This window comes from Acinetobacter gandensis (genome assembly GCF_001678755.1).
GTDB lineage: Bacteria > Pseudomonadota > Gammaproteobacteria > Pseudomonadales > Moraxellaceae > Acinetobacter > Acinetobacter gandensis.
Window position 1 is genome coordinate 1 of sequence record NZ_LZDS01000009.1, and the last position, 42167, is coordinate 42167.

38 protein-coding genes, 1 tRNA gene and 1 pseudogene are annotated in these 42167 nt (G+C 39.2%); 16 read left to right on the forward strand and 24 right to left on the reverse strand.

Annotated elements, in window-relative coordinates; translation table 11 throughout:
• The 8 genes and pseudogenes from A9J31_RS15550 to efp form a co-directional block, all read right to left on the reverse strand.
• Positions 1-124 (reverse strand): annotated as a pseudogene (locus tag A9J31_RS15550) (IS5/IS1182 family transposase); the annotation flags it as partial.
• A 207-nt stretch (positions 125-331) separates the two neighbouring features.
• A tRNA-Val gene (locus tag A9J31_RS04410) sits at positions 332-408 on the reverse strand.
• Positions 409-439: 31 nt separating this feature from the next.
• Positions 440-2452, reverse strand: coding sequence for a transglutaminase TgpA family protein (locus tag A9J31_RS04415; protein ID WP_067762754.1), 2013 nt, complete (start codon positions 2450-2452; stop codon positions 440-442).
• Positions 2453-2455: 3 nt separating this feature from the next.
• Complete coding sequence (locus A9J31_RS04420; protein WP_067762755.1) at positions 2456-3361, reverse strand: DUF58 domain-containing protein; 906 nt, start codon at positions 3359-3361, stop codon at positions 2456-2458.
• Positions 3362-3372: 11 nt separating this feature from the next.
• The gene (locus A9J31_RS04425; RefSeq protein WP_067762756.1) at positions 3373-4332 is read right to left on the reverse strand and encodes an AAA family ATPase; all 960 of its coding nucleotides are present in this window, start codon (positions 4330-4332) and stop codon (positions 3373-3375) included.
• Positions 4333-4598: 266 nt separating this feature from the next.
• Positions 4599-4901: a YbdD/YjiX family protein gene (locus tag A9J31_RS04430; protein ID WP_067762757.1), complete on the reverse strand. Its 303-nt coding sequence runs from the start codon at positions 4899-4901 to the stop codon at positions 4599-4601.
• A 13-nt stretch (positions 4902-4914) separates the two neighbouring features.
• Entirely contained in the window at positions 4915-7017 is a 2103-nt protein-coding gene (locus A9J31_RS04435) for a carbon starvation CstA family protein (RefSeq protein ID WP_067762758.1), read from the reverse strand.
• A 196-nt stretch (positions 7018-7213) separates the two neighbouring features.
• Positions 7214-7783, reverse strand: a complete 570-nt coding sequence (gene efp / locus A9J31_RS04440) for an elongation factor P (protein ID WP_067762759.1) — start codon at positions 7781-7783, stop codon at positions 7214-7216.
• A 390-nt stretch (positions 7784-8173) separates the two neighbouring features.
• Between efp and epmB the strand changes: the two genes are divergently transcribed.
• The 3 genes from epmB to A9J31_RS04455 are packed head-to-tail and all read left to right on the forward strand — an operon-like array spanning position 8174 to position 13058.
• Entirely contained in the window at positions 8174-9190 is a 1017-nt protein-coding gene (gene epmB / locus A9J31_RS04445) for an EF-P beta-lysylation protein EpmB (protein WP_067762760.1), read from the forward strand.
• Positions 9191-9204: 14 nt separating this feature from the next.
• Complete coding sequence (locus tag A9J31_RS04450; protein ID WP_067762786.1) at positions 9205-10950, forward strand: GTPase; 1746 nt, start codon at positions 9205-9207, stop codon at positions 10948-10950.
• Positions 10932-13058 carry an EAL domain-containing protein gene (locus tag A9J31_RS04455; RefSeq protein WP_067762761.1) on the forward strand — a complete coding sequence of 709 codons (2127 nt, stop codon included), beginning with the start codon at positions 10932-10934 and terminating at the stop codon, positions 13056-13058. Before A9J31_RS04450 ends, A9J31_RS04455 begins: the two co-directional genes overlap by 19 nt.
• A gap of 95 nt (positions 13059-13153) precedes the next feature.
• Here A9J31_RS04455 and rpmE read toward each other — a convergent pair whose 3' ends face one another.
• The 4 genes from rpmE to A9J31_RS04475 all read right to left on the reverse strand — a co-directional run bounded on the left by rpmE (position 13154) and on the right by A9J31_RS04475 (position 17603).
• Positions 13154-13378 carry a 50S ribosomal protein L31 gene (rpmE, locus tag A9J31_RS04460; RefSeq protein ID WP_067762762.1) on the reverse strand — a complete coding sequence of 75 codons (225 nt, stop codon included), beginning with the start codon at positions 13376-13378 and terminating at the stop codon, positions 13154-13156.
• Between the two features lie 316 nt (positions 13379-13694).
• Complete coding sequence (locus A9J31_RS04465; RefSeq protein ID WP_067762763.1) at positions 13695-14669, reverse strand: bile acid:sodium symporter family protein; 975 nt, start codon at positions 14667-14669, stop codon at positions 13695-13697.
• A gap of 183 nt (positions 14670-14852) precedes the next feature.
• Positions 14853-15254, reverse strand: a complete 402-nt coding sequence (gene gloA, locus A9J31_RS04470) for a lactoylglutathione lyase (RefSeq protein WP_067762764.1) — start codon at positions 15252-15254, stop codon at positions 14853-14855.
• Positions 15255-15464: 210 nt separating this feature from the next.
• The gene (locus A9J31_RS04475; RefSeq protein ID WP_067762765.1) at positions 15465-17603 is read right to left on the reverse strand and encodes an AmpG family muropeptide MFS transporter; all 2139 of its coding nucleotides are present in this window, start codon (positions 17601-17603) and stop codon (positions 15465-15467) included.
• Between the two features lie 261 nt (positions 17604-17864).
• Here A9J31_RS04475 and A9J31_RS04480 point away from each other — a divergent pair, with 261 nt between their 5' ends.
• Positions 17865-20429 carry a Lon protease family protein gene (locus A9J31_RS04480; protein WP_425394343.1) on the forward strand — a complete coding sequence of 855 codons (2565 nt, stop codon included), beginning with the start codon at positions 17865-17867 and terminating at the stop codon, positions 20427-20429.
• A gap of 177 nt (positions 20430-20606) precedes the next feature.
• Here A9J31_RS04480 and grxD read toward each other — a convergent pair whose 3' ends face one another.
• Positions 20607-20948 (reverse strand): Grx4 family monothiol glutaredoxin, encoded by a 342-nt coding sequence (grxD, locus tag A9J31_RS04485; protein WP_067762767.1) that lies wholly within the window; start codon positions 20946-20948, stop codon positions 20607-20609.
• A 198-nt stretch (positions 20949-21146) separates the two neighbouring features.
• Here grxD and A9J31_RS04490 point away from each other — a divergent pair, with 198 nt between their 5' ends.
• A complete protein-coding gene (locus A9J31_RS04490) occupies positions 21147-22358 on the forward strand; it encodes an aspartate aminotransferase family protein (RefSeq protein ID WP_067762768.1) in 1212 nt (403 codons plus the stop codon).
• Between the two features lie 69 nt (positions 22359-22427).
• Here A9J31_RS04490 and A9J31_RS04495 read toward each other — a convergent pair whose 3' ends face one another.
• The 3 genes from A9J31_RS04495 to surE form a co-directional block, all read right to left on the reverse strand.
• Positions 22428-23357: a LysR family transcriptional regulator gene (locus tag A9J31_RS04495; protein WP_067762769.1), complete on the reverse strand. Its 930-nt coding sequence runs from the start codon at positions 23355-23357 to the stop codon at positions 22428-22430.
• Positions 23358-23449: 92 nt separating this feature from the next.
• Complete coding sequence (locus tag A9J31_RS04500) at positions 23450-24280, reverse strand: peptidoglycan DD-metalloendopeptidase family protein (protein ID WP_067762770.1); 831 nt, start codon at positions 24278-24280, stop codon at positions 23450-23452.
• Positions 24281-24398: 118 nt separating this feature from the next.
• Positions 24399-25172 (reverse strand): 5'/3'-nucleotidase SurE, encoded by a 774-nt coding sequence (surE, locus tag A9J31_RS04505; RefSeq protein ID WP_067762771.1) that lies wholly within the window; start codon positions 25170-25172, stop codon positions 24399-24401.
• Positions 25173-25282: 110 nt separating this feature from the next.
• On the opposite strand from surE, the gene A9J31_RS04510 reads away from it, so the two are divergent.
• From A9J31_RS04510 to purB, 9 genes are all read left to right on the forward strand, one after another.
• Complete coding sequence (locus A9J31_RS04510; RefSeq protein WP_067762772.1) at positions 25283-25657, forward strand: MCR_0457 family protein; 375 nt, start codon at positions 25283-25285, stop codon at positions 25655-25657.
• A gap of 214 nt (positions 25658-25871) precedes the next feature.
• Positions 25872-26258 (forward strand): MCR_0457 family protein, encoded by a 387-nt coding sequence (locus tag A9J31_RS04515; RefSeq protein ID WP_067762773.1) that lies wholly within the window; start codon positions 25872-25874, stop codon positions 26256-26258.
• Between the two features lie 118 nt (positions 26259-26376).
• Positions 26377-27525: a D-alanyl-D-alanine carboxypeptidase PBP5/6 gene (gene dacC, locus A9J31_RS04520; RefSeq protein WP_067762774.1), complete on the forward strand. Its 1149-nt coding sequence runs from the start codon at positions 26377-26379 to the stop codon at positions 27523-27525.
• 109 nt (positions 27526-27634) lie between these two features.
• Complete coding sequence (locus tag A9J31_RS04525) at positions 27635-28177, forward strand: gamma carbonic anhydrase family protein (RefSeq protein WP_067762775.1); 543 nt, start codon at positions 27635-27637, stop codon at positions 28175-28177.
• 77 nt (positions 28178-28254) lie between these two features.
• Positions 28255-28797: a hypothetical protein gene (locus A9J31_RS04530; RefSeq protein WP_067762776.1), complete on the forward strand. Its 543-nt coding sequence runs from the start codon at positions 28255-28257 to the stop codon at positions 28795-28797.
• A gap of 159 nt (positions 28798-28956) precedes the next feature.
• Complete coding sequence (locus A9J31_RS04535; protein WP_067762777.1) at positions 28957-29442, forward strand: NUDIX hydrolase; 486 nt, start codon at positions 28957-28959, stop codon at positions 29440-29442.
• 4 nt (positions 29443-29446) lie between these two features.
• Complete coding sequence (gene mnmA, locus A9J31_RS04540) at positions 29447-30583, forward strand: tRNA 2-thiouridine(34) synthase MnmA (RefSeq protein WP_067762778.1); 1137 nt, start codon at positions 29447-29449, stop codon at positions 30581-30583.
• A gap of 12 nt (positions 30584-30595) precedes the next feature.
• Positions 30596-31327 carry a high frequency lysogenization protein HflD gene (gene hflD / locus A9J31_RS04545; RefSeq protein WP_067762779.1) on the forward strand — a complete coding sequence of 244 codons (732 nt, stop codon included), beginning with the start codon at positions 30596-30598 and terminating at the stop codon, positions 31325-31327.
• A 56-nt stretch (positions 31328-31383) separates the two neighbouring features.
• The gene (purB, locus tag A9J31_RS04550) at positions 31384-32772 is read left to right on the forward strand and encodes an adenylosuccinate lyase (RefSeq protein ID WP_067762780.1); all 1389 of its coding nucleotides are present in this window, start codon (positions 31384-31386) and stop codon (positions 32770-32772) included.
• A 66-nt stretch (positions 32773-32838) separates the two neighbouring features.
• Here the strand turns inward: purB and A9J31_RS04555 are convergent, their stop codons facing one another.
• Positions 32839-33081 carry a hypothetical protein gene (locus A9J31_RS04555; RefSeq protein ID WP_067762781.1) on the reverse strand — a complete coding sequence of 81 codons (243 nt, stop codon included), beginning with the start codon at positions 33079-33081 and terminating at the stop codon, positions 32839-32841.
• 178 nt (positions 33082-33259) lie between these two features.
• Here A9J31_RS04555 and A9J31_RS04565 point away from each other — a divergent pair.
• Positions 33260-34334 (forward strand): IS3 family transposase gene (locus A9J31_RS04565; RefSeq protein WP_150923101.1). Its coding sequence is split into 2 segments (ribosomal slippage): positions 33260-33522 and positions 33521-34334, totalling 1077 coding nucleotides; the frame shifts between segments, so codons are not numbered across the junction.
• 56 nt (positions 34335-34390) lie between these two features.
• Here A9J31_RS04565 and A9J31_RS15895 read toward each other — a convergent pair.
• The 7 genes from A9J31_RS15895 to A9J31_RS04595 all read right to left on the reverse strand — a co-directional run bounded on the left by A9J31_RS15895 (position 34391) and on the right by A9J31_RS04595 (position 41599).
• Complete coding sequence (locus tag A9J31_RS15895; RefSeq protein ID WP_257222925.1) at positions 34391-34513, reverse strand: hypothetical protein; 123 nt, start codon at positions 34511-34513, stop codon at positions 34391-34393.
• 198 nt (positions 34514-34711) lie between these two features.
• A complete protein-coding gene (sohB, locus tag A9J31_RS04570) occupies positions 34712-35674 on the reverse strand; it encodes a protease SohB (RefSeq protein ID WP_067762782.1) in 963 nt (320 codons plus the stop codon).
• Between the two features lie 165 nt (positions 35675-35839).
• Positions 35840-36481 carry a hypothetical protein gene (locus tag A9J31_RS04575; protein ID WP_067762783.1) on the reverse strand — a complete coding sequence of 214 codons (642 nt, stop codon included), beginning with the start codon at positions 36479-36481 and terminating at the stop codon, positions 35840-35842.
• A 287-nt stretch (positions 36482-36768) separates the two neighbouring features.
• Positions 36769-37692: a phosphate ABC transporter ATP-binding protein PstB gene (gene pstB / locus A9J31_RS04580; protein WP_067762784.1), complete on the reverse strand. Its 924-nt coding sequence runs from the start codon at positions 37690-37692 to the stop codon at positions 36769-36771.
• Positions 37693-37705: 13 nt separating this feature from the next.
• On the reverse strand, positions 37706-39097 hold the full coding sequence (pstA, locus tag A9J31_RS04585) for a phosphate ABC transporter permease PstA (protein WP_067762785.1): 1392 nt from the start codon (positions 39095-39097) through the stop codon (positions 37706-37708).
• A complete protein-coding gene (pstC, locus tag A9J31_RS04590; protein ID WP_034703645.1) occupies positions 39094-40473 on the reverse strand; it encodes a phosphate ABC transporter permease subunit PstC in 1380 nt (459 codons plus the stop codon). The genes pstA and pstC overlap by 4 nt, the downstream gene beginning before the upstream one ends.
• A gap of 100 nt (positions 40474-40573) precedes the next feature.
• Complete coding sequence (locus A9J31_RS04595; RefSeq protein WP_034703646.1) at positions 40574-41599, reverse strand: substrate-binding domain-containing protein; 1026 nt, start codon at positions 41597-41599, stop codon at positions 40574-40576.
• Between the two features lie 421 nt (positions 41600-42020).
• Between A9J31_RS04595 and A9J31_RS15305 the strand changes: the two genes are divergently transcribed.
• Positions 42021-42167: IS1/IS1595 family N-terminal zinc-binding domain-containing protein (locus A9J31_RS15305; protein WP_162270471.1), on the forward strand; the 147-nt coding region annotated here is incomplete at its 3' end.

The window sequence follows — 42167 nt, forward strand, 5'->3', positions numbered from 1 at the left end:
TTGATGGCGCATACCATTGCGTAGCAGGATCAAACCAAATGGCAATATTTCCGCGACTCATAAGTGCTCGGTTATATGCGGGCCAATTGGTTGTGCGGTAGATTTTGTGTGCAGGCTTCTTCATTTGAAAATTATATCGCTGAAAAAGCCTTTACAGATAGGTTTGTGCAACAAAGCCTTATTAGACAGTGATACACGTAGTGATACAAGCTAGCGTCAGTTTTGGAGAAACGTACCAAACTACCAAAAACAAAAAAACCTTCTAAATTTTTGAATTTAGAAGGTTTTCTGCTTTATACAACCCCACAGAAAGCTGTATAAAAAGTAATCTTGGTAGGTATATCCAGACTCGAACTGGAGACCTCTACGATGTCAACGTAGCGCTCTAACCAACTGAGCTATACACCTGAAGTCCAAGCATCATATTCATTTTTATTTTTTATGACAAGCCCTTTTCTGAGTTTTTTAAACTTTGCGTACAAGTTTTAAGCAAAGCCTTAAAACATTGAATATCTTGAGAACTTAGCGCTCTACCTACATAAATTTCCTGTTCAAATAACGTAATAGCTTGTTCGAATGAATCCTTTTCTTGTTCAGGTACATTTTCAGCCAAACGTTGTAACCAATGCCTAAAACTTTCAGAAGTTCCTTTTTGTAGGTTCAAGGGTAATTTCTTTGCAAAATTGGTAATTTCTCTTTCGAGAGGGCTTAAACTTTTTCTTTTTTTCCACATAATCCATATAAAATAAAATACAACAACTCCACCAATACTCAATACAAGTATTAAACCTCCTGCATATGCAGAATTTACACCGAGCTTTTTGAACCATTGTTGTTGAGATTCAGTATTATAACCTACGACCTTGCTTTGCCATTGGTAACTCGCATAATCACTCCATACACGTACTTTTTTCAATATGGCAAATTGCTGATAGGCCCAAGTCGACTGCTTTGTTCCAAAAATTGTACGATCTTGTGCCATATAATCCTGCATTCCACCATCGATACGCTGCGGTGCGATGATGGCCGTCGGATCAATACGACGCCAATTTTGATTGACATAAACCTCTGTCCACGCATGAGCATCGAGCTGACGAACTTCCCAACTTTTACCATCTGGTGCTAATTGACCACCCTGATAACCCACAACGATTCGTGCTGGCACTCCAGCATAACGCATCAACATTGCAAAACTTGAAGCAAAGTGTTCGCAAAAGCCTTGTCGTGAACCAAATAAAAAATCATCGATACGATTTTGTCCAAGCACACCGGGGCTTAAAGTATAAACAAAGTTATTGTTTTGATACCAATGAAATACTTGATCTATATAACGCTCTGGATCCGCCCCACTTTTACCCCATAATTCTTGAGCCAATCGTTGAGACTTGTAATCTAACTGATGTACATAACGCGTATTTAGTTTAGCTAACCACTGTGACTGAACCACTTGCGGAAGCGATGCTATGCCTAACCATTTTAATTGAATTGGTTCGGTCCGAGCCGTTAAACGATAAGGCGTAATTCGACCATCTTGACCAAATAGAAATCGTGGCTCTGTAGGCACAGATTGCTCAAGGGCCATCACCCACATTACACTAGGGTCAGCAGCAAGATATTGGTACTTTAAAGTCTTGCTCGGTAGTATTTGTGATACATCAAATTGAGTTGCTTGTTGATTTACAAAATGACTGGTCCATTTAGTGCCATCATATTCATCTAATGCCATCCCCCGCCAATACAGCTCTGTACGTGGTGGCAAGGCTTGAATATCACCGATTATACGAAAAGCTAAACTACTCGACTGTGATAACTCAGCAATATCGCCTGGAGACATGCTGTCACTAATACCTGTTGTGGCTTTATTTTCAGGAATTGGAATGTGCCATAGTGGCGGCAGGCGTGGAAAAAAGAGAAATAGTAAGATAAAGAATGGAACAGCTAAGGAGATAAACTTTCCAACATGACCAATATCTTGTTTAATCGCTTGTATTTCACCGATTAAGTTTTGACTAAAACCAATGGTCTGTAAACGGTATAATCCAATAAAACAGCTCATTAACGCCGTTAAAACAAGCGCAGCCATGCCAAAAGATTGACTGAATAAAAAGCTACTCGCAATCACAAATAAGGCAAAGTTAAATATGATGATTACATCGCGTTTATTTTTCGTTTCTAGTGATTTGGCAAATAAAAATGTCGTAAGTACTGCTACACCTGCATCAACACCAATAAAAGTTTTATGGCTCAGGTAAATACTGATTAATGCACTCAAAGTCAGTAAATAAGTCCAAACTTTAGACAAGGGCTTTTTATTGACTCGCATATTGAGTAGCAAGCAAATCCAAATGATAAAAAAAACCAAAGTTGTCGCCATTGGAATATAAAGAACTTGAGTGGCAAGCACCAAAGCCAAAGTCAGTAAAATCGCACGTTGAATAGAAGGCTGAATCATATGTTAAGCCTGCGCCAATAAAAGTTTAGCTGTAGCCAATTGCTGTTGCCCTTGGCCAAATGGCAATTCAGCCTGTGGTAAATACATCGCATAAGTACAATTTAATTGTTCCGCTTGTTCAACTAAACCCATCATCAAACTGAGCTTTTCTTCATGTGAGTTCGCTGGCATTTGCTGATAATCTATTTCAAGTTTATGTTGATCAGCATATTGCTCAAATACTTTGACATATAAACCTTGCCCACGTGCTGCTTGCTTCCATGAAACAGCGTGCAATGAATCTCCTGTTTGAAAACTTCTCAGCTCACGAAACTCATCCATATCTGGTTCAAAATTTTGTTGATGTTGTTTATTTTCAGCAATTGTTACACTTGATTGAGGCGCTACCCAGGCCTCCTGTTGGACATATAAATATGTCCATGCTCTTACCAAGCCAAATGGATAAGTACTAAAAATCTGAATTTCAGGAATTGTAAATTTACCGCGGTGTGTCGTCTCAAAATTAATCTGAACATGATGCTGTTTGTCTTGAATGAGGATTTTTTGCAGATGTGTCGCTGTTTTAAACCAAAGATAACGAGCTTGTAATTGGTTTTGATTCAAGTACAAATTCACAATTTGAGGCTCACCAATTTGTGGCGTTTCCCCGACCACCACGTCAAGCGTTAAACCATGTAGTTGCTTAAACGTAAGATAAAAACTGATACACAACACTGCACTGATTAAAAAGCAAAAACCTAATATTAAGTTATTGGCATAATTCACACCTGCAATGAACGTGATGAAAATTAACGCCAGATACAAATAACCTTGCTGGTAGATGAAAATCAGTACATCTTTTTGAGTTAACTGCTTTTTCTGATCAATTTTAAAGCGTCTTGCAATCCACTGCTGCCATTTCGAAGCCAAAAGTCAGCTCCTTATTGAATTGCAATCTGTTGTAATAGTTGCTTTGATTCGGCATTGGACAAGCCGATACGATGTGCTACCACTGCAGCGAATACTGCTTGTATATCATCAGGATTGACATAATTTCTCTGTTCAATCAGCGCGTATGCTTGAGCTGCTTTTTTTAGTGCCAATACACCACGTGTGGACAAACCATGACGACCTTTTCGTGTTTCTGCGGCCAAATCCAAAATGTAATTAAGTATTTTTTCACTCAAGTGAATCTGCCCGACCAAGCTTTGCAGCTCTAATACTTCGGCTTCAGTAAAAACATGTTTTAAAGTCGCAATTAATTCATGGCGTGAGTCTTGTTGTAATAACAGTCTTTCCGCTTGTCGCGACGGATAACCTAAAGATAACCGCATTAAAAAACGGTCTAGTTGGGACTCAGGTAAAGCATAAGTACCGCTTTGAAATAAGGGGTTTTGTGTTGCAACCACCCAAAATGGTTGAGGCAGAGCATAACGTACACCATCGACCGTCACATAACCCTCTTCCATGGCTTCTAATAAAGCACTTTGAGTCTTTGGGCTACAACGGTTAATTTCATCTGCCAGTAAAATTTGGGTAAAAATTGGCCCCGACTTAAACTCAAAATGGTGCTCTTTTTGATTAAACATATTCACACCAATCACATCGCTGGCCAGCATGTCATTGGTAAATTGAATGCGTTGAAATTTCAGGCCTGCTAAGTGCGATAAAGCACTGGATAATGTTGTTTTTCCTAAACCAGGTAAGTCTTCAAATAGCACATGCCCGCCTGCCAATAGACAGGCTAAAGCCAATTTGGTTTGCTGATTTTTATCGAGAATAATTTGATTGATTTGATCAAGAAAAGTGTTAATTTTAGGATAATAGGACGCGAGTTTTTGCTCATCTACCAGACGATTTATTTGCTGTTGTTCTTGACGCTTCTCTGTTCCCCAAAACACCTTTTATTCCCCAATAAAAAAGTTGATTGATCACTAACATACAGGTTTTTAAATGGAAATACATTCTTTATAGCAAAACAATCTATGTAAAATCATACCTAATTTAGATTCCAATTAAATTTAAAAAGTATGCATCTTTCTTAACTTCGCGCCTTCGATTGCTACCTTGGCATAATAGCGCTCTGAATTTTTCATATCCTTTCGTTTAATCTCAAATTGATTGTGTAAAAAAAGCGCCTCGAAAGGCGCTTTTTTTCATTATGTGTTTAACACGGACATTTTTTCATACCGCCACCTGCTGATGGATAACGTGCATCCACACAGTAGCGGTAAAAGGTTTTTGCATCCATCGCTTCCAAATCAGGATGATGTTTTGCCATATGTTCCAAATAGTTTTGATAATCAGGAACACCTACCATCAAGCGAAAACTTTGCTGCAAACGCTGCCACAAGGTCGCAATACGTGACCAATTTTTCGGGTTCAGAATTAAATCCTTCTGCGACATAATGGTCATTTTAATGATCTTATAAATCACTGTTTTTCCACTTTTTGCAAACTTCAGGTTCATTCACTTTCCCCTATTAATGTGCTGACTTTGATGGCTCAATTTCAGCTGGATCACGATAAATTGCTTCTGCTTCATTAACCGATGGGTTTGGATTTGCTAATGCACGACGTACCACACCAATTGCAGCAAACAACATGACAAAAGCCACGATCATAAAGAATGCACATAGACCCGCATTAATTTGATTCGACAATGCCACAGTTTGCATCTCAGCAACTGTTTTTGCAGGCGCTAAAATTTCGTTCTTCGCAATTGCAGCATTAAAACGATCTGCTTGAGCCAAGAAACCAATTTTAGGATTTCCGTGGAAAATCTTCTGCCATCCAGCAGTCATCGCAGTGATAAACAAGAATACAGTTGGAATAATCGTCACCCAAACATATTGTTGTTTCTTCATTTTAAACAGGATCACTGTACCCAAAATCAGTGCCATCGCAGCAAGAATTTGGTTACCGATACCGAATAGCGGCCATAAGCTGTTAATACCACCAAGTGGATCGACTACGCCTTGATATACAAAGAAACCCCAACCTGCAACAGCTACAGCTGTACCCAACATATTACCAAAGAAATTATGTGAGTTTTTTACCGCAGGAATCACGATACCCACAGTATCTTGCACCATGAAACGACATGCACGTGTACCCGCATCAACAGCGGTTAAAATGAAAAGTGCTTCGAATAAAATCGCAAAGTGATACCAGAACGCCATCATTGAACGGTTATTGAAGATTTCCGTAATGATGTGAGCCATACCAATGGCAAATGTTGGTGCACCACCAGTACGTGACAGAATTGAGTTTTCACCCACTTCTTGCGCAAGTAATGTTAATGCTTCAGGCGTGACCACAAAGCCTAAAGTACGTACCGCTTCTGCAGCAGACTCAACCGTTGTACCAATTACAGCCGCTGGCGCATTAATTGCAAAATATACACCCGGTTCAAGAATTGTTGCGCAGACCAATGCCATAATCGCAACAAATGATTCCATTAACATGCCGCCGTAACCGATCATGCGAATATCTTTCTCATTATTCACAAGTTTCGGTGTCGTTCCTGAAGAAACGAGCGCATGGAAACCTGAAATCGCACCACAAGCAATGGTAATAAACAAGAACGGGAACATTGAGCCGGCAAATACAGGGCCTGTACCATCAATGAAATGTGTTACCGCTGGCATTTTCATTTCAGGTAATGCAAACATGATACCAATTGCTAAACCTGCAATAACACCAATTTTCAAGAAGGTAGATAGGTAATCACGTGGAGCAAGCAGCAACCAAACGGGTAATACAGATGCCACGAAACCATAACCAATCAGCCACCAAGTCAGTTCAGTACCTGAAAGAGTAAAGAATGGCCCCCAGTATGGATGTTGTGCAATATCACCACCGTAGATAATACCCGCCATCATTAATACAAAGCCAATTATAGAGACTTCAGCAATTTTACCTGGACGGATATAACGCATGTATATCCCCATGAAAATTGCAATTGGTACAGTAGCAGCGATACTAAATACGCCCCATGGACTGTTGGTTAATGCTTTTACAACAACCAATGCCAGTACCGCGAGAATAATGATCATTACACCCAAGGCACCAAGCATAACGATGATACCGGCAAAAGAACCCAGTTCTTGTTTTGCCATTTCACCCAGTGAACGACCATCACGGCGTGTTGAAATAAATAAGACAAGGAAGTCTTGTACCGCACCGGCAAGTACCACACCCACTAAAAGCCAAATTGTCCCTGGTAAGTAACCCATTTGAGCGGCAAGAATAGGTCCCACTAAAGGACCCGCACCCGCAATCGCAGCAAAGTGGTGACCAAATAAAACACTTTTATTTGTTGGCACATAATCTAGACCGTCAGCCAAACGATGTGCAGGTGTTAAACGTCGTTCATTTAGCTCAAATACTTTATTTGCAATGAATAAGCTATAAAAACGATATGCAATGCTATATACACAGATTGCTGCAAGAATAAGCCAGACTGCATTGACATGCTCGCCACGACTTAGTGCCAAGATACCGAACGATACGGCACCTAGAATGGCCACAAACAGCCAGATAATTTTTGAAGCCATTCCTGACTTCGGTTGAATGGTTTCCATCTCAATCCCTCATAAATATTGAAATAAATCAGCTTGATTTTTCTTGTTCGAGGTACTGCTGTTTCTTCCCTTGAAACTTTACTCCTGTTATGGCCGTTTTCATCTAATACTTTGGCATACAAAACTAAACCATTAGGTATAAAAAAAGGGATGATTCATCATCATCCCTTTCGATAATAGTCTATTTTTTAAACCATTATGCACGTTCTAAATAATCACCAGTACGAGTGTCTACACGAACGCTTTCTTCTTGCTGTACAAATAATGGAACACGTACAACTGCACCTGTTTCAAGCTTAGCAGGTTTACCGCCACCGCCTGAAGTATCACCACGTACGCCTGGATCAGTTTCAACGATTTTTAACACAACGAAGTTAGGCGCGCTCACAGTTAAAGGAACACCGTTCCAAAGCATGATTGTGCAAAGTTCGTTTGAGTCATCTTTCAACCATTTAGCCGCGTCGCCCATAGCAACTTTATCAGCAGCGATTTGTTCGAAAGATTCTGGATCCATGAAGTTCCACATTTCACCGTCGTTATACAAGTAGTTCATTTCAACTTCTTGGATGTCAGCAGCTTCTAGTGAATCACCAGATTTAAATGTTTTTTCTAAAACTTTACCAGTTTTAAGGTTACGTAATTTTACACGGTTAAAAGCTTGGCCTTTACCTGGTTTTACGTATTCGTTTTCCATGATTGAACATGGGTTACCGTCAAGCATGACCTTAAGGCCCGACTTGAAATCATTCGTAGAATAATAGGCCATGACTGGCTCACTCCAAACTTACTAACTTTAATCTATAGTGCTACGGGCTATGACAAGTCATTTAGCAAGAACTAACTTGAGCATAAAAAGCTGCCACATGCACATTAATGTGATGTTGCGTATTCTAAATGACCAATACACTATGTCGCAATGAAAAAATCCCGCTTAAAGCGCCTAAGATGATTAAGTTACACTCATACATGAAAGATCTTTGTTTATACAACAGTCATGAACAGGTAAAATTAGAGTGGTCTCAAAGCCAAATTAATTTTTTTAAATTGTGATTCATCATATATCCAATTAACTGAGATCAGCTAGAAATTATATTCTGAGCTCTGCATTTATCCGGCTTATGGTCATCCCCTAACCTAGCATTTTCAAACATTCGGCATGATAAACTATTTATTTCAAGAGCAAAACTGGCAAACTCAACTCAGTGATTTGATTACTGACCCACGTGAATTGCTTGATACCCTAGCACTTTCACATGATCAACTTTTGTCAGGTGCACTACTTGCCACGGATCAATTTCGCTTACGTGTACCACGTGCTTTTGTAGAAAAAATGCAAAAAGGCAATCCGCTTGATCCACTTTTGCTCCAAGTTTTACCGCATCATCTCGAACTTGAAGAGCATGAAGGTTTTGTCACCGACCCTTTAGGCGAAGAACAAGCCAACCAACAACCTGGCGTCTTACATAAATATAAATCCCGCTTTTTACTGACATTGACAGGTGCATGTGCCGTTCATTGTCGTTACTGTTTCCGCCGTCATTTTCCATACCAAGAAAACCTACCTAAAAATGATGACTGGCCAAATATCAAACAATATATTGAACAGCAACCCGATATTAATGAAGTGATTTTAAGTGGTGGTGACCCACTGACGCTGTCAAATCGTAAACTTCAACTCTGGATTGATCGTTTATCTGAAATTCCTCAGATTAAATTTTTGAGAATTCATTCACGAGTTCCTATCGTAATCCCCAACCGTGTCGATGAAGAGCTGGTTTCTATTTTAAAAAACAGTAGGCTACGCATTATTCTAGTGGTACACTCAAATCATGCATCTGAGCTTGATGATTTTACGTGCAGCCAGCTTCAACAGCTTGTCAAACAAGGAATCACCGTGCTTAACCAAGCCGTTTTATTGAAAGGGGTCAATGATTCAGCTGATGTATTGGTCGAACTAAGTTACCGCTTATTCGATGCAGGCGTGATGCCTTATTACTTACATGTTCTAGATAAAGTCAAAGGTGCTTCACATTTTGATACACCAGCGCAGAACATAGATTTAATATATAAAGAAGTTTTAGAGAATCTACCGGGTTACTTGGTTCCTAAACTTGTACGGGAAATCGCGGGCGAGAAAAACAAGACACCGCTTTTTGGGGCTTCAACTTTTTGAGTTAAATAATAAAGATGACCACGCATACTTCAGATACGTTTCAACATCCGACTGAATTAAAGCTGGATAAACTGAGCTTTTGTCCTACCAATGCCAAAGGACTACAAGAGTGGTTAAATGGCATTTCAATTTTACAATTAGGTACTTCATCTAAAGCACTGTTCAATGCGTTGCTAGAAATTTCTGAGCTCAAGTGCCAAGAAATGCTACGTTTTGATTTGGTTCAGATTCTTCATCCAACTTTGGAAAGTGTGCTTACCAGTTTAGAAAAGCACTTTACCAATCAGAGCCTAATTACGACGGATCGTAATGACCAAATCATTGAATTGGCCATGTTATTACGTAGCCATTTTGCCAAGATTTATATTGATATTGCCAAACGCTGTAACCAACAGCTTAATCAGCAAAAATTTTCAATTTTTTCATTTGGTCATAAAAAAAGTTTGCAAACCGCGCGTATTGCTTCGATTTACTATGCGCTACAACAAATGACTATGCTGTTGTATCAACAGCACATGCTGTACACCATGCCGGTTCCAGGGCAATGGCTCGCTGCACATCAGTTAATTGAATGTGCCATTGAACATAATTTTTATCAAAGTAATATTAATCAGGTTTTAGGTACACAGCACCAAATTGCTAATATTGCGCAAGCCTACGCACAACTGATTTTGCTGGATATATTTAATAATAATCAAATTCGTCCTGCTGAAATACACGGGTTATATTTGTGTAGTTATGATTGGGCGAAGCTCATTCAAATTTTACCAAAAGAAACCACTCTATCGCGTTATATTGTTGACTGTAAAAAAGACCACCCACCAGTATTAAACGCGAAACAAAATAATCAGTATCAACCCAATGTGTATATTTCTACACAGAGTTTACTTGAGCATTTGACTGAAACTCAGACTAAGAATGCCAACTATCTGTCGAAGAATGAGAAATTATTCTTAACCCCTGCACTGTATTTCCATATTCATAACATTCTGACCAACAATACAGAACGCCGTCATGAGCGTTATGAGTACTCGGCACAAATCAATATTTGTTTCAGTTTATCTGTTGCACACTTTTATCTTTCTAAAGGTAAAAACTTTAACGAAACACTTGAACTTGAAGGCAATTATCAATTCCATAATGAAGCTTCATTTGTTAATGCCAGTGATTCAAATATACCTACAGGCATGACCAATGCCAAAGCGCTCGACCGTGAAGCAAAGCAAATTCATAGCGCAGAAGTACTGGACATTAGTGTCAATGGCTACCGTATTAAATGGACAGGTACAACACCGGCCAACTTAAAAACTGGCGAATTTATTTTAATTCAAGAAAATGCTCAAAGCCCTTGGCGTGGTGGAGTCATTCGCTGGATTAAACAGTCTTCTGAAAAAAGTCTCGAACTTGGCTTAGAAGTCTTAGCACAAGACATCTACCCTTGTTCCGCGCATATTCGGACTGACCGCAACACAACGAATCACCAGCCAGCACTTTTGGTTCAAACTACACAACTTGACCAAGTATCAACCACGCTTATTTTGCCGGGTGCCAACCTGTTCCGCGAAAAGCAAACGATACACTTACGTCTAGGTAAAGAAGATCTAAAAGTTTACTTAAACAAAGCGCAGTTAGTAACGCAAAGCTTTATTCGCTTTGAATATGAATTATTGAATGAAGAGCAAGAAAATGTCGTTAAAGACTTTATTGCGAAACAGAGCAATGAAATCAAAAATAATGACTTATGGGAAGCATTGAAGTGAGAAATCCATTACTGTCTAAAAAGCTAAAACGTACGGAAACACGCTTACTGATTATTGATGATAATCAAATACGTTTTAACCAAATTCAAGATTTATTGACAGAAAGTGAGCATCAAGTTCAAGCCAGCTTACTCGACGATTTACAAAATTTTGAAAAACAACTGAATCTAAATTGGGACTTAATTATTTTTGGTCGAGCTTATGACCTGAAATATGAGCAAGCATTAAGTTTGGTTCAGCTTTCTAATCAACCGAACTTGCCAATCATTCTATTAAAGCCAGAAGATTATCAAGCGGAACAATACGCGAATTATATCCGTAAAGGCATTTATGACATTTTAGATTTAAACGAAATAGATAATTTCTATCTTGGTTTAATTCGTGCCCTTTCATTTAGTCGTTTACAACAAACGCAACAACATTTAATGGATGAACTGGAAACTGCGCAAACTCAAACACAAGCGTTGGTTGAAGATAGTCGTAAAGCAGTTGCAGTCATTCAGGAAGGTATTCATATTCAAGCCAATGCTGAATACTTAACTCTTTTTGGTTTGAATAATGAGGATGATGTCATTGGTTTACCATTACTCGACTTATTACAACCGACCGATTTGAATGATTTTAAACAGCGCTTTAAGAAAATCAGCCAAGGCCAATTTGATTTAGGTCGTTTCGATCTTTCTTCACAAAATGCTGCGGTGGTAAAACAAAACCCATTGAAGTTAGAGTTTATTGCAGCGACAGAAGAAGATGCGCTACAACTCGCTGTAGATATAACAACAGAATCTACAAGACAAACTACAGTTAATACCGAAAACGTTGCTCAGAAGCCGAAAAGCTACCAACAAATTAACCGAACGATGACCAAGCAGCCATCTACTGTTAATGCATTGGTATTATTTACCCTTTCATCGTGTTCTGATGCTATTTTACAATCCAATTGGAATACCTATAAGAGCTATTTCAGTAATGTAAAAGAGTTCCTCAAAGAACAAACCCATGTACCATTATTTAGTCTAGACAATGGCGCATTTGTGGCTTTATTCCAAGCGGATAATCAAGCTAAATTAGATTCAAAATTAATTGGCTTAAATACTTTAAGTAAGCCGCAATTATTGACTGTAAATAATGAAAGCTACCCACTGAATCTGCGTATCGGTTATGCAGTTTTAAATGGCGACCTTCGTGATGAATCACATTTGGAACAAGTCATTAGCCAGGCCTTTACGACTGCACTACCAACCAATCAGAAAGCACCTGAAATTGATTTAAATATTCCACTTGAATTAGAAATCCCTGCGCTAGATTTTGGTACGCCTGAGGCTCAAATTGCGCCAATTAGCGTAAGTAATGAAGCACCTGTCTTAAAAGCACTTCGTACAAGCTTAGAACGTGGTGAAATTCATCTTAAATATCAACAGCTTTATGATAAAGAAGATAGCCATTTATATACGTATGAAGTGACCAGTGGCTTCATTTTTGAAAACAAATGGAAAGATATTGCTCAACTACGTGAACTCGCTGAAGACTCTGAACTATCGATTAAATTAGATCGCTGGATTTTAGTTGAATCATGTAAGCAATTACATAATTTTATTACACAGTTCCCTGATGCAAAATTAATTGTAAACTTAAACAAAGAAGTCTTGTACAACGATCGTACCTTCCCTGAATTTATTTCGAAGTTAATTACAATTATTCGTAGTAAGGTGAAAAACCCATTAATTTTGCAATTTTCAGAAGAAGACATTCAGACCAATCTTGCTGATGCACAAAAAGCATTTATAGAATTACGCAAAAATGGTGCTGATTTAGCATTACGTAATTTCGGCCATTCAATGTATAGCGAGTCATTACTTCGCCAAGTAGATGTAAATTGCTTAACATTGGATAATAGCCTCACGAAGATGTTAGCCAATGATAAATCATGTCTAGAATTGCAGGAAAAAATTGCTGCCTTTAATGAAATCAGAAACGTAGAAATTCTACTACGTGAACTGAATGACATGACGTTGTTTGCCAATGCTTGGAACGTTGAAGCTCGATTTATTCAGGGCGATTACTTCCAGAAAAAACTAGATCATTTAATCGATATTCAAGACCAATAAGGTCTTGGATATTTATGCTGTCTAAAATTGACATTTCATTCAGTTTAAATAGGCACAAAAAAACGGGCATAAAGCCCGTTTTTTCGTTTTGGATATTAACGTTTGATAGAACGTGACATACCAGCAAAACGTTGTTTGAATTTGTCGATACGACCGCCAGTATCAACGTTTTTCTGTTTACCAGTGTAGAATGGGTGGCAAGCAGAACATACGTCTAGGTAAACAGTTTCTTTACCAAGAGCTGAACGAGTTTCGATTACGTTACCACATGAACAAGTAGCAACTAAAGTATCATATTTTGGGTGAATATCGGCGCGCATCGTCGATTACTCCTAAGATTCAAGAAGGTTTAGCTGTCATCGCAATTGATCACTCTTGTAGACATACAAGGAAGGCTTATAAAGCAGATCAACACCATAACAGACCATTCTTTTGGCCCACCGAGACGGATACCGTCAGAGCTAAGCACAACAAGTTGGGCAGTATTATATCTGATATAAATTGATTAATAAATAGAGCTACACCCCTCAATTGATCAGATTCGATAATGCCCTATTCTTTACTCAGTCTTTTCAATCCCACATTCAAATCTAGCAGCTTAGTTCAATAAGCTCGTTTGCCCATTCATACTGAAATTTAAAGTTTACCTGCTTGTTGCTTTGACCAAATATTTGCGATCACTCCACACACCATCAATTGAATCTGGTGGAAAATCATAATCGGTAAAACAATCATACCGAGTGGTTGACCAATAAATAAGATTTGAGCCATTGGTACACCACTTGCCAAGGTCTTTTTTGATCCACAAAAGAATATAGTTTTTTGATCAGCACGATTAAAGCCCAACCATCTAGGGACATAGAGTGCAAGTAACATCACGATAGTCAGTAATACTGAACACGCTACAATCAGTATAAATAAAGTCATTCCACTGACTTGATGCCAAAGACCTGCTACGACAGCACTACTAAAAGCGCCATACACCACCATTAAGATTGATCCTTGATCAAATACTTTAACGATCTTGGGTAGTTTTTTCATATACGGAAAGACCCATGGCCGTAAGACCTGACCTAAGATGAAAGGAACCAAGAGCAATAAAGTAATTTGGATAATCGATGCGGTCGGATCATAATTATGTTGTGATTGCCCCAAGATAAAATAAGCGACCAGTACAGGTGTAATAAACATACCAATAATATTAGAGAAGGATGCGCTACACACGGCACCCGCAACATTACCTTGGGAAACCGATGTAAATGCTATGGAGGATTGAACTGTTGAGGGTAAAAAACACATAAACAAGAAACCCCAGTACAACTCCTTTCCTAACATCGGTACAAGTATAGGTTTAGCCAATAAGCCTAATATTGGAAACAATGCAAATGTAAATGCGAAGACCAGCGCATGTAACTTCCAGTGCATGACTCCTTCTATCACAGCTTCACGTGACAATTTGGCACCATGCAAAAAAAATAAAATCGCAATTGCAGCGGTGGTGACCACACCAAAAATATCTGCCGCCTGCCCTGAAACTGGTAAAAATGTTGCCAATATCACCATAACAAATAAAAGTATCGTAAAACGATCAAGCGCTAACAGTTTCAACATCACTACATCCTGTATTGTTATTTCTAAACTTTATTTCAGACATAAAAATGCCCAACAAGTTAAATTTACCGAGAGGTAAACATTTATCTTACTGGGCATATATAAAAAAGCGAGTGCGATTCACTTATATTCGTTATTTAGTACAATGATTTAGCCTAAATGATAAATATAAAAACATCTCGCTTAGTTATTACGTGCATTGACATCTTGTTGAATCAGTTCGATCTTGTAGCCATCTGGATCTTCTACGAATGCAATAACTGTTACGCCACCCTTCATTGGGCCTGCTTCACGCACTACATTACCACCACGTGATTTAATCTCTTCACACGCTTGATAAGCATCATCAACTGCAATCGCAATATGACCATAAGCATTACCCAGCTCATACTCAGCTGTATCCCAATTGTGAGTGAGTTCAAGTACGGTATGGTTCGCTTCATCACCATAACCTACAAATGCAAGAGTAAAACGACCTTCTTCATAGTCACGTTTACGAAGCAAAGTCATACCGAGTACTTCAGTGTAAAACGCCAATGAGCGTTCTAAATTGCCTACACGTAACATGGTATGCAGCATGCGCATGATTCATTTTCCTAAACATTAATTTTGCTGATTACTATAGGCATTTAAATACAAAAGTTCAATTTGAATACCATTCGTCTTTATGTGCCTAGAAATAACTGAAGTACTATCCTTTAATACTAATGCGATGATACTTATCATTATGCCCATAAAAAAGCTCATCATAATGATGAGCTTTTTTATCTACTTCATATGTCTATTAAAGTCATTTTAACTACTTTTTTGCCCGTGTTCTCTTAGTAGCTTTGCAACCCAAACTACTAAAATTAAAATTGGAATACCGATTAAAGTTGTCATGAGGAAAAATTTTGGATAACCGATATTCGTCACAATCGTGCCTGAATAGCCGCCTAAGATTTTTGGCGTTAAAGTCATTAACGAACTGAAAATAGCATATTGCACAGCAGTAAATGAAACACTTGTTAAACTCGATAAGAATGCAATAAATGCTGCACCTGCTAAACCAGAAGCTAAGTTGTCAACAATAATGGCAAAGTACAACCATTTAGAACTATAAGGTTTAATCACTTTACCTTTTATTTCAACTTCATTTCCCGCTTGAGCCAAGTTTACAGGCTGAATATCAATATCAAGTACACCCGCCATATTCGCAGACGTATTTACATCATATTTGTGTTGCTTTGTAGAAATGACTTTCGTTCCATCTACAACTTGAGTCAATAATTGTTTAGAGCTTGAATTTACCAAAACTTGCCCCGGAATCGTCGCTGTGAAAATACCTTGTTTATCCAGTTTGGCATCGAAAGGTTTCCCATCTAACAACACCTGAATTTTCTGAGCATCACTTAATTCACGATTATAATGTCCACGAACCACAATACCATTGCTCTGCTCATGCGCACTTACAACGTTGTCTGCGGTCACAGGATAAAGCAATAATGCACCTGTATTTTGCGCATCATTTAAGTAAGGAATACTGACTGTAACTGGATACGAATCAGCAATCGAGTAAACAGCTGTTGCTGAAATCTCATGGTTCTGCTTTAACACATCCGTTGGTACTGTAATTTTCCAAGCACCTGTTTCATCAGGAATCGCAACATAATTTTTATCACCCACTTGGACTTTTACTGGATCTAATGATTGACCTGATTTAACTAATCCGATAAAAATCAAATTGGTTGAACTCGCTAAAATCGCACCAACGAACATCAACTTCATAATGTTCATACGCTGTGCAAGCAATCCGCCAAGAAAGCCACCTATAAGGCTAAAAATTACACCATAGACTTTAACCGCTTCAGCAATTTGTTCTTTGCTGAAATTTAAGTCTTGATAAAACACATTGGAAATCACACCTGCAATGATGTCTGAGATGCGATAAAAGCCAATCAACAAAAGTAAAACCAATGCGAGTTTTAACCCATAACGCTTAAAGAAATCTGCAATTGGATTTACCCAAGTTTCATACGCCATTTGCTTGTTCACAGCACCAGTTTTTACCAGTGTTGAACCAACGAGCAATGCGACGGCACCTGAGCCAATGAAACGTACAGCTTCTAAACTAAATAATAAGAAGGAATCTTTAACTTCCCAAGCGGTTTTTAATACCTCCAGCAGCCGTCCTGAATAGATATAGCTCAAGACAAAACTAATCACCGAAACGAAAAATACTGCAACCAAACGATAGTAATCACTACGTTTATAATCTTTTTGTTTCCGCTCTACATTTGGCTCACGAATACAAAGTGTGGTGATAATACCGACAAACATGACAGCTGCCATTGCTAAGTAAGTATATTTCCAAGCATCGTATATATAATTACCTTTGGCTGTACCTAAGTAAGCTGCCAAAAATAAAGCCCCCGCACCCGCAACAATCATCCCTATACGGTAGCCCGCATTATATGTAGACGCTAAAACGGTTTGCATTTCTGCTTCAGCAAGCTCGATACGATAAGCATCAATCACAATATCTTGTGTCGCAGCAGAGAAACCGAGCAAAACTGCGCCTGCCGCCATTTGATAAATATAGCTTTGACCTAAGGCTGGATCTGAAAAAGCCATAATACAAATGGCACAGATGATTAAAATCTGCGCGATCAACAACCAAGCTCGACGGCGACCAAGCTGTGAAGTTAAAAATGGAACAGGTAATTCATCAATCAGTGGTGCCCAAACAAACTTAAAGGAATAACCGAGTGCTGCCCAACTGAAAAAAGTTACCGCACTTTTATCAATCCCAGCTTCACCTAACCACAGCGATAAACTTGAAAATATAAGAAGAATTGGAATACCGGCTGAAAAACCGAGAAACAGCATAATCAGCGCACGCCGATCTAAAAACGCAGTAAAAGCAGATTTCCATCCTGAAGCTTGTGTTGTCATGACTCAGATTATTTTTGTCAAAATCGAATGATGCTATTCAATCGCTTAATCAATTTTGTTTCAACAACATTTATGAAATCATTGTTTTATTTTATAGAGAAATAATCAGCTGTTGCTTGATCTTTACCATCAAACCTGTATACCTTTAATCTATATTCTTTATCTTTTGTTTTGGATTCAACAGTGACCCAGCGACTTGAACAAATTCACTCTTCTTTATCAACTACAGTCAACGAAAGCAGCACAAACAAACCGCAAGAAATTCAAACGACTTTAAAGAGCGCATTTGATCAACCAGAAATTCAGAACACGCTAACAAAAACACAATTACCACCAGAGCAACTCACACACACACCTGACCTAAAAAAAATACCAACATCTACTAAACGTATAAAACCGCTAAATGATTTTTTAGGACAAGATCGTGCACGTGCTTCGGTTGAGGCAGGCATTGCATTGCCTTATTCCGGCTACAATATTTTTGCAGTGGGTACAGCTGGGCTTGGTAAACGCACCATGATTAAGCGTTTATTACAACAGCACGCGAAAAATATGCCAACTCCTTGTGATTGGGTATATGTCAATAATTTTAAATTTCCACGTGAACCTTTAGCCCTTCAGTTCCCAGCTGGGCAAGCTGTTAAGTTTCAAACCATGCTGCATCAAAGCTGGCAAACCATTTTAAAACAGCTTGAACGACGCTTCACTGCTGAAACGTATCACAATCGTATTGAAATGATTCGCCAACATGCCGGTGATGAACAACATCAAGCTTTAATTGAAATTACACGTGAAGGTGAAGACCTCGATCTAAAGCTCATTTCTCAAGATGATGAACATTGTTTCGTACCTGTGCATTTGATTGATGACAAATATCAAGAAATGTCCAAAGAAGACATCAATGCTTTAAATAGTAAGCAGCGCGCCGAAATTGCGTCCAATATGCGTTATATGGATAAAAAACTTGAACGCTTAGGCTTACATCTTGGTGATCTAGAAGATAATGCACGTGATAAAGTTCAATTATTAAACCGTGAAATTGCTAAACAAGTGGTAATTCCACGGATTGATTTAATTCAGAATAAATTTGGATCTGTAGCAGGTTTAGAGAATTATCTTAAATTGTATGCAGACGACATTATTAGTAATGTTGAATTTGTGCTCGAGCAAGAAGAAGATGATTTTACCCCAGGTCAATTCAATCGCATTCCTTCACGTTACCAAGCCAATATCATAGCAAGCCACAAGCCGAATGCTGGCGCACCAGTTATTTTTGAAGACTTTCCAACGCACTACAACTTATTGGGCCATGTTGAACAACTGACTCAAAATGGCACAATTACCACGGACTTTACTTTAATCCGTCCTGGTTCATTGCATAAAGCCAATGGCGGTTTTCTTATTTTAGAAGCTGAGCAATTACTGGAACAGCCGTATGCCTGGCAAGGTTTAAAGCGTGCCTTAAAATCTGGGCAATTAAAACTTTCATCGCTTGAACACATGCTCACTTTAACCGGTAGTATTTCAATTGAACCAGCTGCAATTGATTTAAATATCAAAGTGATATTGCTAGCTGAACCAGATATTTATTATGACATTTTAGAGCTTGAACCTGAGTTAGGCAGTGTCTTTAAAATCCGTGCTGACTTTACAGATACATTACAACGTAATGACATTAATGAGCAGGCTTATATGCAGCTCATTGCCGATTATGTACAAACAGATAAATTATTACCATTTGACCGCAGTGCTTTGGCAGCTTTATTGACCGACTCTAGCCGTCAAGCCGAAGATCAAAGCTCTTTGTCATTACACGCCCTCACCTTGGGTGACTTAATTCGTGAAGCACATCATCACGCTGCACTTTCGGGCGACAAAATGGTGACTGAAAATCACATCAATACCGCACTCGATCACCGTAAGTATCGCTTAGGTTATTTGCGTGAATTGTATTGGCAAGATCTCAGCCGTGGCACACAGTTAATTGAAACCAAAGGACACCGTCTCGGACAAATTAATGCTTTGTCTGTTATTCAATATGCTGATGTTGAATTTGGTTTACCTTCTCGCCTAACCGCATCGGTATATCAAGGTGGTGGAGATATTCTCGATATCGAGCGTAGTGTTGAACTCGGTGGCTCATTACATGCCAAAGGCGTGTTATTAATGTCGAGCTTTCTTAAAGCCCACTTTGGTCGTGAACAAATCTTACATTTCTCTGCTGCCCTCGCCTTTGAACAAAGTTATGGTCAAGTCGATGGCGACAGCGCAACTGTTGCCGAACTATCTGCTTTAATTTCTGCCATCAGCCAACTACCTATTGATCAATCATGGGCAATAACAGGCTCAATGAACCAATTGGGACAAGTACAACCGATTGGCGGCGTGAATGCAAAAATAGAAGGCTTTTACGATGCATGCAAGTTGCAAGGTTTAACCGGCAAACAAGGCGTAATTATTCCACGTCAAAACATGCAACATCTAATGCTACGTAAAGACGTAATCGAAGCGGTAAAACTTGGGCAATTCCACATTCATGCCATTGATACCATCGACCAAGCTTTAGAAATTTTGATGGCTCGCCCTGTGGGCACACTTGATAAAAAAGGACGTTATAGCAAAGGTTCAATTTATGCTGCTGTTATGGAGCAATTAGAATACTGGCAAGCAATTGAAGATGGAGCCGAGTTCGAGGAAGAAGAACCGAAGAAAAAGAAAAAAAAGAAGAAAGCCAAAAAAGACAAAAAGTCCAAAAAAGTAGATACTGCTAAAGAAGCTGAATCGAATGAAGAAAATATCGATGAAGTGAGCCCTAACGCAGAATAAACTTTGAGTGGAAACAATCGTTGAGTTATTCGCCGCACAATTAAATGAAACTTAGATTGTGTCGCGAATTTTCACCTAAATTTTAAATACTTCGTATATTTGAGATATAAAAAAAGCGCCTTCGAGGGCGCTATTTTTATTTGCATATTAGCATTTACACCTGTTGGTACATGCTAATTATGCTTCAGGAGCTGGGCTGTATTGTTCAACTAAAGGTTGTAATTCACCTTTTTGGAACATATCAAGCATAATGTCGCTACCGCCAATCAACTCACCGTTGATCCATAATTGCGGGAAAGTCGGCCAGTTTGCAATTTGCGGGAGAGTTGCGCGAATATCTTGATTTTCAAGAATATTTACATAAGCAAACGGACGACCAATTTGACTGAGTGCTTCTACTGCACGTGCAGAGAAACCACATTGTGGAAATTGTGGAGTACCTTTCATGTAAAGTAGAACTGCATGTTTTGCAATTTGGTCACGAATTAACGCTTCTGTATCGCGTGCTTGTTCAGTCATTGATATATCCTCAATAAATCTGCTTCGCATTATACCCAAAACTGAGTAAAACAATATGACTAAAGCAATATTTCATGTTTTATTTACATTTCAGCTTTTCATTCGGGGCATATTTTGCTTATATAGACCCCTTGATGCTCATATTTAATATGGCGTCTCCTCTATATTATTTCAATCACCTGACAGATAGAGTTAGTCATGAATAACATTACCCTTGCCCCTGTACAAACTGATCAACCATCACATTTGATGCCGGTATTTGGCCGCCAACCGATCAGCTTTGTCCGAGGTCAAGGTGCTCACCTGTATACAGCAGATGGCACAGAATACTTAGATGCACTTACAGGGATTGCTGTATGTGGTTTAGGTCACTCACATCCTGCTGTTACAGCGGCGATTGCTGAACAAGCTGCAACATTAATTCACACCAGTAACTTGTTTGAAGTGCCTTGGCAAACAGCTGCTGCACAAAAGTTGGCTGAAGTTGCTGGTATGGAAGAAGTGTTCTTCTCAAACAGTGGTGCAGAATCGAATGAAGGTGCAATCAAAATTGCACGTAAATTTGGTCATATGCAAGGTGTTGCAAGCCCTAAAATTATTGTTGCTGATCATTCATTCCATGGTCGTACCATGGCGACATTATCTGCGACAGGTAACAAAAAAGTTCAAGAAGGCTTTGGCCCATTGGTTGAAGGTTTTATTCGTGTACCTTTCGGTGATATTGAAGCGATTGAAGAAGCGGCGATTCACCACCCTGACATCGTAGCGATTTTGATTGAGCCGATCCAAGGCGAAGGTGGTGTAAATACTGCTCCCCAAGGTTTTAGCTACCTCGAAGAAATTCGTCGTATCTGTAATCAGCACAACTGGTTAATGATGCTTGACGAAGTGCAAACAGGTAATGGTCGTACAGGTAAATACTTTGCATATCAACACACCAATATTGTTCCTGACGTGCTAACTACAGCTAAAGGCCTGGGTAATGGCTTCCCTATCGGCGCAGTCATGACTCAAGGTCGTGGTGTTGGCGTTTTAACAGCGGGTAACCACGGTTCAACTTATAGCGGTACAGCATTAGGTTCACGTGTGGTTTATACCGTGATTGATACCATTCAAAAGGAAAACCTTGTTGAAAATGCTGCAAATATGGGCGCGTATCTTGTTGAGCAATTCACAGAGCAACTTGCGGAGCAAAACGTGACTGTTCGTGGTTTTGGCTTAATGGTTGGTATTGAATTACCAAAAGCTTGTGGCGAACTTGTTGCCATTGCACGTGATGAACACAAATTAATTATCAACGTAACTGCAGGTTCTGTGATTCGTTTATTGCCTACGCTGAATATTACACAAGCTGAAGCAGATAAATTGATCGAACGCATTGTGAAAATGGTAAAAAGCTTTCTAGCTTAATTATCCACGCATAAAAAAGCCGCTTCTAGCGGCTTTTTTTATTGTTATTCAATATAAGACATAGGCTAATTATGATGCGTCTTGGTATACACGTCCGCCAGGTAATTGACTGAAATACTGTTTTAAAGCATCTAAGCAACGGTGGATTTTAGTCGGTTGTTGATCACGCTTACACATCACTGCATATAAGGTAAAAGATGGTAAACGCCATTCAGGTAAAACTTCGACCAAAGATCCATTTAATAAATCTTTTTGAATATCTAAATACAAAATTCGCGCTACACCATGGCCCTGTAAGCACATAGATTTTGCAGCAAGCACATTATTGGTTGTGAAACGTGAATTAACTTCAATATGCGTGCGCTCATGTGTAGAAACATGCTCAAAACTAAACTGCTGATAATTTTTAACCAAGTTTATATGCAGTAAATCATGATTTTGTAAGTCTTCTGGACGAGAGATGAGTGAAGTCTGATTAATATAACTCGGCGCTGCAACCAAAACCTGCTCAACATGTGCAAGTGGTACGACTTGAAGATTCTGATCCTCAATTTTCGGGCTCATACGCAGTGCAATATCAATACGACCGTCGATCAAATCGATATATTGATTATCCGCTTCCAAATGTACAGATAAGCTACGGTGTGCAGACATCCAATGTGATAACGCTGGAATCACATGATTAGCGCATAACTCAGGAGTTGAAGCAATTCGAAGCTCTCCAACTAAGTCATCACGTAATTCATTGATGCGAATTTTACCGCGCTCTGCGGCTGATAGCATTTCTTGGCAGCTGTGAAAAAATGCTTGTCCAGCTTCAGTCAAACTTAACTTTCGAGTGGAGCGATGTAAAAGTACAACTTCCATGTCATGTTCTAATGATCTGATTTGCTGGCTCACGGCACTCGTGGTAATTCCCAACTCACGAGCTGCGCCGCTAAACGAATTTTTTTCTACAACGCAAGCAAAGACACCCATTGCTCGAAGTTGATCTAACATAAATTTCCCTCATAAACTTATGAGAAGCTTCATCTCTTGATAAAAGCAACTCATTGTATTATACGGGGATATTTTGCTTTTGCATTAGTTATTTAATTATTTGGTAAAACACTAGTCGGATTAATTGGTTTACCGTCTAAACGAACTTGAAACTCAAGCATAGTACGGTTTGTACCTGAAGATCCCATTTCACCAATTTGTTGTCCGGCTTTAACAGTTTCTCCACTTTTCACGTTCATTTTACTGTTATGAGCATAAGCCGTAATATAGCCATTAATGTGTTTTACTAAAATTAGATTACCGTATTCTTTCAAACCATCAGCGGCATAAACCACTTGACCATCTGCCGCCGCAAAAATAGCATCCCCCACATTACCAGCATAACGTGTTCCCTTCACATTTGAAGCTAAATTGTAGCCTTGGAGCACAGTAGGTCGTGCAACTGGACTTACCCAACGTAAACTTGATGAAGTAACAGCAGGCGTTGGTACTGGTGTACGTGTCACAGTTGGTGGTGTCGTTTTTGCAGGAACAACAGGTGCATTTTGTGTTGGTAAAGCAATCGTTTGTCGCTGAATAGGTGCAGCTTGTGTCATCGCCTGTGTCGAGGTCGTCCGACGTGCACCACCATTTTTAAGGCGAATTGATTGTCCAACATAGATACGATAAGGCTGCGCAATGTCATTCATTTCAGCAATAGAGATATAGCTCAGACCATAACGTGCTGCAATGCCACTTAAGGTATCACCCGAGCGGACAGTATAATAATCTGGCGCTGTCGCATAACGGGTCGCATTATTAATTTGTGGCTTTGACGCACAACCTGTCATAACAACAGTCGTAACAACAGCAGCAGATAAAACAATCGTCTTAAACAATGCTGCAGGAGCGGCAATAACGCGATCTTGTGACACCAGGGACATCATCTTCCTCACTAATAATTCGAAATAATATAGTCATTATGAATGGGCTAAGATTAGCAAAAAACCGTAGCAAAATAGTGACGGCTTTGCCAATTTCACAAAGTTATAACATTAATACTTACAATTTAGAAAACTCTGCATGCAAGTTATTCAAAATCTCGTAGTTTGTAGCGTCCATTTGTATAGGGGTTACACTGACATAGCCATTTGCGACTGCAAAAAAGTCTGACTCAATATCAGTTAGACCTTTTTTCGGCTCTGCAACTGCCTCTCCTGCTAAACCAATCCAATAAACTTGGCGACCTCGAGGGTCAACATGACTAGTAATTGGCTTAGACTGTAAACGGCGACCTTGATAAGTCACTTTAGTGCCTTTCAATTCAGCCACGTCAGGAATATTGACATTGAAAATATGTCGTGGCGGTAAATTCACCAATCCACCTGCAATAAAGTCATGCACCCATTTCGCAGCAACAGCATAATCTTGAGGATTGTTATAGCTGCGTACATTCGGCCCGGCAAATGACACTGCTATAGCAGGTTGTTTCATCAAACGCCCTTCAAATGCAGCACCTACTGTACCTGAGTACAGAACATCGTCACCTAAATTTGCACCACTATTAATACCACTAACGACGAGATCGAATTCAAAGTCGAATAAACCATTCATGGATAAATAGACACAGTCAGCAGGTGTACCATTGACAGCCCACATATCTGGAGCAATTTCGACAGGTCGTAAAGGACGATCAAGTGTTAAGGCACTTGAAAAACCACTACGTTCACTTTCAGGTGCAACAATCACAACACGACCCAAAGGACGCAATGCGTGTGCAAGTGCTTGGATACCGGGAGCAAAAACGCCATCATCGTTGGCAATTAATATATTCACTGACAAATTCCGTTACTGTTTTAAAATGACTCGCAAGAACATTTTATTGAAATATATGAATAATTATATATATTTACTTTTTAACATCCAGCATAAATATGTGAATACAAATGATTAAAACGATTGCATTACGGGGCATCTTGGGTTTAGGTTTGGCTGCATTGTTATCTCAAGCAGTCATTGCTGACGATGGCTTTACTCAAGATGAAGCAAATACCATCGTGAAAGAAGATATTGCATCGGCTCAAGTCATGGCAGAAGTTTGTCCTGCATTGATTGGTAAAAATGCTAAATTTGATACAAACATCACTACATTAACCCAATCTTATCTTGCTGATTATTCTGATAAGTCAATGACTTTAGCTAAATTACAAGCAGATTCAGAATACAAATCAGTACTTGAAGAAGCGCGTCAAGCTGCAAAAGAAACGGATAAAAGTGAACAAAAGTCAGTATGTGACGATGTTTTAAATTACGAAGCTTAATTCAGCTTTGATCAAACATTTCATTTACCTATAATTTATAAATTAAGTGTAATGATGTTGCTATAAAAGGATGAAGCAAACACTTCATCCTTTTTTCTTTCACAATTCACCACTTTCTCAACAGCTTCAATACAATTTTCTACTGATTCATAATCAATTTAAGATTAAGCTAAGTCTATTATTTTTATCGCTTTTAAGATTTCAGGTTATTTTAATGAAACATACTTTTATTCAATCTCTTTGTGCCCTTAGTCTTTCTGCTTTTGCTTTTACAGCAATGAGCGCTCATGCAGCAGATGAAAAAATTGAAGTAACACCAACCCCAGCAGTTACAAATCAAGAACTTGCTGCGATTTATGTTCTTTCTGAAGTTTGTCCAAAATTAGTCGATGACAAAGATCAAAACAAATTTAATGCCGGTTATGCAAAATTAGCCAAAGAATATATGCCAAAAGAAAAGAACGCTGTTACAGCTTTAGAACAACTGAGTAAACAGAAAAGTTTTAAAGAAGCTTTAAAGGAAGCCAAGTCCGATGCGAAAAAAGCTGGCGACAAGAAAAACGGCGAAATTTGCAAAGAACTTACCGCTTACAGTAAATAATACCAATTGGTTACAATACTTTTAAAATAAGCTCTAACACCCCATAGAAGTCAGCCTAGCTTTGTCCTAAAATGCTAGGCTCTTTGTGCTTATACCTAAGTTATTGGAACCACCCAGAATGACCCGAAAAACTGCCCTTGCTGCATTGCTATTAGCACCTAGCTTCTCATTTGCGGCAACCGTCTTATCTGCACCTCCAGAATTGAATAATAAATCTTATGTGCTGATGGACTATGAAACAGGGCAAATCCTTGCTTCTAAAAATGAAAACGAAAAATTAGCTCCTGCTTCAATGACAAAAATGATGACAAGTTACATCATTGAACAAAAGTTATTGAGTGGTGAACTGACTGAAGATGAAAAAGTACGTATGAATGAGTCTGCTTGGTGCCGCGGTAGCAGCTCTGAGTCTTGTATGTATGTACCTTTAAATGGCACAGCAACTGCATTAGAAATGTTGCGTGGCATTATTATTCAGTCAGGTAACGACGCTTCTAAAGCAATGGCTGAACATATTGCTGGCAATGAGGGTACTTTTGCCCACATGATGAACCAAGAGGCAAAACGTATCGGCATGGTGAATACTCAATTCATTAATGCAACAGGTATGCCTGCTGAAGGTCATCTCTCTACTGCTAAAGATATGGCTGTTCTTGCACAGCACATCATCCATGACAGTTCAAAATATTATCCAATCTACTCAGAAAAAGAATTTACGTTTAACGGAATTAAACAAGGCAACCGTAATGCCCTACTTTATACCGACCCAAGTGTAGATGGTTTAAAAACTGGTCATACCGATGAAGCGGGCTATTGCTTAACAACGTCTGCTAAACGTGGTCCACTTCGTTTGATCTCTGTGATCTTCGGTGCGCCGAGCATGAATGAACGTGCGTCTCAAACACGTGAAATTTTAGCTTGGGGTTATGCAAATTTTGAAACTGTAAAAGTTCAACCTGCTAAACAAGTTTTGGCTAAAGCAAAAGTTTGGTACGGTAAAGACAATGAAGTTCAAATTGGTCTTGCTGAAAACTTTAACGTGACCATGCCTAAAGGCGAAGCAAACGCGATTAAAACTCAATTGGTTGTTCAACCAAAATTGACTGCTCCTTTAAAACAAGGTCAAGTTGTGGGTAAATACGTTGCGACACTCAACGGCAAAGTGATTGCTGAAAAACCACTTGTTGCTCTACAAAATATTGAAGAAGCTGGTTTCTTTGCCAAAATGATTGATCACATCAAACAGTTTTTTAGCAACTTATTCTAAGTTTTAAACACATTTAAAATTTAAGACTAAAGTGAAGGCATCCATATTTCGGTATGGGTGCTTTTTTCATTTATACTCCTTCAATATAAATATTGAATGATGACGTCTTATGGCTAAAAACATCCGCCCTTATCTTGAACATCACCCTAAAATTGACGCAACTTGCTACGTTGATGAAATGTCAGTGGTGATTGGCGATGTTGTATTGGCTGAAAATGTCTCAGTTTGGCCATTTGCTGTGATTCGTGGTGATGTAAACCATATTCGTATTGGTAAAAACTCTAATGTGCAAGATCACTCAATGTTACATGTCAGTCATAAAAAAGCAGATAAGCCTGAAGGTTCTCCACTGATTATTGGTGAAGATGTGACGATTGGTCATCATGTGAAATTACACGGTTGTACCATTGGTAATCGTGTTTTAGTCGGTATAGGTACGATTATTTTAGATGATGTAATTGTTGAAGATGATGTGATGATTGGTGCTGGTTCACTTGTTCCACCTAATAAGGTTCTAGAAAGTGGTTATTTATATGTGGGCAGTCCCGTTAAGAAGGTTCGACCACTGACGGATAAAGAAAAAGCGTTTTTACCGTATTCAGCACAGAATTATGTGAAAGTGGCGAATAATTATCTTGATCAAAGTGAATAATCGACAGCTTTATTTTTTACACTTTTTTATTGCATCGTTTTATTAATAGACTAATTCAAACACAGAGTAACAATTTAATGTTGGTTAAAACTTATACTCTATTATTTAGCAAAATACTTTTCACTGGCATCATTTTAAGTTCTACAACTGCTTTTGCAAATTCACCGCAGTGTAAAGATGACTATGAAAAATTCATTGCCAAAGAGATTAAAGAAATTGGTTCAGCCTTCAATACAGGTAATTATGCATTAATCGCAGAAAAAACAGATTCATCTCTGATTAATTTTGCTGGTGGTACAGAAAAATATAACGCCATATTAGAACTTGCTGCAAATTCATTTAAGCAAAATAAAATACAAGTGACTAAAGTTGACACTTATCCTCCAAAACAAAGTTATATCATTGGCAAAAATGAGTTTTGTGCCGTACCCAAGCAAATCACAATTTCTATGAATGGCCGTAAAATGACGGGAGATCTTTCCTTTATGCTTGCAGTACGCCCTATTGATAGCAAAGAATGGAAATATATTGATGGTGTAGGTCTGCAAAAGAATCCAGATATGATCTATACCCTGTTCCCTGATTTACCTCGTGATAGCAAAATTCCGTTCATTGAGTAAAAAATTTTAACTATTAACATTACAGCGTTTAAAGTTATCCCTTAGATAGGCTGTAATGTTAATTCAATTAAAACTCCGTAAAGGTTATTTGAAAAAATCAACATAGCCACCGCCCCCTAAATTTTGTAGAATAGCGTTTTTAACCCATGGTGCTTTTCTATGACCGCTTGGACTGCTCACGTCACTGTTGCGACAGTCGTTGAAAAAGACGGAAAATTCCTCTTTGTTGAAGAACATACAGAAGGTGTTACGCACACTGTATTTAATCAACCTGCAGGTCATGTCGAGTGTGGCGAAACGCTGATTGAAGCCGCCATTCGCGAAACCATGGAAGAAACAGGTCACGATGTAGAGATCACCCACCTTTTGGGCATGTATACGTATACCCCACCAATGTTCCCTGATCGTACTTATTTCCGTTTCTGTTTCTTAGCTAAAGACATTCAGCACCATGCCGATGCACAGTTAGACACAGGTATTGTTGGTGCAGTTTGGATGACGCTTGATGAACTGATTGAGTCAGCACGTGCACGCAGTCCATTGGTGATTAAAGCTGTGCAAGATGCCCTTTCAGGTCAAAAATATCCTTTATCGCTCATTTACGAGCACCAAAATTCTCCCTTAATTTCAAATTTGGATGCTTAATCCTATGCAACAACGTGTCATCGTCGGTATGTCTGGTGGTGTAGATTCCTCTGTGTCTGCAGCACTTCTTCTTCAACAAGGCTATCAAGTTGAAGGTCTTTTCATGAAAAACTGGGAAGAAGATGACGGCACGGAATACTGTACGGCAATGGAAGACCTTGCCGATGCACAAGCCGTATGCGACAAAATTGGAATCAAACTACATACTGCCAATTTCGCCATGGAATATTGGGATCGCGTATTTGAACACTTCCTACAAGAATATGCAGCAGGTCGTACCCCTAACCCAGATATTTTATGCAATAAAGAAATTAAATTCCGTGCGTTTTTAGACCATGCTGTGAACTTAGGTGCAGACTTTATTGCAACAGGTCACTACTGCCGTCGTGGTGAAACACTTAAAAATTCACGTGGTGAAGAATATGCACCGCTGCTACGTGGCGTAGACCAAAATAAAGATCAAACTTATTTCTTACATGCAGTGCATGGCCGCGAAATTAATAAGACTTTGTTCCCTGTTGGTGAAATTGAAAAACCACAAGTTCGCAAAATTGCTGAAGAATTAGGTTTAGCGACTGCGAAGAAAAAAGACTCCACAGGTATCTGCTTTATTGGTGAACGTCGCTTTAATGACTTCCTGAAGCAATATTTACCTGCGCAACCCGGAAAAATCGTATTAGATACCGGTAAAGAGGTTGGTGATCATCACGGCTTAATGTACTATACGCTCGGCCAACGCGGCGGTATAGGTCTTGGAGGACTCAAAGGTGCTGAAGAAGGTGCTTGGTTTGTGCTTCACAAAGACATTGAGGGTAATCGCTTAGTGATTGGCCAAGGTCATGAGCACCCACTCATGCAAAGTACTATTTTATGGTCTGAAGCGATTGATTGGGTTGCAGGCGAACAAGAAATACCTGAAACAGGTTTTCGCTGTACGGCTAAAACACGTTATCGCCAACCTGACCAACAATGTACATTATTTAAAGACCCTGCTGCACCAAACGGTGTACGTGTCGAGTTCGATGAACCACAACGTGCCGTGACACCGGGTCAAAGTGTGGTGTTCTACACTGGTGAAGTTTGTTTAGGTGGTGGTGTGATTCATCATACCAATTCCCCTAAACCGGATTTTATTTCATAAGGATTGTTTCGGATGACAGAGTTACCGTTTCAACAGCCTCAAACTCTGAATACTCGCCAAAATCGCGCATTGGCGTTAGCTGCTGTTTTTCAAGCAACACAGCTAACCCATATGACCGCGTTGACGGGTACACAAAGTATTGGTGAAAGCGGTAATTTTTATTTTGAACATCTCATCAAAGCCAGTTTGAATATCCGTCCTAAATCCAATCAGTCCAATCAAACGCTCGATTTTTTTGATAAATTGGCGGATATTTCTCTCGGTTTAAAAACTTTAGAAAGCAGCATTACCCAGCCATTTAACACTTCCCCAAAATCTAGATTGCCTAAACTTGCAAATACCAAGCTACCAATGACCTATGCAATGACTTTATTGCAATTAGAAAAAAAAGTGTATAGCAATCCGAAGTTCGTTGAAATTATTGAACAATCCCAACAAAAAATTCTTAGACAGCTCTCCTTTTTCGATAATAATTATTTACATCCAAGTATCATTGCCAACCTTGCTCAAACATATATTGAAACTGCTGGATCAATTAATCCACGCATTATGGTTCGAGGCAACGCTGAAGCATTTAAAGATACAGCACATACCAACCGCATTCGCGCGACATTATTCACAGGCTTACAAATGGCTCACTTGTGGCGTCAGCTCGGCGGTAGCTCGTGGGGTATGATTTTCAGCAAGCGCAAGCTGCTCCAAGATATTCAAGATCTCGCTCGTTTACAGTATCAGGTGGTTTAACTGATGGCTGTGATGAACTTTGTTTTACGTTTAATTCCAATGTTTAAGGAATCGCTATGAACGCTTTAACCGCACTTTCTCCATTAGATGGACGCTACGCTAGCAAATGTGATGCTCTACGTCCTTTCCTCTCTGAGTTTGGTTTAATCCATGCTCGTGTGACTGTTGAAGTGCGTTGGTTACAAGCGCTTGCGAACCGTCCAGAAATCACAGAAGTTCCAGCATTCAGTGCTGAAACAAATGCAGCACTTGATGCAATTGTTGCGAACTTCTCTGAAGAAAATGCAAACCGCATTAAAGAAATTGAACGTACAACGAACCATGACGTTAAAGCGGTTGAGTACTTCTTAAAAGAGCAAATTGCTCACATTGATGAACTTAAAAATGCAGGTGAATTCATTCACTTTGCATGTACTTCTGAAGACATCAACAACTTGTCTCATGCTTTAATGCTTAAAAATGGCCGTGAAGTTTTAGTTGCCGCTATGCAACAAATCATCGATTCAATTGTGGCTTTAGCTGAAACACATGCTGAACAACCAATGTTGTCACGTACACACGGTCAAACTGCTAGCCCAACAACTTTGGGTAAAGAAATGGCGAACGTAGCTTACCGTTTAGCGCGTCAAATCAAGCAATTCAAACAAGTTGAACTTCTAGGTAAAATTAACGGTGCTGTAGGTAACTACAACGCTCATTACTCTGCTTACCCTGAAATTAACTGGCCTGCTCATTCTCAAGCTTTTGTAGAGTCTTTAGGTTTAACCTTCAACCCGTACACGACTCAGATTGAACCGCATGACTACATGGCGGAACTTTTTGATGCACTACGTCGTTTCAATACGATTTTGATCGACTTTAACCGTGACGTTTGGGGATACATCTCACTTGGTTTCTTCAAACAACGTTTGAAAGAAGGCGAAGTTGGTTCTTCAACAATGCCACATAAAGTTAACCCAATTGACTTCGAAAACTCTGAAGGTAACTTGGGTATTGCGAATGCGGTATTGGCTCACCTTGGTGAAAAACTTCCTGTATCTCGTTGGCAGCGTGACTTAACTGACTCAACTGTGCTTCGTAACATGGGTGTTGGTTTTGCACAAAGTTTGATTGCATTTGAAGCTTGCTCTAAAGGTATTGGCAAACTTGAATTGAATGCTCAACGTATTCTTGAAGACCTTGACCATGCTCAAGAAGTTCTTGCTGAACCAATTCAAACTGTAATGCGTCGTTATGCAGTTGAAAAACCATACGAAAAACTTAAAGCGCTTACTCGTGGTCAAGCAATGACTCGCGACATGATGGTTGATTTCGTAAACGGTAACGAGTTAGAAGCTGTTCCAGCGGCTGACCGTGCACGTCTTGCTGAAATGACACCTGCAACATATACAGGTAACGCTTCAACTCAAGCTGCTCAAGTGAAAGATTTAATTGCTAAGATCTAACGTCTAAAATCTAATTTTAGATAGATAAAAAACGAGGCTTAATGCCTCGTTTTTTATTGCGCCAAATTATTCAGATAAAGGACAATATTTTGCCCAATCATCTTTCATGCGCTGTAATTCACAACCGGTTAACACATCACTGAAATAGATATAATAGGTCACGTCTGGATATTTAATTTCATGGCGAAAAAGCATTCCACGTAATGACACAGAAAGTTCTTCAGGAAAATCATCTTCTAAATACAGTTCTTCAAAATCATAATTAAAATAACAGTTTTGTTTCGCTTCAAATGCTTCGATTACAGCCATTTGCAAATCCTAAAATTCTATCATTTGGAAATTCATCTAGTTTAACGGATTCAACAGATAAGATCGCTGAATATGTATTTCCAACTTCGAAATGAGCTACAAACATAGGTAATCCCCCCTAAAAATAATAGGATCTAAAAGTAGAATTTTCTCTTAAGATACGAGCAGGAGATTCTGCATGAAAACATCTAAATTTACTGACAGTCAGATCATGTCCATCTTGAAACAGGCTGAATCTGGCACACCTGTAGCGACCCTTTGCCGTGAACACGGCATGAGTAATGCTACCTTTTATAAATGGCGTGCCAAATATGGTGGTATGGATACATCATTAATGGCTCGACTGAAAGAGCTAGAAGCCGAAAATACCAGACTTAAAAAGATGTATGCGGAAGAGCGATTAAAGGCCGAAATCATCCAGGAAGCGATGGCAAAAAAGTGGTAAAGCCATCTTTCGGCGTAAGATGGCACAACAGGCAGTTGCCCAGCATGCCATTAGTATTCGTTTGGCTTGTAAAGCATTTGGCATTAGTGAAACCTGCTACCGCTATCAAGCCAAACTCAGCGATGACAATGCACTCATTGCTGAACAGCTCATTGAACTCACTGAGGAAAATTCCGATTGGGGCTTTGGTTTGTGCTTCTCGTATTTACGGCATGTTGAGAGTTGCTGCTGGAATCACAAGCGGGTTTACCGCATTTACTGTGAGTTGGCACTGAATCTGCGTATTAAACCGAGAAGAAGACTAAAACGGCATGCGCCTGAACCATTGAAAGAACCAATCCGAGAAAATCAGGTTTGGTCATTAGATTTTATGCATGATCAGCTTTCCGATGGTCGCAAGTTTCGATTATTGAATGTGATTGATGATTACCGCCGCGAAGGCCTAGCCATTGAAGCAGGGTTCTCATTGCCCACAATCAGGGTTATTCGTACGTTGAATCAATTGCTGGAGTGGAGAGAAAAACCGTTAGTGATCCGATGCGATAATGGTCCCGAATTTATCAGTCACGAATTTGTGCGCTGGGCTACTGAGCACGGTATTCGTATTGAATATATTCAACCGGGTAAGCCACAGCAGAATGCGTATATTGAACGCTATAATCGGACCATACGTTATAGTTGGCTGAGCAAGCATTTATTTGATACTTTGGATGAAGTACAAGATTATGCAACAAACTGGTTGTGGCATTACAACCATGAAAGACCACATCAAGCTAACAAAGGAAAGCCACCTCTAATGGCTGCTTAACCTCTACTTTTAACTTCGCTTATTTATGGGAGGATTACCCCTACTCGATGGATCGATTAAATATCGATTGGCTTGAGTTCTAACTGAATAATTGAAGGTTGAGATATTTGTATTTTGTTGGCCTGAGTTTCTTTTAAAATCGTTTGATCTTTCTTCGATATCACGACAATTTTTGTCATTTTTCCCTCAGTGTTATTATGTAATAAACATCTAATAAATAATTAGTTAAGTACCTTATCAAATTGATGTTGAACAAACAAACCATTCTATATATTTATTCGTCAGAATTATTTTTTATTTAATTTTTCACTAAAAAAGGCCATCCTAAAATGACCTTTTTATATCTATACAACAGCTCGACTAGACGAGACTTAAAATCATAATTTTGGATCTTTTAATTGAACCATGTTCGCATTGGCTTTCGTTAGTGATTCCATCACTTTAGATATCACAGCAGGAACCAATGAGTCAGCAATTTGAGCTGCCTGCAGGCCTAATTTTTCACCTAGCGTCGGTTTTTTACGAGTTTCAATTACATAAACATCATGCTGCGGTAAAAGACTTAATAAATATTCATCAGAGGTCTTAAGTTGATCAACTAAATTCAAATCTAGGGCGTCTTGACCATACCAATGCTCACCTGTAGCGACTTTTTCTACGTTCAGTTGTGGGCGGTATTTTTCAACGAAGTGCTTAAACAAGTTATGCGTTTGCTGTAACTCTTCTTCAAACTTTGCTTTACCTTCTTCAGTATTTTCACCAAACATGGTCACAGTACGTTTGAATTGACCCGCGGTATAAAGTTCAAAATCAATATGCTTTTCTTTTAACAGACGATTAAAGTTTGGAACTTGTGCAACCACGCCAATTGAACCAACAACAGCAAATGGTGCAGAGACAATTTCAGAACCAATACATGCCATCATATAGCCACCACTTGCAGCGACTTTATCTACACAAATCGTTAGTTTAAAACCTGCATCACGTAAACGTACCAATTGTGCAGCAGCTAAACCATAACCATGTACCATACCGCCTGGGCTTTCTAAACGAAGTACCACGCGGTCACGACCTGCTTTTGCAGTCGCCAAAATCAATGTAATTTCTTCTCGAAGGCTTTCGACAGCCGACGCTGCGGTATCACCTTTAAAATCGAGTACATATATTTTTTCATTATTTTTCTTACGCTGACGCGCTTCTTTTGAAAGTTGCTGTGCAAGCTGTAAAAGCTCTAATTTAGATGCAGTCGTTTGAGCAATTTTTTTTCGTTGTTCGTTAATACATGCATTCAAATGACTGACACGAATTTCAGCAGGTAATTTTGGATTATGAAATAGCATAATATTTTCTTTTCTCAATTCGACGCTAAGCTTATGTTTTAGATTAGGTCAATTGCATGCTTTTTCAATAGCAGTTTTACGAATAATGCAATTATATATATCGGCCCATGTAGTGTGTGCAGAAATTATGTTCTTTTTGCTGTCGGTATTATCGTCTTCTTCAGCCTACTTTTTACGCAAAGTGCGCTGTTCTTGAGTTTGCAACAGCTGATACTGACTTTCAACTTCCATCACTGCAAATAAGCGTATATAAAGACAGAAAATTCCATAATAAATCAGCCCGATCAGCACAGCATTGATAGGCCACCATGTTTGTATCCAAAAATCACTGCGGCGGTCAGACTCATTTGGCGTGATGACTGAATACATCAGAATAAATACCGCAATTATCATTATGAACACTGCAGCTTCTGAAACCCAGCTGTTCAACAATGTTTTTTTTCCTTCTGCTTGGGCTTTGTGATACCTATTCATTTTAAATTGCGCATGCGCACGTGTATATTCACGCCATGCCTGGCGGCCGCCCCGCTCTCGTAACTGAAGGCGCATCAAAATGTACAAAACTGGCCCCATAGCGATGCCAACAAAAACAAAGACGTCATATAGCCAGCGATGATAATTCGTCATACCTTCGCTTGCAGCTGTTGTAAATAAACCGTCATAAGAGATAAATACAGCAAGAATCAAACTGACCGCTACCAACGCTACAGCAATGATATGCGCAATATAAGGGGTACCAAAAACTGCTTTAAAATATGCTTTTTGCGTATTTTTTAATAATTCAGCCTGTTTTTTATCTTGAAGCATTATGTCTACTGCATAATAATTAGATATTAATCATAACAAAATAAAATTTAAGATTATGTTTTTTATAAAGTTAATATTTTAATAATATAAATACAGCTCACATGAGTACTCAATTACTAGATCTTTTTCACACTATATAAGGCTATTTAAGATCACTTATTCTCCTGTTTTTAATAAATTCACTCCAGCCTACTGATGAAGATTTGCTTATAGCCCTTGATATGTAATTCTAATCTAAAAAAACAGAGCTTCTTAGCTCTGTTTTTTAAATCATGTCTTGAGCTTAATTAACCAAAACGACCCGTGATATAAGCTTCTGTAAGTTGATGGTCTGGTTGAGTAAATACCTTTTCTGTCGCATTTACTTCAATTAAATCACCAAGATGGAAGTAAGCAGTACGATCAGATACACGCGCTGCTTGTTGCATTGAGTGGGTCACAATCGCAATAGTGTACTGATTTGAAAGCTCAGAAATCAGTTCTTCTACTTTAGCTGTTGCAATTGGATCCAGTGCTGAACATGGTTCATCCATCAAAATCACTTCAGGCGATACTGCAATGGTACGAGCAATACATAAACGCTGTTGCTGACCACCTGAAAGACCTGTACCTGGTTGATTTAAACGATCTTTCACTTCATCCCAAAGTCCGGCTTTACGCAGACTATTTTCCACTATTTCTTCCATGTCGTATTTATCACGTGCCAAACCATGAAGTTTTGGACCATAAGCGACATTATCAAAGATTGACTTTGGAAATGGGTTTGGTTTTTGGAATACCATGCCAACTTGTGCACGTAGTAAAACCACATCTAGATTGGGATCATAGATATCTTGATTATCCATCATCACTTTACCGGTTACACGGCAGCTATCAATGGTGTCATTCATACGGTTTAAGGTACGTAAGAATGTTGATTTACCACAGCCAGATGGACCAATAAAAGCAATTACTTCATTTGCATAAATATTTAGGTCAATCCCTTTGATTGCTTCAGTCTCACCGTAGTAAACATGAACATCTTGTGTGCTAATTTTTACATCAGTAGATTTGGCATCTTTCTTTTGACTTGTCTGTGTATCGAACTGAGACACAAACGAAGTCGATGGCTGTTTTTGACTGCCCTGAGCAGAGGTAAATTGCGTTTGTTCTGGATTCACGGACTTATCCTGTTCTAAGGAATTCTGTTCTGGAGTAATAACTGTATTCATATAATGCTCTCAATTACCAGCGTACTTCAAATTTCTTACGTAACCAAATGGCAAGACTGTTCAAGCCAATCATCAATGCCAGAAGTACAATAATCGCTGCTGCGGTACGTCCTTCGAAGAAGTTACGCAATTCATTGCCCTGCCATAAGAAAATCTGAACAGGTAAAGCAGTCGATTGATCAAGTGGCGTAGCAGGTACGTTTGCAACGAAGGCGCTCATACCAATGAGTAATAGTGGTGCTGTTTCACCTAAAGCTTGTGCCACACCAATAATACCGCCCGTTAAAATACCCGGCAGTGCCAACGGTAATACATGGTGGAAAACTGTTTGTAAGCGTGAAGCTCCTAAGCCTAAAGCGGCTTGGCGAATCGAAGGTGGAACTGCTTTTAAAGATGCACGTGTTGTAATAATTACGGTTGGTAGTGTCATTAAACTCAAGACCAAACCACCTACAACAGGTGCAGAGAGTGGCATATGCATCCAACCAATAAAGATTGCTGCACCCAACAAACCAAATACGATCGATGGAACTGCTGCAAGGTTATTGATGTTGACTTCAATTATGTCAGTGATCCAATTTTTCGGTGCAAATTCTTCAAGGTAAATAGCAGATGCCACACCAACTGGAATAGATAGCACAATCACTATCAGCATCATAAATAGCGAGCCCATAAATGCGCCTGCTAAACCAGAAGTTGCTGGTGAACTACGTGAGTCTGGATTTTTAAAGATCTCTGTATTGAAGCTATTGGTGATAACACCATCGGCTTTTAACTGATCAGCCAATTGACGTACTTCAGGGCTGAGCTGTTGCTGTTCATCTGGCAAACTACGGTCAATATTACCCGCTAACCATACATCGACATTCGCATCAGCTAAAATTTTAAAGTCCTGCGTTTTACCAATCAATGACGGATCTTTCATCACCATATCACGTAAGCGATAAGATTCAGAACTGGTGTAAATGCTATTCAACTCATCACTTTGATTGGCAATTTCAGGGGCTTTTTTAACAATACCATTAACAATGAGTGCATCCCAATCCACCATGCCCATTTCAGTTTGCCAAGCGATAAAACGCTCTTCAAACTGTGCAGGTGACTCACCTTCTTTTTGAACCGGTTTAGGGCCGATTTGAATAATTGCTGGATCAAAAAACACCGGCACAGTCATGCTACTTTGCCAAAATGCAGGTAAACCTTTTGCCAAGATGCTGCCAAATAGCAAAGCAACAAATAATAAACCTGTAATGACCGCACCGAAGCCAAACATACGAAACGTCTTTTCTTTACGGTGACGTTTTGCCAATGAGCTTTCGATGATTTTTTTACGTTTTTCACGCTGCTCAGCCGCAGCCTGCGGATCGAATGTTTGATCCATATTTGATGTATTAGTCGTACTCATTCGTATTGCTCACGGTATTTACGCACGATGTACAGCGCAACAATATTCAGACCTAAAGTAATTACAAACAGCGTTAAGCCCAATGCAAAGGCAACTAAAGCCTGAGGACTCGCAAAATCTGTATCACCTGTTAATTGATTAACAATAGTAATTGTGACTGTCGAAACCGCTTCGAGTGGATTGATATGTAACAGCGGACTATTACCAGCGGCTAGTACCACAATCATGGTTTCACCAATTGCACGTGATGCTGCAAGCAAGAACGCACCGATAATACCCGGCAATGCTGCTGGAATAACCACTTGGCGAATCGTTTCAGATTTAGTCGCACCTAATCCGAGTGAACCATCACGTAGCGCTCGTGGCACTTGAGTAATAATGTCATCAGATAATGAAGAGACAAAAGGAATAATCATAATGCCCATGACAAAACCAGCGGTTAAGGCACTTGTAGCATTAATATCGAGCCCAATCATTGCGCCTAAATCTTTAGCAAATGGGCCAATAACCATTAAAGCAAATACACCGTAAACAATGGTTGGAATACCTGCTAATACTTCAATTGCAGGTTTTGCCCATGAACGGAAACTTGGTTTTGCATATTCAGCAAGATAAATTGCAATCATTAGACCAACAGGAACAGCTACCAATAATGCGATACCACTCACCATGAGCGTACCCCACAATAAAGGTAATAAGCCGTAGCTGCCTTCTGCACTTCCCGAAGTACTAAAACCTGGGTTCCATTCAGTACCAAAGAAGAAATCGAGTGGATTAACAAAACTAAAGAAGCGCATTGCTTCACTAAACATCGACATTACGATGCCGACAGTGGTCAAAATCGCCACGCCTGAACATAGTGCCAATGCCACATTTAAAACTTTTTCAACTTGGTTTCGTGCACGATATTTTTCTGCAATGCGACGTTTAGCCATCACTAAACCAATCAATGCCGCACTTACTACAACTGCTAATTTCGCAAATGAACCAATGTTCTCAATTTTCTTTAACTGTTCTGCTGCTGCAAGTTCATAAGCAGCTGGTGTGTCGCTCACCCCAAAACCTGAAGCCAATGCTTGTACACGCTCAACCATCACGCTTGTACTCGCTGGATCTAGCGTCGCACGAATTTGTTCAGGCACATGATTTAAAATGACTTGTTGAAAAATACTTGGTTCAACTAAATTCCAAACAATCAGAATTAAAAATGCTGGGATACCACACCACAACGCGACCAATGCACCATAGTAACCCGGTCGAGAATGCAGCATCGCTGAGTTATTCCCTTTACCTGCAAGTTTACGACTCTTGGTTAAGCCAACTTGATAGGCAATGGCAATAATCGCCAGTAACACACCAATGAGGAGCAGATTCATGTAATCTCCACTGTTTCTTCAATTACACATTTTGAAAAAACTGTTTCTTTGCAAAAAAACCAATGGCAGGTCGACCCTGCCATTGGCTATTTCCATACTTTTATTTAACAGCTTTACCCGCTTTGAAGTTTGCAAGTACCGCAGCACGTTCTTTGTCAGACATTGAAATCAGACCTGCTTTTTCAAGCTTAGAACCTTTACCAGATACTTTTTTGCTTACAAAGAATTCTGTAAATTCTTTCAAGCCTTTGATTGATTTAAGATGCTCACCTTTCACGTAGAAGAACAATGGACGTGATACAGGGTAAGAACCATTCAGAATTGTTTTCTCAGATGGCGCAACGTTGTTTACTGTCGCTACACGTAATTTGTCACGATTTTGATCATAGAAACCTAAACCAAAAACACCGACTGCATTTGGAGATGTTTTTAAACGTGCTAGTGTTTCAGTGTAGTCACCAGCAATTTCAATCACACGGCCATCTTTACGGAATGTAGAACATGCCTTTTTCTGTGCATCTTTATCTAGCTTCGCAAATGCTTGGTAAGTTTCACAGCCAGCATCTACCATTTTCTCTTGGAATACTTCACGCGTACCGTGATTTGACGCTGGAATGACCAATGTAATTGCTTCGTTAGGAAGAGTTGGATCAATTTGGTTCCAACGTGTATATGGGTTTGCAACCATTTTACCGTTTGATGGTAATTCAGCGGCTAAAGCAGCAAATACATGTTGTGGACGTAATTTGAATGCCGCTTTTTTAGCGTTTGATGCAAACACAATACCGTCATAACCTACTTTAATCTCAAGAACTTGGTTTACACCTGCTTTTTTACAAGCAGCAAGTTCAGTGTCTTTAATTTTACGAGATGCATTAGCAATATCGATAGTGTTATCACCAACGCCATTACAGAATTGTTTCAAACCACCAGAAGTACCACCAGAACCTACAACAGGTGCTTTAAATTGTGGGAATGTATTACCGAACTCTTCTGCAACAATACTTGCGTAAGGCAAAACTGTAGAAGAACCAGCAATTTGGATCGTGTCACGAGCTGCATTTGCAGTTGTTGCAACAGCTGCCCCTGAAAGTGCCAACGCAATTGCGATATGATTGAAGCGCATTCTCATCTCTCTTTATTGATGCATTTATTGGAGTACGCCACTTTCTAATAAAGTCTTGTACTTTTTCGATATACGCATTTTGATTTTAGAGTATGACAGTTAGGTTACATCTTTATGACGCTTTTATGATAATTGATGATTGGCCTTTGATTTAAATAAATTTCCTTTATTTTCAATATGTAATAAATTTTAGCAAAGTATTAATTGGTTTTTATATTGCTAAGAAATTCGTAAAAATTCACTACATTGTCATATTTTGTATTTCCGAATCGTCTGAAAAAACATAACCCACCCACTGTCATCTATTACTTTTTATAATACTAATCTTCATTTTCTTATTCAGTTTTTGGTGGTGTATCAGAAAGTATGCTGAGTTAATAAAGGAGAGTGACAGCCGAAGCAAGATGATATATTTGAGGTTATGAAGACACAAATACAGATCAATTGCCCCGACTGTCACAGTCCCAGTTTAAAGAAAAACGGCAAAAAAAGCTATGGCAAGCAGAACTATCAATGTAAGGACTGCAAACGCCAGTTTATTGGCGATCATGCCCTAACTTATAACGGC

What these genes read in the sequence shown, in the direction of transcription:
- A9J31_RS04530 (WP_067762776.1), top strand. Translation starts at nt 28,255, where the DNA reads ATGTTGGTTAAAACTTATACTCTATTATTTAGCAAAATACTTTTCACT.
- mnmA (WP_067762778.1), top strand. Translation starts at nt 29,447, where the DNA reads ATGCAACAACGTGTCATCGTCGGTATGTCTGGTGGTGTAGATTCCTCT.
- A9J31_RS04525 (WP_067762775.1), top strand. Translation starts at nt 27,635, where the DNA reads ATGGCTAAAAACATCCGCCCTTATCTTGAACATCACCCTAAAATTGAC.
- A9J31_RS04555 (WP_067762781.1), bottom strand. Translation starts at nt 33,081, where the DNA reads ATGGCTGTAATCGAAGCATTTGAAGCGAAACAAAACTGTTATTTTAAT.
- pstA (WP_067762785.1), bottom strand. Translation starts at nt 39,097, where the DNA reads ATGAGTACGACTAATACATCAAATATGGATCAAACATTCGATCCGCAG.
- A9J31_RS04515 (WP_067762773.1), top strand. Translation starts at nt 25,872, where the DNA reads ATGAAACATACTTTTATTCAATCTCTTTGTGCCCTTAGTCTTTCTGCT.
- epmB (WP_067762760.1), top strand. Translation starts at nt 8,174, where the DNA reads ATGATAAACTATTTATTTCAAGAGCAAAACTGGCAAACTCAACTCAGT.
- efp (WP_067762759.1), bottom strand. Translation starts at nt 7,783, where the DNA reads ATGGCCTATTATTCTACGAATGATTTCAAGTCGGGCCTTAAGGTCATG.
- sohB (WP_067762782.1), bottom strand. Translation starts at nt 35,674, where the DNA reads ATGCTATTTCATAATCCAAAATTACCTGCTGAAATTCGTGTCAGTCAT.
- A9J31_RS04455 (WP_067762761.1), top strand. Translation starts at nt 10,932, where the DNA reads ATGGGAAGCATTGAAGTGAGAAATCCATTACTGTCTAAAAAGCTAAAA.
- A9J31_RS04500 (WP_067762770.1), bottom strand. Translation starts at nt 24,280, where the DNA reads ATGTCCCTGGTGTCACAAGATCGCGTTATTGCCGCTCCTGCAGCATTG.
- pstB (WP_067762784.1), bottom strand. Translation starts at nt 37,692, where the DNA reads ATGAATACAGTTATTACTCCAGAACAGAATTCCTTAGAACAGGATAAG.
- hflD (WP_067762779.1), top strand. Translation starts at nt 30,596, where the DNA reads ATGACAGAGTTACCGTTTCAACAGCCTCAAACTCTGAATACTCGCCAA.
- A9J31_RS04490 (WP_067762768.1), top strand. Translation starts at nt 21,147, where the DNA reads ATGAATAACATTACCCTTGCCCCTGTACAAACTGATCAACCATCACAT.
- A9J31_RS04575 (WP_067762783.1), bottom strand. Translation starts at nt 36,481, where the DNA reads ATGCTTCAAGATAAAAAACAGGCTGAATTATTAAAAAATACGCAAAAA.
- A9J31_RS04430 (WP_067762757.1), bottom strand. Translation starts at nt 4,901, where the DNA reads ATGAACCTGAAGTTTGCAAAAAGTGGAAAAACAGTGATTTATAAGATC.
- A9J31_RS04450 (WP_067762786.1), top strand. Translation starts at nt 9,205, where the DNA reads ATGACCACGCATACTTCAGATACGTTTCAACATCCGACTGAATTAAAG.
- pstC (WP_034703645.1), bottom strand. Translation starts at nt 40,473, where the DNA reads ATGAATCTGCTCCTCATTGGTGTGTTACTGGCGATTATTGCCATTGCC.
- A9J31_RS15895 (WP_257222925.1), bottom strand. Translation starts at nt 34,513, where the DNA reads ATGACAAAAATTGTCGTGATATCGAAGAAAGATCAAACGATTTTAAAA.
- A9J31_RS04475 (WP_067762765.1), bottom strand. Translation starts at nt 17,603, where the DNA reads ATGACAACACAAGCTTCAGGATGGAAATCTGCTTTTACTGCGTTTTTA.
- A9J31_RS04510 (WP_067762772.1), top strand. Translation starts at nt 25,283, where the DNA reads ATGATTAAAACGATTGCATTACGGGGCATCTTGGGTTTAGGTTTGGCT.
- A9J31_RS04495 (WP_067762769.1), bottom strand. Translation starts at nt 23,357, where the DNA reads ATGTTAGATCAACTTCGAGCAATGGGTGTCTTTGCTTGCGTTGTAGAA.
- A9J31_RS04535 (WP_067762777.1), top strand. Translation starts at nt 28,957, where the DNA reads ATGACCGCTTGGACTGCTCACGTCACTGTTGCGACAGTCGTTGAAAAA.
- gloA (WP_067762764.1), bottom strand. Translation starts at nt 15,254, where the DNA reads ATGCGCATGCTGCATACCATGTTACGTGTAGGCAATTTAGAACGCTCA.
- dacC (WP_067762774.1), top strand. Translation starts at nt 26,377, where the DNA reads ATGACCCGAAAAACTGCCCTTGCTGCATTGCTATTAGCACCTAGCTTC.
- A9J31_RS04465 (WP_067762763.1), bottom strand. Translation starts at nt 14,669, where the DNA reads ATGTTGAAACTGTTAGCGCTTGATCGTTTTACGATACTTTTATTTGTT.
- grxD (WP_067762767.1), bottom strand. Translation starts at nt 20,948, where the DNA reads ATGACTGAACAAGCACGCGATACAGAAGCGTTAATTCGTGACCAAATT.
- A9J31_RS04415 (WP_067762754.1), bottom strand. Translation starts at nt 2,452, where the DNA reads ATGATTCAGCCTTCTATTCAACGTGCGATTTTACTGACTTTGGCTTTG.
- A9J31_RS04435 (WP_067762758.1), bottom strand. Translation starts at nt 7,017, where the DNA reads ATGGAAACCATTCAACCGAAGTCAGGAATGGCTTCAAAAATTATCTGG.
- rpmE (WP_067762762.1), bottom strand. Translation starts at nt 13,378, where the DNA reads ATGCGCGCCGATATTCACCCAAAATATGATACTTTAGTTGCTACTTGT.
- A9J31_RS04595 (WP_034703646.1), bottom strand. Translation starts at nt 41,599, where the DNA reads ATGCGCTTCAATCATATCGCAATTGCGTTGGCACTTTCAGGGGCAGCT.
- purB (WP_067762780.1), top strand. Translation starts at nt 31,384, where the DNA reads ATGAACGCTTTAACCGCACTTTCTCCATTAGATGGACGCTACGCTAGC.